Here is a 47,552-nt window from a genome sequence, read left to right as displayed (position 1 = left end):
AACTAGCTGAGGCACCACCACCGGCCACGCGCTCAAAGTACGTGAGGCACGTCGCATCCTTTTGCGAAACGCAGATGTGTGTTTATATTTGTCTTAGTCTCTCCGCGTGGTGGTGGTGGGACTAACTGCGGCGAAGACCCCGGCTTCGGTCGGGGTCTTCGTGTTTCCGGGCGGGATTCTCTTTCAATGCGCTGGTCAACGCCGCTACCATCGAACACATGAGCGAAATCGTCGACGTCGCGCGATCCTGAGCCACTACGCCCCTTTGGCCATCGCCTTGATGGTGGCGTTGCTGGTCCTGTTGCGGATCGCGTACAGCGCGGGTGCCTCGTCGGCGAGGAATGCGGCCGCCGTGTCCGCCTCACATATCGAACAACCCTGATTTAACCGACAAACCCAAACGCGCTTGTCCCCGGCCTGAAGCCGAGGCCTGTTCGCCACGTTTTCCGCGGTCAACAGTTCCGCCATCAAGACATCTCGCTGTCGCCGAGGGCAGTGCTGATCAGGCGGTCGATCTCCCTCTCGGGGACCAGCGTCCGCCCGCCCAACCGCAAGGTGCGGATCTCGCCCTTGGCTGTGAGCTTGTAGAAGCTGCTTTTGCCGATGCGCAGTGCTTCCAGCGCCTCAGGGATGGTCAGAAGCCTGTTCGAAGGTGCGACGCGCGCCAGTTCGTTCTGCTCCACGGAAACTCTCCTCGGTGTGCTCCGGTGCGTTACCGTCGGCATGTTGGACGGATCGGAGCCGGTTTCACGAACGCGGCGCGGCCTCGCTCGTAGAAGCACCGAACCAGCTACTGCGGTGCTGCCTGGTTCCAGCGTCGCCACCAACAGGTGCGCGCCGTTACAACTGGAGTTGGCCGTTGTTGGCCAACTGTGCCGGGGTAACGGTAGCCGCAGCCTCGATGCCGCATGACCTGCGGAAACAGCTAGGAGGCTAGGCCGAGGAACACCATGAGTGAGCGTTCGATGTCGGCCATGAGGGCGGTGGGCACGCGGCCAATGCGTGTGCCGAGGCTGGATCGGCGGACTGTGGTGATTTTGTCGATCATGGCGAAGCTGGCCTGGGTGATTCCGGTGGTCGTGGGGATTGCGATGCGCGTTGTCGGGGCGTCGGCCGCGGTGGTGGTCAGTGGGATAACGACGATTGACTCGGTGGCGTCGAACAGGTCGTCTTGGATGATGAGCGCCGGTCGGGGTTTGGCGGCGTAGACGCCTCCTGAGACGGTCCAGAGTTCGCCGCGGATCACTCGTCGTCGGCCAGCTCGGAGATGGCCTCAACAAAGTCCATGTCGTCGCTGCGCTGGTCGGCTTCGGCCAGTGCTAGCGCTTCGCGGTGTGCTTCTGCGGCGAATTGCGCCGACCGGACGTCGGGCACCCACACTTGCACGGGGCGGTACCCGCGTTCACGCATGCGTCGGCGGTAGTCGCTGGCCCGCCGTGTCGATGTCGCCATACCTCAACTGTTGCATGAAACGTACGTTGCATGCAACACCCAGCCGCCTAAGTGCCCGCACAGGACCTGACACAGCGCCAGTGACGCCGGCAGCGTCGGGCATCACTCCTGCCGGCGATTCGTCTCAAACTCTGCGACCATGGAGCTGCTGCACGTGACCACGTTGTCGGCGATGGCCGTAATTCTGCGCGAAGGGTTCGTTCCCCGGATCGGTCCCCGGTCCATCGACATCGGCGAGCAATACCCGGCGACGTTCTTCTTCACCAGCCGGGAAGCTCTCGATTCCGCGAGCTGGAACTGGCTATCAGAAGCGTTCGAAGACACCGTGGAGGACCTGGTTGTGATCGTCGTGGAGCTGGACCCGGCCATGGTGCACATCGCGACTGGCACCGAGTTCGAGGCCAGGGTGCTGATACCGGTTCCGGCGTCGGCGATCGTCAGGGCCTACGACATCGACACGAACGCTGAGCTGTACCGGCGCCGGTGACCTGCGGGCGCTCTATCGGCGTGGCTGCGCGCCGTGGGTCTTCGTCGGGCGCCCGCCGTCGGAGAAGTCACTGACACAGCGATGACACAATTGCGCACCTCGACGACCTGGCGTAGATTCACAAATCCCCAGATCAGAGGACTACCGCGGACGAGAGAGTACAAGGTCGGAGAAAGCAAATACCCTGGTGCGTCTAGCTTGAACGCGAGAGACGGCTAACACCGTCCGGGGGTTCAAATCCCTCCGCCACCGCCTGTGCTGGCGACCCGTGGAATCTCGGCGGCGATACGGTCCATCAGCGCGGTGTAGCGCTTGGGTGCGACATCGCGGCCGGGCTTGCCGCTGCTCACCAGTCCGGCGGCCAGCTTGCGCTCGGGATCGGCCCAGATCGCGACGTTGACCAGGCCGAGGTGTCCGAACGCCGCCGGTGCGTTACGCCCGAACGGCCCGAATCGGTTCGATCCCAGCATGAATCCCGTTCCCCAGCGAAGTGGCGCGAGTCCGGTGGCGAAATCCGGTCTTAGCCTGCGGCATTCGCGTACCGCGTCGCGCAGTGTTTCCGGCCGCAGGACACGAACCCCGTCGAGTTCGCCACCACGGCACCAGATTTCAGCAAAGCGCGACAGTTCGTCGGCGTTCGAGACGGTGTTGGACGACGGGATCACCGTGGTCAGATACAGCGGGCTGTTGCTGAACGGGATGATCTGGTGCACCGAGCCGCCGATCGCCTTGCGGAAAACCGCGGCGAGCGGCGCGGGCAACGGCTTGCCGGTGGCATGACTCGGTGCGACCAGCGCGAGATCGTGCTTGGCGACGCCGAAGTTGGTCCAGCGGAAGCCCAGTGGGTCGAGGATTTCGGTGGCCAGAATCTCGCGAATGTCTTTGCCGGTGGCGGCCGAGATGATTTCACGCATCAGCGGCCCCCAGGTCAGCGCGTGGTAGAGATGGATCAGACCCGGCCGGTACAGCGGCTTCAGCTTGGCGAGCTGCTCGCGGGCATACGCGCTGTCGTCGACGCGGGTGACGTCGGGTCTCGGGCCGGTGGGAAACGGAACGCCGGCGCTGTGGGTCAGCACGTGCCGGATCGTGGTGCGGTCCTTACCATGGCTGGTGTAATCGGGCAGGTAGTCGCAGACCCGGTCGTCGAGGGAGAACTGTCCGCGCTCGACGAGCATGTGCACCACGGTCGCCGTGATGGCCTTGGCGGTCGAGTACACGCAGAACGGGGTGTCGGTTTTGACCGGGATTTTTTCGGCGTCGGGCGGATCGCTCGGAGCGTTGCCCCAGCCGTGCCCGATTGCGCGGTTGAGCACCACCTTGCCGTTGTGGCGCAGGCACAGCTGGATCGCGGGATGCATTCCGGCCCGATACCAGTACCGCACCGCCTCCCAGATGCGTTCCACGGCTGCGGGGTCGACCTCGGAGTGGTCTTCGGCGGCGACCGCCGTGACGGCGTCGAGGTCGGCGGGGACACGGATCCTGCCGTCGTCGGTCATGCGTGGCCTCTCTGTCGGGACGCGGTCTTGCCCAATCGCGAGGGTACGTGCCGGCCTGCCGGTCAGAGTTGTCCACAGTGCGGGTTTTATCCACAGTTGAGGATGTGGGCGCCGGTCTGGCGGTGCTCCCAGTGGGCGCCGGGTATATATTTCGAATATGTGTTCGAATAGCCGCGAGGAGGTCGTCGAGGTTTTCGACGCGCTCGAGGCCGATCTGCGCCGGGCGTTGGAGTTGTCCTTCGACGTGCTGACCACTCCGGAGCGGCTGGCCATGCTGGAGCGCTGCGAGCGCGTGCGCCGCCGACTGCCGGCCGTCGAACATCCGCTGATCAACGGGATCGCAGAACAGGCCGACGCCGCCGAACTGGGCGGCAAGCTGCCGTTCGCGTTGGCCGATCGGCTGCGCATCACCCGCGCCGAGGCCGCCCGGCGCATTCGGGAAGCCGAAGATCTGGGGCCGCGGCGGACGTTGACCGGCGAGCCCCTGGAGCCGGTCCTGGCTGCCACGGCCGAAGCGCAGCGCGCCGGCCGCATCGGTCCCGGTCACGTGGCGGTGATCCGGGACTTTTGGCATCGCCTGCCGGACTTCGTCGATGTCGAGACGCGGGGGAAAGCCGAAGCCCAGCTGGCTCGCCAGGGCGGCGAGTTTCGCCCCGACCAATTGAGCAAGCTGGCCGACAAGCTCACCGATTGCCTGAATCCCGACGGCAATTTCACCGACGAGGACCGGGCCCGCCGCCGCAGTTTCGTCATCGGCAAACAGGGCATCGACGGCATGTCGGCGATCAGCGGCTATGTGACGCCGGAGGCCCGCGCCACCCTCGATGCGGTGCTGGCGAAGCTGGGCGCTCCGGGCATGTGCAACCCGGCCGATGCCGAACCCTGCACCAGCGGCACCCCGTCGCAGGCCGCCATCGACGCCGACACCCGCAGCACCGGCCAGCGCAACCACGACGCGCTCAACGCCGCCGGCCGGGCGCTGCTGGCCTCCGGAAACGTGGGCCAACACAACGGGCTACCGGCGAGCATCATCGTCACGACCACGCTGCGAGAACTCGAATCCGGCTGCGGCACGGGCCGCACGGGCGGGGGCAGCTGGCTACCGATGTCCGATGTGATCCGGCTGGCCTCCCACGCCCACCATTACCTGGCGATCTTCGACGAGGGCACAGCGATCGGGCTGTATCACACCAAGCGGCTGGCTTCGCCAGGACAGCGCATTGTGTTGCACGCCAAGGACCGCGGCTGCTCCTTCCCGAACTGCGACGTGCCCGGCTATCTGACCGAAGTCCACCACGTCACCGATTACGCGCAATGCCGCGAAACCGGCATCGACGGCCTGACCCAGGCGTGCCGGCCACACCACAAGCTCGTCACCAGCGGCGGCTGGACCACGCGCACACGCAAAGACGGACTGACTGAATGGATTCCGCCGCCGCACCTCGACCGCGGCCAACCCCGGACCAACGTCTTCCACCACCCCGAAAAACTGCTGCGGGATGGCGAGGCCGACGATGACCCTACTCCCCGGTGAACTTCGGCGGGCGTTTGGCGAACGTCGCCGAGATGCCCTCGGTCAGGTCCTTGGACGGCAGGAACGCCGCGTTCCAGGCGGCCACATACCGCAGACTCGCCGACACCGCCGCATGGCGTTGCTGGTCGAGGACGTCCTTGATGCCGCGCACGGTGAGCGGCGGGTTCGCGGCGATCTCGGCGGCGGTGGCGTGCGCGGCGGCCAAGGCGGCGTCGGCGTCGGCGAACACGTCGTTGACCAGGCCGATCTTCTCGGCGCGCGCGGCGTCGATGTCCTTGCCTGTCAGCGCCAACTCTCGCAGATGCCCGTCGGAGAGGATCAACGGCAGCCGTGCGAGGCTGCCGACGTCGGCGACCATCGCCAGCTTGACCTCTCGCACAGAGAATTTGGCGTCGGCGCTGGCATAGCGGATGTCCACCGCCGAGATCAGGTCGACGCCGCCGCCGATGCACCAGCCGTGCACCGAGGCGACGGTGGGGGTGCGGCAGTCGGCGACGGCGCTGATCGCGTCTTGCATGCGCAGCACCTCGGCGTGGAACTCGGCGCGGGGCCGGGCCAGCGCGCCCTCGGCCAGGACCGGGGCGAGCGTGCCGCCCATTGCCGGCACGTCCAGGCCGTAGCTGAAGTTGCGGCCCGAGCCGGTCACCACGATGGCCCGCACCTCGGGGTCGGCGTCCAAGGCGCCGAACACCTCGGGCATCTCCGACCAGAACGCCGGTCCCATCGCGTTGCCTTTGCCGGGCCCGATCAGTGTCACCGTGGCCACGTGGTCTTTGGTCTCGACAGTGACGGAGTCATACTGCCGGCTCATGGGATCACTCGCTTCCTATCCAGCCCGCGGCGAACCTCACCAGGGCGTCGTTCTCCTCCGGCGCCCCGATCGTGATCCGCACGCCGTCGGCTCCGTACGGGCGCACCACGAGGCCCGCATCGGCTGCCCGCATGACGAAGTCTGGAGTGCGCGCGCCCAGCGGCAACCAGACGAAGTTGGCCTGTGACTCCGGCAGCCGGAAACCGGCGGAGCGCAGCGCGGCGGCGACCCGCGCGCGTTGGGTGACCACGGCGTCGGTGCGGGCCAGCAGCTCGTCGGCGGCGTCCAGCGAGGCGATCGCCGCGGCCTGCGACAGCGTGGTCGTGCTGAACGGCACCGCGACTTTGTTCAGGGCGGTGATGACCCGCGGATCGCCGACCGCGTAGCCCACCCGCAGGCCGGCCAACCCGTAGGCCTTTGAAAACGTCCGCAGCACAACGACATTGCTGTAGGAGCGGACCAGACCGAGGCTGTCCGGCTGCAGCCCGTCACGGATGTACTCGACGTAGGCCTCGTCGATGGCGACCACGATGTGCGACGGCACCGTTTGAACGAATCGGGCCAGCGCCGCCGGCTCGACGACGGTGGACGTCGGGTTGTTGGGGTTGCAGACAAAGATCAGCCGGGTGCGGTCGGTGACCGCGGCGAGCATGGCGTCGAGGTCGAAGGTGTCGTCGCGCAGCGGCACCTGGATCGGGACGGCACCGGCGACCCGGACCTGCAACGGGTACATCTCGAAGCTGGGCCACCCGTACAGCACCTCGTCGCCGACGGTGGCGGTGGCCTGGATCAACCGTTGGCACAGGCTCGCCGAGCCGCAGCCGACGGCGATGTGCCCGGGGGTGAACCGGCCTTCGGGCTCCAGGTGCGCCACCAGCCGCGAGCGCAGTTCGGTGTTGTGGTTGTCGGGATAGCGGTTGATCGTGGCGATCGCCTGTTCGATCGCGGCGCGCACCGCGGGCAGCGGACCGTGCACCGTCTCGTTGCTGGCCAGCTTGATCGCCCCGGTGATCGTCTTGCCCTCGACGTAGGCGGGCAGCTCGGCCAGCTCGGGGCGCAGGCGGGCGGTCACGTCGACAGCATATGTGCGTGCTGTGTACGCTGTGCTCCGCGGCGGTTCCAGGACCCCGATCGGGGTCCGGTACCCTCAGGAAATCCGAGGAGGCGTGCCAGAGCGGCCGAATGGGACTCACTGCTAATGAGTTGTCCTCTTACCCGGGGACCGGAGGTTCAAATCCTCTCGCCTCCGCCGCCGGAACAATTGAACAACCGGGCGCCCGTAGCTCAACGGATAGAGCATCTGACTACGGATCAGAAGGTTGGGGGTTCGAATCCCTTCGGGCGCGCCCAGATGGCAAGTTCCGGCCGGTATGAGACCCCGATGCCCGGTACAGCGTTCCCGGCGCCCCCTGCTGTCCCACCGCGATTGACGCTGTGTACTCGATAGCACTAACTTTCCGGGGGTGTTGTGCTCAGCGCTTGGTGCAGTCGCGCGGTCGATCGTCTCATTGCTGACGGCGGCGATCGTGGTCCTGGGTTGTCTCGTCGGCTCGGCACCGGTCGGTCGGGCCCCGGCGGTGCGGTTGGCCGGGGAGGTCAACCCGTTGGCCGGTCTGCCCTTCTACGTCAATCCCACGTCGGCGGCCATGCGGGCCGCCCAGCGGGCCGATCCGCCGAGCCCGGAGTTGACCACGATCGCCAACACACCGCAGGCGTACTGGGTGGTCCCGGGCTCGTCGGCGGCGACGGTCGCCAAGTACACCGGTGACGCGCAGGCGGCCGGCGCTATCCCAGTTCTGGCGCTGTATGCGATCCCGCACCGCGACTGCGGCAGTTTTGCCGCGGGCGGCTTCGGGAGCGCCGCTGAGTACCGCGCCTGGATCGACGGCATCGCCGCCGACGTCGCCGCAGCGCCGACGGCGATCATCCTCGAACCCGATGCCCTCGCCATGGCCGACTGCCTGTCGGCTGAGCAGCGCCGGGAACGGTTCGATCTGATTCGCTATGCGGTCGACACGCTGTCGCGCAATCCGGCCACCGCCGTCTACGTCGACGGTGGTCACCTGCGCTGGCACAGCCCCGAGGACATGGCCGCCCGGCTCAACGCGGTCGGTGTCGATCGGGCGCGCGGTTTCAGCCTCAACACGGCGAACTTCTTCACCACCGAAGACGAAATCGGCTACGGCGAGGCGATCTCGGCGCTCACCAACGGCTCGCACTACGTGATCGACACGTCGCGCAACGGCGCCGGGCCGGCACCTGACTCCGCGCTGAGCTGGTGCAACCCCAGCGGCCGGGCACTGGGAACGCCGCCGACCACCGATACCGCGGGCGCACACGCCGACGCCTACCTGTGGATCAAACGTCCCGGCGAATCCGACGGGACATGCGGCAAGGGTGATCCGCCGGCCGGCACGTTTGTCGATCAGTACGCTATCGACCTCGCCCGCAACGCCGGCCGCTAGCTGCGAGTCCGCCGCTCAGGTCTTGATAGCGACCAACGACTTGACCAATCCGGCGAATCGCTCGTACCAGATCACCGACGACGGGAAGTACCGACGCATCTGCGAGATACCGATGAGATCGATCTCGTCGACCTGATCCTGGGCCTCCTGGCGGGTATGAGTCCGAACGTGGCCGCGGTTCCAGTGCATCGATACCTGCACCCGTGCCTCGTAGGGCAACCACTGCATGCCGGGAAAAAGCCAGTGCGGTTCGATCGGAAAGTAGCGGTACGGGGTCTGGACCCAATGGCGGTCGGCCAGCGAGTGGACGTTATCGGCGAGTCGTTGACGCCGCACATGTCCGCCCACATGTTCTAGCAGCGAATTGGAATACACCAGGTCGAAGTGATCGCCCGTTACCGTGCTCGGCAGGTCGCACGCGTCGCCGTGGATCGCAGTAATCCCCTCGGCCTTCGACTGCAGCGGCAGCAGATTCACCGTGGTGACCGACTTCGGCCGCACCGGCGCAAGCTGCCAGGACGCCGGTGTCCCGCCCAAGTCCAGCACCCGCATCTCCGCCAACGACGGAAAGACCTCGAGCAGATGGTGCCAGCGTCGGGCCCGGGCACGTCCCGACAGTGATCGCCGTGAGTTGACGTCCGTGACGGCGTCACGCAACCAGCTTGACATCCAACCCCGGTCTTCGCGATAGGCCAGGCGGACACTGCGCCGCGGGCAACTGACGCGCAAAACGTTAATCGCTTTCACCGGCGGCCGCAACACGCCGGATTTTTGCGGATCGCGATGTCCAGGTACGGTAAGAAAAGCCCCAGTGGCAGGTCCGGGCGTTGCCGCCGCAGCAAATTAGCGTACCGGCGATTGGTGGAGAATCGGTAGCGGAGCCAGCGCAGCATGTTCTGCTTGATTTGAAAACTGTGCCGGTCGACCAGGAACTCGAGCGTCCCGACGGGTCCCAACGCCAACTCGATCTCGTGATAACTCACACCCCGGCCCCGGCGAATCAATTCTATTTCGGCTTCCTCGGATTCGATGTCGAAAGGCGCGGCTCGGTATCTCGGTGTCTCCTGGATATACTGCAGCGCTATCTCATCCGGCAGCCAGTGGAAGAACGGCAAGTCCGCGGTGTGGTCGTCGTAGAGCCACAGCCGATTCGGTGCCTCGATTATGCCGAGGATTCCGTCGTCGACCAGCAGATTCCATGCCGCGCGTAGACTGGTGAGGCGCTCATCGGTCGTCATGTGCTCCAGCGATGCGAAGAAAAGCACGAAATCGAAGCTTTTCTGATCGAAATTCGAACCTATGTCGGTGGCGTTCATGTGGTGCAGAGACTGATCGCCCAGCCCGAATAGTCGTAATCTCTCCTGTGACACTGCTACCGAATCCGCCATGACGTCGACCGCAGTGACCTGTGCACCCTGCTCGGCCAGGGCAAAAGTCGACGACCCGGTGCCACAGCCGATCTCGAAAACCCGCGCCCCGGGCAGTGGGCGTAACGCATTGAGCCAGGGCATGTATTCGTGCCGGTCGTAGATCAGGCGTCCGACGGTGTGCTGTTCCAGCTGATGGCTGCCGGATTCGGTCTGCCAGTAATCTCTTGTCGACCAGTTGTCGAGCAGGTGCCGGCGAAACCGGTCCAGATCGACCGGCTCGAGCGGAAGGAAGCGTCGACGCAGATCGGCGGTGACGGCCCGGTCGGTGCGCCACACGAGGCGCCGCGCCAGGTCTTTCCCAGCCTGCTTCGAGAACCGCCGCCGCGCCGGCCTTGCGCCCCAGTGGCACTCGCGCACGATGTTGCTCCCGATGAGGTCGTCACGCCATGCTAACCCACCTGTCGCGGACGAGGGCGTGCGTCACCCGGGCACGAAGACAAAGTTGTTGACGTAGACACCGTGGGCCGCCCACCCGTCCTGTCGACCGCCGATGTTCGCCGGATTCTGATGTTCGGCCGCGTCGAACTCCTCGACCGGTCGCCGGACTCCGGCGAGGTCGAAATAGCCGGAATAGCCGTAGCTGCCCAGCAAGTCGATGATCCCGGCGACGGCGCCGGGATGATGGCGCTCTTCTGCTTCCACGAGAATCGCCGGCCGACTGCGCATCAGGGTTGCCGTGGCCCCGCGCAGCACCGCCAGCTCGTGACCCTCCACGTCGATCTTGATCAGGCCGACATCCGCCAAGTGCAGATCGTCGAGGCGCCGCACCGGCACGTCGACGCGATGCACGCCGGCGTCGTCGACGTCGCGCAGCAGGTTGTCGGTGTCGATCGTGCTGCGGCCCGGTTCGGAGTCGACCACCCGCAGGACCGCCACGCCGGCATGGTCGGACAACGCGACAGCTTCCACCCGCACCGCGGCGCCGACCGCGTCGAACATCGACACCAGATCGCGGGCCTGGGCCGGCCGCGGTTCGAACGCAATGACCGACCGGGAGGCGGCGAGCATAGCGATCGTGAACTCACCGACGTCGGCTCCGACATCCAGAGACACCCGCGTCGGGTCGCACAGCGACACGGCCAGCGCCACCTCCGGGCGGGACGCGCCGAGGCGTTGCAGAATGCGGTATTTCCGCTGCCAGAACAAGCGGGGCGCGAAAGACCTTGCCGCAGGAGCGAGCCAACGTTTGGCTGATTGTGCGAGGGGCATCTGTCGTCTTTCCGGAACCGCAGCATACTCAACGTGCGGCGCTGCCGCACGGCTCGGCCCCTGCATAATGGTCACGATGTTCGCTCTGTTGCGCAGCAGGGTACTGGCCGGCGCCGCCTGCACAGCCCTGGCGCTGAACGGATGTGGCGGAAGTCACGTCAACCTCGGACTGCTTTCCGCCATAATCAGTCCGACCATACCGGTCACCACTCAAGACGTACCCGGTCCGCTGCGCGGCCAGTACGAAGATCTCCTGCAACCGCTTTTCCCGCAGGGCAACCCGGCAGACCGCAAATACCCGCCCTGGCCGGCGTCGTATGACGCCAGCATGCGTGTCTCGTGGCGGCAGTTACAGCCCACCGATCCGCGCACGTTGCCGGCCGATACCCCCGATGATCGCAAGTACGACTTCAGCGTGATCGACGAGGCACTGCGCACTGCCGCGCAGCGCAACATGCGGCTGATGCTTCGGGTGTATGCCTACAACTCCTGCTGTGATGCCTCCTACCCGAACAACACGAACATCGCGATCCCCGACTGGATGCGTCACGCCGCCACCAGCTACTCCGGGCCGAAACGACCAGGACAGGCGCTCGGCGTGATCCAGGTGGTGCCGAACTGGAACGATCCCGCCTATCTGAACGGGTTTTCGCAACTGCTCGCCGCGCTGGGCCGCCGCTATGACCGCGACGAGCGGCTGAGCGTTTTCGAGTTCTCCGGCTACGGAGACTTCAGCGAAGACCACATCGCCTACTTACGGGACGCGCTGGGCGCGCCCGGTCCGGCGCCCGAGCACAGCATCGCCAAGCTCGGGTATTACAGCCAGTTTCGTGACCAAAGCATCACCATCGACTCCATTCGCCGCCTGGTCGCCGCCAACGTCGATGCCTTTCCCCACACTCAGTTGGTGGTCAACCCGCCGAACCCTGAGATCGTGCGCCAGCTTCTCGCCGACGACGTCACGAAAAAACTCTCCGCCCCCGTGGGCATCCGCTCGGATTGCCTCGGCGTGTACGCACCGCTCCCGGCGTGGGCCGAGTCGGCCGGCTCCTACTATGTCTACTCCAAGGATCCGCTGGTCGAAAAACTCAAAGACCGGCTCGCCTCGGCGCCGGTGATCACGGAATGGTGCCAATTGCCCGCCGGAACCAGCCCGCGGTCCTATTACGAAAAAGGCTTGCACGACGTCGTCAGATATCACGTGTCGATGACCTCCAGTTACAACTTTCCCGACCGTGTTTCGAATGTGCCGATGCCCCGCGATGTTTATCTGCTGTGGGCGCAAGCCAATGTGCTTGCCGGATACCGATACTCGGTGCAGGCAAGGCAGCGGACCCAATCGCTGCGTGACGGGGTGGCAAAGATTTCGGTGGACTGGACCAATTACGGTTCGGCCGTCGCGACCGAGCAATGGGTGCCCAGTTACCAACTGGTGGATTTCTCGGGCGAGGTGATCCGCACGCTGCCCTCCGCCGTGGTCTTGAAGACACTGTTGCCGCACTGCTGCAACGCACACAGCGACACCCCGGCTCCGGCGTCAGCCACCGAATCGGTAGCCGTCGACCTGCGGGGCCTGGCGCCGGGACACTACATTGTGCGTGCGCTCGTGGAGTGGCGACAACACAAACCCGGGGGTGTCGACGTGGTGAACTACCCGCCACTACGATTGGCGCGTGACGGGCGCGACGCCTCTGGGGGTTATCCCATTGCCACGCTCGATATTCCGCGCGATACCGTGTCGTTGTGACGGCAATACGGGACCTGGATACTGCTTACCGGCCCGATCTTTGCGGCGGCCGCCGCAAACACGTGTGGATCTAGGTGAGCCTGCGATGCGTCCGGAGCGCGGAGCCGACTCCGCCGCGCTGCCAGGAAAGCCCGCAATCATTTCGATAATGGGATGCACGATAATGCTGCATAATGTCCACGGCGGTCTGTGCAGCGGGTGCGCAACGAACGGAATCGATGCTATCGATGCTTTTGTGAAGCCTGGGCAGCGAAAGGGCAGGGGATGGATTTCCGCACCTTTGTACGGATCCTGCTCGAACGCTGGAAGCTCGCCGTGGGGGCGTTGCTGGCGTGTCTGGTCGGCGCGGCGGTCATCACCGTGTTCCAGAACAGGGCCTATCAGGCCTCGGCCACGATTCTGTTGTCGATTTCCGGCGAGACCGACGTCACCGACGTGTACTGGGGCGGGCAGGCCGCGCAAGACCGGTTGTCGACCTACGCCGAGATCGCCGGCGGGCGCGCGGTGGCAGAGCGCGCGGTCAGCCAGGCCCAACTGGCGATCAGCCCCGACACGCTGGTGAGCGAGACGCAGGTCAAATACACCCCCAAGTCGATGCTGTTCACGCTCACCGTCACCGACACTGATCCTCGGCGCGCCGCGGTGCTCGCGGCGGCAATGGCCGAATCGTTTGTCACCCTGGTCCCCACCCTCGATGCGACTCCGCGTGTGCAGGACGGCGGCACGTCGTCGGCGCCGACCGCAAAACCGCGGGTCAGGGCATCAGTGGTGAAGCGGCCTGAGATCCCCCGCAGGGCGACCAGGCCGGTGCCGATGCGCAACATGGCGATGGGGCTAGTGGCCGGGGTGCTTCTGGGCATCGTGGTCGCGCTGACCCGGGAGGCCGGCGACCGCACCGTGCGTACCCGAAGGCAGCTGGAGCAGCTGTCAGGTTTGCCGACGTTGGCAGAACTCCCCGGGCGGCGCACAGGTGTCCAACGATTCGGCGTCGACGCCACCGTCGACGACGCCGTGCGCGACCTGCGCACCCGGCTGCTGCGGGCGATAGGGCCCGAGGTGCGCCGGCTGCTGGTGGCGGGGCCGTTCGGCGGCGAAGGAACCACGAAGACAGCGCTGAACCTGGCGCTGGCGCTGGCCGAACTCGGCGAGGATGTCCTGTTGGTCGAGGGTGATACCCGCCGACCCGTGATTGCCGGTTTGCTGAAAGTCAACTCGCAGGAGGGGCTGGCCGACGCGCTGGCCCACCCCGATGTCGCCGCGCGGATTATGAAGCCGACGCCGATCACGAAGCTGTTCATCCTCGCGTCCCGATCGCCGCGCCGCGAGACCCTGCCGGTCAACGCTTACCTGCCGGACGTGCTCGACGCGGTGCTGCAGGACTTGTCGTCACGTTGTGACCGGATGGTGGTCGACGGCCCGCCGGTGCTGGCGACGGCCGATACCGGCTTGCTGGCCGGCGCTGTTCAAGCGACGGTGGTGGTCGTGCGGGCGGGGCGCACGACCGTGGACGAGCTCGAGGACGCGTTGAGCGCGCTGCGTGCGGCCGGCGCGCGGGTTGTCGGTACCGTGTTGACCGACGCCCGGGTGGCGCGTCACGTCAGGGCCGCGGCGCGGATGTATCGGGCAAAGATCAGCGGACCCTCGTGATCAGCTATCTGCCCGATCGCTACCGCGCGGAGACGACTGCGGCGACGCTGGTGGTGTTCCTACTCGGATGCTTCGCGGTCGGTGTCGTGACGGTCCGCAACACGGGGCAGGGCATGATGCTGATCCTCGCGCTGTTCAGCCTGGTCGTGTACTTGGTGAAACCCGAAGCGATGATCGCCATCGCGCTGGTGTTGGCCTTCGCAGCACTGCCGGCCAGTCTGCACGTGGGCAAAGTCGTCGGCCCCGGGGTGATCTACTCCTATCAGGTGGCGCTGGTGCTGGCGATCTGCTACCTGATTCCCGTCGTGCGGCCGCGGTTCTCCGATTTCCTGGTGCCGGGGATCTTCACCCTGGCGGTGGTGTTCGTGACCGTGGTCGGATTCGCCAACGGCCATTCCGCCTGGGTGGTGATACGCGAATCGCAGACCCTGCTCGAAATGGTCGGCGGTTTCGTCTTGGGGTGGTTGGTCGTCAAAGGCGGCTACCTTCGGCTGGCGACCTCCGCGACGGTGCTGATCCTGTGGTTTTCGGCGGGTATGGCGATTTTGGGTTCGCTGCGGGCCATTCGGCTGGCCGGCCGGGCCGAAGACCTCCCGGCGGCGGGAGCCGGCGAGGCCCTCCGGGTCATCCTCGCCACCCAGACGCCGGCCACCGCGGTGCTCACCGCACTGGTTGCTGCGTCGATCATCGGCCGGGTCAGGCCCGCACTGTATCTGGCGCTGGGCCCGCCGGCACTGATCATCGCGGTGCTGTCCTTGAGCCGTAATCCGTTGATCGCGTTCACGGTGGCGGCCGCTGTCGCATTTCTCACCAGCGTCGGCTGGTCAACCCTGTTTCGCACCATCGTCGTTACCGCGACCAGTGCGCTGATCGTCGCGGTCACGGTGCCCGGGGCGCTTTTTCTGTTGCAGGGTTCGCCCGCCGGGGCGTGGCTGGCCGATCAGCTGGCTGCGTTCAATTACCGGGTCCTCGGCGGGGTGTCGACGAGTGCCCTCGCGGTGGATGAATCGGCGCTGGACAGGTTGCGGGAGGTCGAACACCTCAACCGCGCGATCGCGCAGGCGCCGCTGTTCGGCCACGGCCTGGGCTACGCCTACCAGCTGTCGTACGGCACCGACCCGAACGACTTCAGCACGAAGTTCTACCCGACCTTCTCCCACAACTTTTACCTGTGGTGGCTCGCCAAGGCCGGGGTGGCGGGCATGGCGGCGTTTGCCCTGCTCGCGCTCACGCCCCTGCGGGCGCTGCGCCGGGCGTCGGCGCCGGCGCGGATCAGCGCGTCCGTCAGCGCCGGCCTGCTCGCGGTCTCCGCCGTGTGGCCGTTGCCGGAGCTGCCGGTTGACGCCATGGCGCTCGGCCTAGTGCTGGGCGCGACGATGGCCTTCGCCGCCGGGCCTCGCCCGGATCGGGATGCGGGCTTAGTCGATCAGGCGCCGCCGCTGACCGGGGCACCCGGATGACACCGATCGGCTCAACCCCGGTGACGGGCCCGCTGAGGGTGCTCGTGGTCGGTCCCGCCCCGGCCGGGGCAACCAGCCGGGGCGGCATGGCCACCGTGGTGGCGCTCATGGCGGCGCATCCCGACGAGCGAATCCGCATCACGGTGGTTCCGACGTTTGTCGACAGGTCGGTGTGGTGGCGGCTGGTGGTCGGGGTGCGCGGAATGCTGCGTTCCACCTGGCTGGTGCTGCGCGGCGAGGCCGACGTCGTGCACGTTCATCTGGCCCACGGTGGCAGCGTGATCCGCAAGGCGTTGCCGTTGTGGGCCGCGCGGCGCACCGGCGTGCCCACGGTGGTGCACGCGCACAGCTACGACTTCGGCGGCTGGTTCGACCGGCAGCCGCGACCGGTCCGGGCGGTGGTGCGGCGGATGCTGGTCGCCGATCAGTGGTTGGTGCTGGGCAACCGGCAAGTCGCCGAATACGCCACTCGGCTTCGGCTGACTTCCAGCCGGGTCAGCGTGCTGCACAACGCTGTCCCGATGCCCGACGCGCCGAGCATCCGATCGGGGGCTGCGCGGGTGCACGCGGTGGCGCTGGGTCGGCTCGGCGCGCGCAAGGGCAGCTACGACCTGATCGCCGCCGTCGCGGAGCTCGACGCCGCGGTTCGCAGCGGTCTGCGGGTGACACTGGCCGGCGACGGCGAGGTCGACGAGGTGCGCGCGGCGGTCGCCCGGGCCGGTCTGGGCGACACCATCGATGTGCTGAGCTGGCTGGATCCGGCATCGCGCGACGAGTTGCTCCGGGACGCGGACATATTCGTGCTGCCCAGCCGGCACGAAGGCCTGCCGATGGCATTGTTGGAGGCGATGGCGTTCGGGCTGGCACCGGTGACGACGATGGTCGGCAGCATCGGTGACGCGATCAGCGATCGCGTCGACGGGCTGGTCGTACAGCCCGGTTGCCCGAACCAGATCGCCGAGGCGCTGAAGGCGTTGGTGACCGACGGGGACCTGCGGGTCCGCCTGGGCAGCGCCGCTCGCGACCGCGCCCGCGACTTCGGTCTCGACCGCTGGTATCAGCAGCTGACGCGACTGTGGACGGGATTGGCGAACCGCCCGCGCCTTCCCGGTGATTTCCCGGTGCAAACGTCAACCCGGAAGATACCCCAGGAGTGTGCCATGCGCAGGGTCGCAACGCCGGTCCCGGCCATCCGGCGGAAAGAAGCGCCGCGTTGACCGAAACCGAACAGTACGCCCGGGAGTACTTCGACGGGCAAGCCGAGTCCAACAAGGAGTTTTGGCGGCGGTTCGGGACCACACCGGACTGGGCCGGTAAACGCGTTCTCGACGTCGGCTGCGGCCATGGAGCTCTGTCGATCGAGATTGCTGAAGCGGGCGGCAGTGTGCTGGGCGTCGACCTGGACGAGGGCCGTATCGCTTTCGCGAACCGGAACCTGCAGCAGCGATTTCCCGGGTTGCGCGACCGGGTGACATTTCGCGCCGTCGACGCGGCCTGTCTCGCGGTGGACCAGCCCTTCGACGTGATCGTCTCCAAAGACACCTTCGAGCATGCCGCCGACGTGGGATCGTTGCTCGCGGAGCTCGGCGCCCGATTGGTCCGCCCGGGCGGGCTGATCTACGTGGGTTTCAGTCCGCTGTACTACAGCCCTTTCGGCGACCATGGCCGTACAGGTCTGAAAGTGCCATGGGCGCACGCCGTGTTGCCCCGGCGCCTGGTATACGCGGCCGCCGCCCGCCACAACGGCCATCCCGTGCACTCGCTGCTGGACATCGGGCTGAACGGCTATACGCCCGGCCAGTTCCGGGAAGCGTTCGACCGCAGTGGTTTGGAGCTCGTTCACATCGCCTACAACCGCGGCGACAAGCGTCTGCTACCGACCCTGGAAAAGGCTCGCAGGCGCCTGCCGCGGCTGGACAGGTTCACCACCGTCAGCATCTACGCCGTCTTCGGCCCCGGATCCTCGTGAGCAGACTTCGGCGCGGCCTGTCAATGCTGCTACATGCCGCCCTGGTAGTAGTCGATAATCTCGGCACGGCTGATCGGCTCGGCGCTTTTGCGGCCCAGGAAGAAGACCGCGCTGGCGCCGTCTAGCGAGTGCCTCGGATCCAGAATGCGGTCGAACCAGCTGAGCCAGAAAAAACTCGCTGCCGTGATCTTGCCGAGTCGGGCGGATCGGGTCAGGGCGCGCACGAAACAGTCCAACGACCACCGCAAAGCGGTGCCGGCACCGGCCACACACCCGGAATCGATGCAGTCGAAGCTGCGGAAAAGATAACGGTGGCCGCTGTCGGTGAAGCGGGTGAAGTCGTAGGGGCCCATATGCACGTGCTGCAGGAACGGCGTATCGGCATACACGATGCCCCCGCTGCGCAGAACCCGGTGGATCTCGCGCGCCACGATCGGCGGTTCCAGCACGTGCTCCAGGACTGCTTGAATCACCACGCCGTCGACAGAGCCGTCGGCCAGTGGGATCGCATGCCCGTCGGCCACGAACTGCACCATCGGACTGACGTAGATGTCGAACGCAATGAGATCGACCGTGGGATCGGCGTACAGTGCTGCCAGTCCGTCGCCGGTGGTGCCGCCTCCGATCACCAAGATCCGGAGCCCTCGCCCGGTTCCGGCATCGTCTGCTGCGTGGTCGGCCCGGAGCAGCTCCAGCATCCGGGCCACGTTGACCCCGGCAATGGTGTTCGGCGGGTGGAGCAGCCGACTCAGCAACCGGCGGAGTCTGGAGGGCGCAACCGGCGATGCGCCCTGCGACGACCGCAACCGGTCGGCGTCGAGCACGCTGTGCTCGAAATCGACGAGCACCGGAGCGCCCGCGACTGTCGGGAACGGGGTTTCGGCGTACCGGCAGGACGAGTCGGTGCATCGCCACCGGCCGTCTGTGATCCGCACCGGGTTCGCGCAGCGCGGGCAGATCACGAGACCCTCGTTGACCAAGGTGTCGAGGGCTAACATCCGCTCACGATACCGACCCGTGCCGCGGGGCGTGTGCTGTCATGTCGTCAAGCGTCGGTAAAGCGTTCTGATGGTGCGATTCTGGCGCAGTATATGTCGTGGTGTTCTGGGGGTCCGAAAAAGTAGAGCGACCTTGTGATCGCGATAAACCGAGTACTCCATGCTGATGCATGCTCGGGCAGCACAGAAGGATTCGAGGGTGTGCTGAAAGGTCGTCACATACGCAGGGTGAGTGAAAAACACCTTGTTGAAGCCGATCGCGAAAGGCCTTAGTGCGGCAGCACCGTCCAGGTAGCGCAGTGTGCCCACCGCCACGCCGGGCCATCGCTGGTTGAAGACGTCGTCGGCGATGACGATACCGCCGGTCGCCAGCGAAGCCTCGGCCAGCTTCATATCGGCCAGCACCGTCTGCTCGGTGTGGCCGCCGTCGACGCTGAACAAGCGGACAGCGGAGCCTGCCAGGGTTCGGACGAGGTTGCCGTCCAGCGTCGTGGAATCGGCCTGGTGAATGACGAGCCCGCGGGTCGAGGCCCACCTTTTGAGATTCGTCAGGAACCGGTCCCGATCGCCGTGACCCGAACTATCGACATTGAGATGCTGATCGGCGAAGACGTCTATGGCAACACAGCGTTCTCGGTCATTGCGCAGCAAGTGCAAGCCGATGAAAAACTTGCCGTGATGCACCCCGACTTCGGCGATGGCCCCGGAAATGCGGTTGTCGCGTTGTGTGGAGTCCAGAGCACGGACGATGTCCAAAACTTCGGGTTCTAGCCATCCTTGCACCAACCTGTGGCCGATCGCGCGGTACACGGTGAACCTGCGCAGCATGACAGGGCATTGTGCCACGTTTGCGGGACGGGGAACGCATCGCGAATCCGACGACCGAATCGGCAGCGGGCCCCAGGCTCCGCAGGCACTGGCTCGGGCGCTCCCCCGGGTCCGACGATTACGATCGACGAATCGCGGAGCGACCAGACGCGGCCCAACGACGGGGACAGGGAAAGAGACGGGGCGAGACTGGTGTGGCGGGGAAGGGGAGTGCCGACCCGATTGACCAGGCGTGCGGATTTCGATCGGTTCTCGGCGATCAATCGCTTCTCTGCGCTGGACGGTTTGCGTGCGCTGAGCGTCATCGCCGTGGTCTGGCATCACACCTCGGGGACGCCGGGACCGGCGATCTTGGGTAAGGGTTATCAGGGAGTCGACTTCTTCTTCGCGATCAGCGGGTTCCTGATCACCACGCTGCTGCTGCGGGAGCAGAGGACGACCGGGCGGATCTCGTTGCGGAAGTTCTACGCACGCCGCTCCCTGCGGATCTTTCCGCTGTATTACGTGACGCTGCTGCTCTACGTGGTTCTGGTGGCCGTGACGCTGCGGCACAGCCACGAAGGCCGGGCATTCGTCGGCCACCTGCCGGCCTTTGCCACCTACACGTCGAACTGGTTCGTCGATCTCACCGCCGAACGATCTGTGCCGTTTTATTTCGCGTGGTCGTTGGCCACCGAGGAGCAGTTCTACCTGTTATGGCCACCCCTGCTCGTGGCGACACTGGCCATTGGACGGCGACGGACCTGGGTGCCGTTGGCGGCTCTCATCGCGCTGGTGACAGTCTCTCAAGGCGCCCGGCTCGTCACCGACACCTCGCGGCTGCCGGGAAGGATTCCGGCCAGCTTGTCGTTGCCGATCCTGCTCGGCGCCGCTGCCGCACTGGCCGTGAGCACCCCACGTGGTTTCGCCGTCGTCAGCGCGGTTCTGGGTCGGACCTGGTCGGCTCCGGCCGCGGGGGTGCTGTTGGCCGCGGCGTTGGCGCTGAATCCGCCCCGGCAGATTACCCAGGTTCTCATGGCGGCGGTGGTGGTCAGCACCTGCCTGGTCGAGTGGACGCCACTGCATCCGATGTTGCAGTGGCGGCCGCTGGTGTTCGTCGGCGTGCTCAGCTACGGCGTGTACCTGCTGCACATGCTGTGCGCCAACCTGGACCGCCGCATCATCCACCAACAGTCCGGCATCGTGCTGACGGCAGCAACGCTCATCACCGTCATATTCGTGGCCTACCTCAGCTTCCGATTCTTCGAGACCCCGTTGTTGACGCTCAAGCGGCGATACGAAACACAGGAGCAGCGTCAGGGTGACGAACTGAGCCGGATTGGCGCAGACAACCGCCCGGTGATCACGGGGCAATGTCGTTGGCGTCGTTGGCGCCGTGACTTTCTCCCTCCTTGCGGATCACGTAGGTGAGGTTGTTGTGCCGCCAGGCGAGCGCACCGAAGGACAACGCCCACACGGCTTTTACGTAAGCGCGAAGTATCCGGGCCCGCAAACCCGAGCCGCGGACGTAGTACGTGTGTCCGCGTTCCTCAAGAATTGAGCATCCGTTCCTCGCACAGAAATCGCGTATGCCTTCACGAGAAATGAGCGGTGCATAGTACGTGGGATACGGTGCGTGGCCCGGTCGTCCGGCGTCCGCATAGCCCAGGAAATAGCGATAGTAAGCGACATGGATCGCCAAGGGAGTGTGTTTGGCGGTCCAGCCGTACACGGACTTCCCATCCGGAATTCGCAGCACCAGAAGGCCTCCCGGTTTAAGGCCGTCGAGCATGAACAGCAGCGCGCTTTCGGCATCGCAAATGTGCTCGAGTACGAACGAGCTGTAGATGACGTCATATCGCCCCGGCGCGATCGTGCCGCGCGCACTGAGGTCTCCGATGATCGTTTCGTGCATGTCACCGACTGTGTCGACACGGCTTTGCAGCGCGTCGGCATCGATATCGATGCCGGTCAGCCGGTAGTCGATGCCCGCCAGATCCAGTGGCCACGAACGCCCACAACCGGCTTCGAGTATCTCCAACGGGCCCCCGAGATTCTTGATGGTCGACGAACAAAGCAGGACTTCGTCATCCCAGGAGTCGAGGGTCTTCAACTCCGGCCGGGTGCTCATGCAAGCCTCCGCAATTGTTATCGTCGAATGGTTTTAGACCCTAGCAACCAAACATCGGCGACTGCCGGGCAAACCCGCGACCTGCCAGGTCCCGTGACCTGCGGGACTGGTGTGGTTACCGGCCGGCTTTCTGCTCGGCCGAATAGTGCGGTGCGCTGTTCACGGCACCGCCCAGCCGTGGCAGCGGGATCACTTTTTACCTGGTGTCGATGCCGCTAAGCGGTCGCAGAATGCATACTGTTGCGGTGATGGGCCACCGGTTTTTGTGCAGGGTTATTGCGCTGGCAAGCCTCGTCGGATTCCTCGGTATCGGCAGTATCGGCGCCGCGCCGGCGCGGAGCGAGCCGGCGGATTCCGACACCACCGTGGTGAACGGGCCGACGCTGTCACTTTCGGATCTGGGTTACAGCTCCACCTTGTCGTTTTATACCCTGCAGGGCGCGCAGCAGTTAGTCTTACCGGTTCAGCAGGGGCTGACCCCGGCCGCAGTGAACGCGACCGTGGTGCCGCCGGTCAACCTGCGGTCCGGTCTCATCACCGTCACGCAGGACGACCGGGAAATCGCGAGGCTGGACCTGCCGACCGCCAATCTGGCCCCGATCGTCATCCCGCTGGCGGGCGCGACGGTGACCGAGGGCGCGATCACGGTGACGTTTCGCGCGTACCTGGTGCCGATCGAGGGATATTGCCTGGACTACACGAGCCCGCTGCAGCTGATCAACACGACGGTCAGCTACACCGGCGTCGAACAGCCACCCACCGCGGTGGCTCTTTTCCTGCCGCCGGTGCTGCGCAAGTTGACCATCTACGTGCCGCCGTCGCCGTCAGCGGCCGAATCCGACACGGCGATCCAATTGGCCGCCGCGACGGCCGCGCGCTACGGCGGGCAGACCCCCGAGATCTCCGTCGTCGGCTTGGGCGAAGGACAGGACCCACCGGCGACACCGCGGCTGCTGGAACGATCCATCGTCGTCAAAGAGGGCCGCAACAGCGGGCTTTCACTACAGGGACCCCCCGGAGCGCCGTGGTTGCTGATTTCAGGACCACTCGGCGCCAGTGCGGAATCAGACCTGGCTTTGCTGTTCGGCGACCTGTCCCAGCTGGCTTTTGCCCCCAAGGTGGTCGCCGGATCGCTGCAGTCCAGCGTCCGGCTACCCGCAGACACCGCCACGCTGCGCGAACTGGGGCAGCCCGGATTCACCTCGGTTGCGCTGCAACCGCGAGTCTCGATCGCACTCGACCAGACCCGGTTCGGCAGATCCATCCACTCGGTGCGGGTGCATCTGCTGGGGTCCTATTCCCCCACACCGGCCAATCTGGCCGGTCAGATCGTCGCGACGGTCGGCGCGGAAACCATCGACCAGTGGTCCACCGACGGCCACGGCGTCATCGATCGCTGGATCGACGTGCCGGACCGGCTGCTGCAGCGATACACCACGGTCGACCTGGCACTGACAATCGCCGGCAATACCGGGCGTTGCGGGGACTTCTACACGGCAGGGCCGGGCGACCAGCTGCTGACTTTGACCGTCAACGGCGACAGCACGGTGCAGACCAGCCCCGCCATGCCGCCCGTGCCCGACGGGCTGCGATCGGTGCCCCAAGCTCTGATGCCAAAGGTTCAGGTCGGTATGGAAGCACGATCGCTGGCCGACACGGTGCGCGCCGCCCAGATTGTGGTGGGTCTGCAGCGAGTCAGCTCACTGCCGATCGCGACCACCGTGACCAGTGTCAAACAGGCGCTCGAGTCGTCGAAGCCGGCGATTCTGATTGCGGCCGACGGGTGGAACCACCCCGATATCGCGCTTCCGGTGGCGGCAGGATCGACCGGGCCGATCACCCTCAACGCCATCAGGCCCGACGGCAAGCCCGTCACACTGACGCTGGACCCGCCCATGCGGTTCGGATCCCTGCAAACAGTTGTCAACCATGGCCGGTCGCTGTTGGTCGCGACGTCCAACGGCGCGCCTGCGCAACTCGACGAGCTGCTCAACTGGCTCGGTGGTGACCCCAAGCACTGGTCGGAGCTTCGAGGCGTCGCGGTCGTGTCGGTCGCCGGGCAAGAGCCGGTACTGGTCGATCGACCGTACTTGGGCATCGCGAGCCAGTCATCGACGACCGCGCATCGGTCTGATTCGCGATGGCTCTGGTGGTTCGGCGGGGCATGGCTTGCGGCGGCCGTGATCGGCGCAGCCGTGATCGCGGTGCGCACCGGCTTCCTTCGCCGCCGATAATGCCGATAACGAGGAATATCGGTGTGATAGCACCACGAGGTGACAAGCTGATCGCACGCTACAAGAAGACCTACGGAATTCCCGCCGAGGCAAATATCACCGAACAGATGATTCTGGATCATTGGAATCTGGAAAAGAAGTTGACGGTCGAGCTCCTGGAATCGACACCCGAGAATCGCTGGGAGACTTTCGACGCGTGCTATACCCGGCTGTATAAGGAACTCGGCTGGCTCAACCAGTTCTCCGGCAGAGCCGACCCTCAACCGCCCCGGAAAAGATTCAGGGGGTGGCTGGAACTGATCGGGCCACCTCCGAAGTCGATTTATGAGATCGGTTCGGGGCAGGGCGGTCTCATCTCATTCCTGGCGGATAATGGTTATCACTGCAAGGGCACCGAGATTACCCGGGAACGCGGCGAGAACCTTGTGCCACAGTCGTACGCCAATCTTTCATGGGGCGTATCGGACGGAATTCATCTGGATGAATTCGAACCCGCCGACACCTACGACGTAGTGGTCTCGGACCAGGTGATCGAGCATCTGCATCCCGACGATCTCGACAGTCATCTGCGGAGCGTCCGGGGCATATTGAAAAGTGGTGGCCGGTATATATTCAACACGCCGAATAAGTACACCGGGCCGCACGACGTGTCACAAGTTTTCAAATGTAATGAGCCAGTCGGCATGCATCTGAAAGAATATACGTGCCGCGAGTTGTCCGAGGCGGCCCGGCGTGCCGGCTTCGTCTCCGTCCGCTATGGATTCGTGCCGAGACGATTCCGCATCTTCCTGATGGCTTTGGGAGCCGGCAGGTTCGCCGGACCCGACGAGGCCGGGGCCCTGTTTTTGCGGATCGTTGTTGTCGTCGAACGAGTTCTGGGGATCGTGCGCGTGGCCCGCGTGCGCCGTCTGTGCGCAACCCTCTGCTGCAAGGCCGGCGTGTTCTGCAGCACCATCTCGCTGGTCGGCGAGAAGTGAACCCGGGCTACCGGCGTCCCGCCACGTCGGCGATGACGTCGAGCAGCCGGTCGGCGACCTGCTCGACGGCGCATCGCCGCGCGTAATGAGACGCGGCCGCGGCCCCGTGCGCTGCCGCGGTGACAGGGTCCGCCAAGGCGTCGAAGGCGGCGGTGAGCCCGGCGACGTCGTCGATCCCGATCGGCGGGCAGCCGGGCGGCTGGTATTCGGGCAGGCCGCCGGCGGTGGACACGATGGGCATGACGCCCAACTGCATGGAGAGCACCTGCACGCCGCTTTGCGACGCACGCCGGTAGTGGGCGACCGAGCCTTTCGCAGCGGCCAGCGTGGTGACGACGTCGCGGTAGCGGTAACTGCCGGGGAGCAGGCGGACATGGTCGGGCCGGGCGCGAGCATCCAGTGGACCGCCGATCAGCACCAGCTGGTCACCGCGCCAGCCGCCGCGGACGTGCCGCTGCCAGGCTCGCAGCACCACGTCGACGTTCTTGTACGAGTAGAACCGGCCGATCATGACGAAGTCGCGGCGGTCTCGAGGACCCACCAGCGGCGGGACGAGAGCCGGGTCCAGGTCACTGGTGAGCGGCAGGACGTGCACCCGTGTGCCGGCGACGTCGCGGCGAGTGGCGACGGCGGCTGCGACATAGTTGCTGTAGGTGATGGTGGCCGCCGAACGGGCACCCCAGCGGTCGAAGATCGCGGTCTCGTAGCGCGGCCGGTGTTCGACAGCGTCGTGCGGCCGGTCGTCGTGCACCAGCTGAACACGGGGAACCCGCCCCGCCAGCGCGATCCAGCGCGGATCGCGGACCAGGTCGGCGATCACCACCTGCGGCCGGTACTCGAGGATCCGGCGCCGGGCCGCGCACACGGCCGGCCAGGTCGCGGTCGTGCGCAGACGCGGATCGAGCACCAACTCGTAGTCTCGGGCGGCGTCGGACTCGGGGTGCCGGTCGGTGGTCACCAAGAGCACCTCGGCTCCCCGTCGGCGCAGCGCTTCGGCCTGTACCCGGGCCAGTGGTCGCAGCCACGGAGAAAGCCACAGCACCCGAAGCGAGCTCATAGCACGGTGTTGATCGCGTCGAGGTAGGCGTCCGTCATGGCCTCGACCGTGTAATGCTTACGCAGGCGTTCGAAGCCGCGTCGCCCGACCTGCGGCAGCGCGCCGGGGTCTGCCAGGATCGCTGCCAGCTGTTCTCGCCACCCGGACACCGACACCGGCTCGACGACAAACCCCGCACTGCCGTGATCGAGGATCTCGGGGACCGCGCACACCGCCGACGCCGCAACCGGCACCGCCCGGGCCATCGCCTCGAGAATCACCAGCGGGAACGCCTCCGAGCGACTCGGGACGCACAGCAGATCGGCGTCGGCCAGCGCGGGCCCGGGTCCGGCCGACCACCCGTGCCACTGCACCCGGTCGCGCAACTCGGCGGGAGTGCGGGCCTGCAGCCTCTCCCGGTCGGGGCCGTCACCGAAGATCGAGAGCCGCCAACTCATGTCGAGGAGGCCGTGCAGCGCCTCGATCAGCAGGTGCGGATTCTTGTGCTCGACGATGCGCGAGAGCATCACCAAGCGCACCGGCGCACCGGGGGTCCGGACCCGCGGCGCGGGGTCGTCGCTGACGGCGACGCCGTTGGGTGCGAAGAACACTCGCCCGCCGAGCCGGTGGTGCGCGATCAGCATGTCCCAATGATGTCGCGCCAGGGCGATGAAACCGTCGGCGCGGCGCATCGCCGTGGTCAGCGGCCGCGAGTAGATGCGGCGGTGCTCATCCGGCGGGATGTGTGCGGCGACCAGCCACCGCCGGCGCGTGCCGGCCGCGCGCCACAGGGTGGCAAATCCCGTCTCGGTGTTGGTGTCACCGCTGATCAGCACCGCGGGGCCGGAAGGAAGGTCGAGGATCGGCGCCCACCAGGGCTGGCGCACTACGCGCACGGTCGGTGGAACCTCTTTGACCAAGGGTCCGAACCGTTGCAGGCAGACGATGGTGACCGGGTAGCCGCGGCGGTCTAGTTCTGTTGCTAGCGAGACCTTCTGCCGTTCGGCGCCGCCGTAGACGAGACGGTTGGTGAGGATCACGATCGCCGGGAGGCCGTTGCCGCCCCCGGCGCCGCGCCGCGCGTCGCGCTTCGACCGCTGCAGCCGGTCCAGCAGCGTCGCGCCGGCGAGGTACCGGTCCGCGCGCCCCACGCCGTGTTGGTGTTCCAGCAGCAGAGCAGTGTTGGCGCGCAACAAATCCCGATCGCGGCGCAGTTCTGCGTCGGTGGCAGGCTCCGGTATGCGTGCCTGCTGCGTTTCCGCACCGACCTCGTCGGCTGTTAGAACGCGCCAGCCCGCTGCCCGGGCGCGGGACTGCCAGTCGGCCACTTCGCCGTGGCCGAAGAACTCTTCGTCGAAGCCGCCGACGGCGTTCCAGGCGGCACGGCTGATCGCCAGCCACGGGCGGCGGTGCGCGACCTCCCCCGCATCGCGGCCGGAACCGGTGTGGCCGCGCGTCATCGGCGCTACGGCCGCCACACCGGGCCGGCGCAGCAACTCTCTGGTGCGGATCAAGGGCCCCCGCAAGACCGCGCCGGGATCCAGCAACAGCAGATCCGTCTCCGGTGGGGTGCGCTGCACGAGCGTGTTGACGGCTTCGGCGAAGCCGAGGTTCGCCGTTCCCGACATCCAGTGCACCGCCGGGTATCCCGCCATCGGTTCGGGATGACCGGAACACCCTGCACCACTGAGCTCGCAGACATACACCGGCAAGTCGGGCAGGTGGTCGACGACGCTGCGCAGGCACGCCTCGAGTACGCCGCGGTCGGCGCCGGTCACGATCAGCACCGCAAGCGAACGCACGGCGGGCAGGGTGGCCGCGCTGCCGGTCGGCTGCGGCAAATACGCCCGGTCCATGCGACGCTTCAACTCGGCTCGTTCCCGGCGGGTCAGGTAAGCCCGGTTCCTGCGGGTCATGCGGCTATCCCCGCCCGGCGCAGCGACACCAGTGCCGACCAGGTGAGGGGTCCGATCGTCGCGCTGGTCGCCAGGTATGCCGCGGCGGCGGCGGCCAGGACGAGAAGTACCTGCTGACCGGAGAGCAGCAGCGTCACCGCGACGCTGGCTGCCGTGGGCACCAGCACCCGCAGCAAGAACAGCGCCGGTGTGCGGTAACCGCATTCACGGCGCAGCCACACGCTGGCGATCGCCGTGTTGCCCAGCTCGGTACACACCAGCGCGACGCCGGCACCGACGGCACCCAGCCGCGTGTCCAGGGCGAGATTGAGCGTGACGTTGAGCGCGAGGGTGGCGATCGACAACCAGAACCAGAAGCGCTGGCGATGGCTGGCGAACAACCCTTCGCCCAGGGTGGTGCTGACGAAGCGCAGGCCTACCGCGATGAACAGCAACGCCAGGGTCGGCGTGCCGCGTCCGACGAACGCCTGGTTCCCGAACAACCGAATCAGGGGCCCGGCCAGCAAGGCTCCGACGACGGCCACCGGGACCGCCAGAAAATACATCAGTTCGACGCTGCGGCGGATGAAACCGGCGAATGCCGCGACGTCGCGCGCGAACAGCTCGGTGGCCGTGGACAGCGTGGACTTGAGGAAGAACACCGCGACCACCAGCGTGTTCAGCGCGATCGAGGAGGCCAAGCCGTAGACCCCCACCTCCGAATGCGTGCTCACCAGCGACAAGATCACGCCGTCAGCGCGCCAGTACAAGACGGTGATCACCGTGACGCCCATCGGGAAGAGGCTCTCCTGCAAAAGGTTCACGGCCTCTCGCGGAGCGAAGATCGGCCGCAGCGAAATGTGCCGCGCCGCCGCCCTGCCCTGGATCAGGACCTGCAGGGTGGTGGGAATGAGTTGCGCGACCGCGAACCAGATGACCTCACTGTGTTCGGCCACCAAAAATCCGATCACACCCAGTGTCACCAGCCGGCTCAGCAGATCGGAAATGGCCACCGCGGAGAAGCGGACCGTGGCCACGAAGACCGGTTCCAGCCGGGTCGTCATCATCGCCGTGAACAGTTGCGCCGAGAGCACCACGACCATCACGCGCACGTCGCGGTCGCGATACAGGAGCAACCCGGATGCCGCCGCCGCTGCCGCCAGCGGAACGCAGTAGAGCAGGGACAGTCCGTTGTAGATCCGGACCAGCCGCTCCAAGTCGTCGCGGCCCGCGGCGACGCGGCGCACGATGACCCGGCCGATCCCGAGATCGATGAGGCTCATCCACATCCCGACGAACGCGACCGCGATGGTGAGCTGGCCGTAGTGCAGAGGACCCAGGTAACGCGCGGTCATCGCCACCGACACCGCCGAGGCCGCCATCCCCAGGGCCCGGCACGTCAGCTGGATCGAGAAGGCTCGAGCCAACCGCGCGACCGGCACCGACGGCACGGCCTTCTCGGATGCGGCCGACTCAGTCATGGCCGACAACCCCCCGGGCGCCGCCCCCTCGGTATGCCGCGATAAAGCCGCAGCCGGGTGGGGGTTTTCACCTCACGCCACCTAGTAGGCTCCGTGCCCGCTCAACACGGCTTTGACCGTTTTGGCGATGATCATCAGATCACCTGCCATCGACCAGTTGTCGACGTAGGACAAGTCCAATCGGACCGACTCGTCCCAGGACAGCTCGGAACGGCCGCTGACCTGCCAAATCCCGGTAACGCCGGGCTTGACCAGCAGCCGCCGGTGCACATGGCCGTCGTACTGGTCGACTTCCCGCTGCAGCGGCGGCCGCGGCCCGACCACGCTCATCTGCTGCTTGAGCACGTTGATGAATTGCGGCAATTCGTCGATGCTGAATCTGCGGAGCAGTTTGCCCACGGGGGTGACCCGGGGATCTTGACGTAACTTGAACAGGACGCCGTCGGCGCCCTCGTTCAGCGGTAGCAGCCGGCCCACGTGTTTTTCGGCGTCGACCACCATGGTGCGAAGTTTCAGCATCGTGAAGGGCTCTCCATTGATGCCGACACGTTCAGAACGATAGAAGACAGGACCTTTGCTCGTTAACTTGATCGCGACAGCGGCCGCCACGAGAAGAGGCGATGTCACGATCAGAGCCGCCAGCGCGAAACAAAAATCGAAGGTCCGTTTTTGAAAGCGCTGGGATCCGTGGTATTGCGGTTTCTCGACATGCAGCAAGGGAAATCCGGCGACCGGCCGCAAAGTCAGTCGCGCTGCCGCGACGTCCATCACTCCCGGCGCCACCGCGAGGTCGACGTCCATCGACTCCAACTCCCACATCAGGGATCTGATCGCGCTCACGCCGAGATGTTCGGTCTGCGTCACCACCACCGCGTCCGCACCGCAACCGTTGACCGCGGCCACGACATGGGATTCGTCGCCGAGAATCGGGATGGTGCGGCCCTCGACCGTCAGAGTTTCCCCGCGGGGCGGCCCATGTCCCGGTATGCAGGCGCCGACGACGACGTAGCCGTCCTTCGGGTTACTGTCCAGTTCATGCACGAGGTGCGCGATTTTTCTCCGGTCGCCGATCGCCAATACCATCGTCTGGTATTTGCCGTCCGCGCGTTTGCGGCAGATGTGTCTGCGCCAGATGTTGCGGCTGATCAGCAATCCGATGGTGCCCAGGACGAGGGCAGCCGCCAGATAGAGCCGCGCCAGCGCGATATTGGCGGCCAGCGACACCATCGCGATCATCCCGAATGTCCAGAACGACGCGCTGCCGACCCGGCGGTACTCTTCGATCCCTGTTCCGATGACGTGCGTGGATCTGGTGCGGAATATCGCCAGACACGCAAGCCACAGCGCCGCGAAGAGAAGTGAGAACAGGGTCATCACCACACCCGGGTAACCTGACATCTCAGGCGAATCCCCGAACCGGATGTACTGGGCCAGCAGCACCGAAGCGCCGACGACCAGGGAGTCGGTGATGCGCAGCCGATGCGAATACCGGTCTTGCCAGCGGTGTGGGGAACCCTGACCGCGTCGAGAAGTCGGCGCACCGCGGGACTGGTATTTGGGCAGTGCGGCCACCTCGACTTGCTGTGGTGGGGGTGCGGTGGATTCCGGCACCGCAGCGGGCCGGCCGGGAGCCGGCAGGCTCATCTCCCGACTGGTCGGGGTGTAGCACGCAACGGGGTAGCAGATCAGCTGCGCGCGCACGGCGCGGAACAAGGCGACGGGGCCCTGCAGCAGGTAACGGGAGGCCAACCGGCGCGGCTCGCTGGTCAACCGGTATAGCCATTCCAGCCCCAGCTGTTGCATCCATCCGGGTGCTCGCCGGGTTTTGCCGGCCAGAAAGTCGATGGCACCGCCGCACGGCAGGAAAATCCGCGCGCCCGTCGCGGAGCCGTGTTGGTCGACCCACCGTTCCTGTGCCGGTTTGCCGAGGCTCACCACCAGGATGTCGGTGCCCGCGGCGCGGATCTTCGCCGCCCAGTTGTGCGACAACAAGGCGATGCTGTGCGGTTCGGGTGCCCACATCCCCGAAATCCGCAGCGCGGGATGACTTTTGCGCAACACGTCGGCGAGCAGGCGGTGGGTTTCGGGGCTGCCCCCGAAAAAGCCGACCCGCGCACCCGTGCGTTCGGCCAATGTCAACACGCTCGGCAACAGGTCGGCGCCGGTGACCCGGGGCCACGCCGTGCCGGTGAGCAGCCGGCCCCGCCAGGCGATCGGCATGCCGTCGGCCAGCAACAGCCATTCGGGCGGACCCGCGGTCACCGGAGTGGCCGTGCGGCCGTGGTTCCGGAAATGGTAGAGGTGGTCGAGGTTCACCGAGCCCACCGCCAGGCCGGCGGCGGATGCCGAGTGCAGCCGCGACGCGATGATCGCCAGGGCTTCGTCGAACTCGCAGCGATCGACGACGGTGCCGCCGACGGCCATGCGCACCGGGGCCGGCACCGGCCTGGCGCCGGTCGTGCGCGACTGTGGTTGCGCGACCGCCGGGACATCGTCGGCCAGCTGGGCGGGTGTGATCAGCGTCGGCGGCGTCATGTCCGGGCCTAGACGTATCCGGCGGCCGGCGGGCGGGTCATCACGGTCGGGACGATGCCGTAGCGAGGCCCGACCGATCTGCTGGCGCTGGCGAGACTGGCCCGCGGCGCCGTGCCCAAGAGACTGGGCGGCACCTGCGCGCCGTTGAGACCAGCGTTCGGCAATGCGGTCGCGGCGCCTGCGTGCGCTGCGGGGATCACGCTGGTCCAGCTGGCCGGCACCGACAGCGGGCCCAGCGAGGTCGCATTGCCCAGGCCGGCGGCCACCCCCGAGCCGAGATGTCCGAGTGCGCCGGCTCCCGAGGCGGCCGCGCTGGCCGCGCCGGCAGTGGCGCTTTGTGCGGCCGCCGCGGCGCTGTTCGCCAAACCATGCGCGGTCTGGGCGATGGCCAGGATGGAGGACATGCCATACAGCGGGGTCCCCGCCGCCATGAAATAGCTGGGCAGTGCGTAGACCGGTGTGACCGCGAGGCTGGACAGCGACGACGAGCTCGTCAGGCTCGACACCGGGGATGCGAGCGTGGACAGCGTGGCGGGAATCGAGGACACCAGGCTCGCCAGCGACGCCTGCTGTGCCGGTGCGGCGGCGGCGGCGTTGGCGACCGCGGTGGCCTGGGCGGCCACCCCGGCCGGGTTGACCACGTGCGGCGGCGACACCAACGGGGTCAGTGCGCAGGCGGTGGCCGAATGTGCGGCGTAGTCGTACATCGCCCCGGCGTCTTGGGCCCACATCTCGCCGTATGCGGCTTCGGTGGCCGCGATTGCCGGCGAGTTCTGGCCGAAGAAGTTGGTGGCGACCAGTGCAGCCAGTTGCGCGCGGTTGGCGATGACCACCGGCGGTGGCACCGTCATCGCGAAGGCGGTTTCGTAGGCTTCCACCGCGAGCCGGGCCTGCCCTGCTGTCTCGGCGGCGCGTGCGGCAACACCGGCGGTCCATGCCATGTACGGCCCGAACGCCGATGCCATGGCCAGCGACGCCGGGCCCAGCCAGCGTCCGGCCGTCAATCCCGACACCACCGACCGGTAGAAACTCGCGACGGTGCCCAATTCGGCGGCCAACCCGTCCCACATCGCCGCGGCCGCCGACAGGGACTCCGGGCCGGGACCGGCGTACATCCTCGCCGAGTTGATCTCCGGCGGCAGGGCACCAAAATCGATCATGCCGAATTCCTCCCGTCGGCGTGACGGGCGCGGCGGACGGTACCGCGGTCAGCCGGATCCTGGTTCAAAACTTCTCCCAACACTCCTATGAGCTGATCAGCAGTCAGCATGCCAAGCACACAGATCGTGGTGAGGAGTTCCGCGTCGTTGCGTGCGTTGCCCCGCCGGACGCTCGCGACACGGATATGCCCGCGAGGAGATGAACCGCGAGATCACCACTGAGGATACTTCAGTTTGTCGCCTTTTCAGCTGACTGAGACAGAAGTCACAAACCTGGACCCCACTCGCTACAGCGGCAAAGACAAAAACGGCAGTGCGATGTCGAGTAGGAGGTTGCCGCCGGTCGCGTTCGCGTCGAGCATGTTGCCCAGGACGGCGGCGAGGTCGAAACTGCCGGATGCGGTGGAGTCCGAGCCGGCGCTGGCGGTGCTGCCGGCCCCGAGGATCGTGGCGACGTCGAGGTTGCCGTTGCCGGCGCTGGTGCCGCCGGCGACGGCAAGATCGTGAGCGCCGCCGAGATCGAGGACGGAGGCCAGGTCGGCGATGCCGGTGGTGGCGTCGGCCTCGGCGTTGGTGCCGAAAACGCTTGCGAAATCAAGGATGCCGGAGTCAATGGCCTTGAGGTCGCTGCCCAGGGCGAATGCCAGGCCGAGAATACCGCCCGCGGTCGCGTCGCTGTTGGCGCCGTTGCCGAGCGCGGCTTCGAACACGCCGACGGCGTTGGCGTCGCCACCGGCGGTGGCCAGCGCGAGGACGTCGCCGCCGCCGGCGGTGGCGGCGACGCTGTCGGCGCCCAGCGCGGTGGCGAGGTCACCGAGGCTTGCCGCCACCAGGGCGCTGGCGTTGTCGCCGAAGGCGGCGGCGGTGCCCAGCGTGGCGCCGATCCCGGCGATCGAGTGGGCACCGGCGCCGACGGCGACGGCGTTGTCGAAGAAGCCGAGAGACCCGGCGCTGGCTTCGCTGCCGCTGCCGTGCGCGAGGGCAAGGTCGCCGACGGCGCCGATTCCGGTGGTGGTGTTGCTGCCGGCGCCGTCGGCGAATGCGGTGTCCAGGAAGCCGCCGAACGCGTTGGTGGCGTGGCTGGCGTCGCCGTCGGCGGCGATGAGGCTCAAACTGCTCCCCAAGACACCCTCGGCGGTGCTGTTGGGGCCGTGGGCAAAGGCGAGGTCATAGCTGCCGCTGGCATTGGCATTGGCCCCGTCGCCGATGGCGATCGCGATGTCCCCGGAGCCGGAGGTGGCGGTCGCGGTGTTGTCGGTGGTGGGGAACAGCTCCATCCCGTTGATCGAGATCTGCATGTCGGGAGCCGACGCCGTCTCGCCGGGGTCGAGAAGAGCGCTCAGCAGTTGGTCGAGCACCGAAAACGACGCGCCGGAGGAGTCGGCCCGCGCAATTCCCGCGAGCGTGGCCAGCGTCGTGCACGCACCCAGGCTCACAGTCAGCATGCCCAGTCGAACCACACGACCAGCGTGTCTCAACGGTCTTCCCTTCCCCCGACGGCTCTGCCGGTTACCCGTGCGCGATGCGCTCGATCCCAGCCGACCCACCGGCTGACGCGGGATGCTACTCCCCGCACCTGGTCGGCAGGGCGGGTTTGACACAAGTCGGGGCTAAGGAGGGCTAAGGACCCGGACGAAGCGCCGGGTCGCGTCGTCACGCGTCCAAGCGGGCGAACTGATTGCGCCGGTACTGCTCGACACAGGCCGATCGTTTGATCTTTCCGCTGGTGGTGGTTGGTATCGAGCCGGCCGGCACCAGAACCAGATCCGCCACCCCGAGGCCGTGCGAGGCCGAGACGGCCGAGGTGATCTCCCGCTTGAGGACATCGAAGTTGTGCCTCACCTGCTCCGCGGAGTCGCCCAGCTTCTTGACTTCGATGATCACGACAAGCTGCTCCGTGCCCTCGACGGGAATCGCGATGGCCGCGACCCGGCCCCGCGTTATCTCCTGGATCGTCGCCTCGATGTCGTCGGGAGAGTGGTTGCGCCCGTAGACAATCAAAAGATCCTTGATACGACCGACGACGAACAGCTCTCCGTCGGAGACGAAGCCCAGATCCCCGGTCCTCAGCCAGGGCCCGTGCGGCGTGCCGGGCGACGGCGCGACCAGCATGGCTCCGAACGTGCGCTCGGTCTCTGCGGGTTTCTGCCAGTAGCCCGCGGCGACGTTGTCGCCGTGCACCCAGATCTCGCCGGTCGTTCCCTCCGGACATTCGGCCGCGGTCTCGGGATCGACGATGCGCACGGTAGGTGATTGCCACCGCGGATAACTGACCAGTGGTGTCCCGCCTCCGCTCGAGCACCGCTTCGCGTGACCGGCGGACAATTTGTCGGAGTCGAAATAAACGACGTGCGGCGCTTGGCCCGCGGTGCTGGTGGCCACGTACACCGTTGCTTCCGCGAGCCCGTATGAGGGCCGGAGAACTTTATCCTGAAGGTTGAAGCGCCGAAAGCGCTCAGCAAAGCGTTGGAGAGTAGCCGGGTGTACTCGCTCGGCACCGCTGAGAATGGTTTGCACGCCCCCGAGATCGTATCCTGCCATGTCCTCGTCCGACGTTTTTCGGGCAGCAAGTTCGAAAGCAAAATTCGGAGCCGCTGAAAATGCTTGAGAATGAGTTGCCAGCAATTGCATCCACCGGGCCGGACGCTGCAGGAACGACACCGGGCTGGTGAGCACGCCGGGAGATCCCAGCAGGATCGGCGCGCAAACCCCGAGGACCAGGCCCATGTCGTGGTAGAACGGTAGCCACGATACCAGCGTCAAATCCGGTGGCGGCACTCCGCCGCGATCAGCGAAGTAGCCGGATAGTAGCTGATCGAAATTGACGACCAGGTTCCGGTAGGAGATCATCACACCGGCAGGCTGCCGGGTGGATCCGGATGTGTATTGCAAATATGCGGTAGTTTGGTGAGCATCTTCGCCGGTGTCGGGTCCTGGTGGAGCATCCAAATCCAGCAAATCGACTTCGATGACTGACGGAGCGGATTGCCCGGGCTGTGGCGCAACATGTCGGCTGACCGCCCCCACCACAGCGGATGTCGTGAGAACGGCAACGGGGGCCGCATCGCGCAGTACCGAATCAACGCGATCGTCGCTGACGTCGCCCAATGGAACCGAAAGCGGAACCGCGATCAGCCCGGCCTGTAACGCACCGAGAAAGGCAATGATGTAATCCAGTCCCTGCGGGGCCAATATCACGGCGCGATCACCGGGCGATCCGCAAAGTCTGAGCTCGCGTGCGACGTTCACCGCCCGCCGATGCAGCTGCGGCCAGGTCAGCGTTTGGGCAATGCCGGCCCAGTCCTGCTCGTAATCGAAGAACGTGAATGCCGCGTCATCGGGCTGCAGACTCGCGCGCTCGCGCAACAGAGCCGGAATGGACGTCTCCACCACGCGCACGAGGTTACCGCGCTTGGCGCTCGCTGTTGCACGGTCTTCGAAAAGAGAGGTGCACAGAAAGCCGGCCGGCAGGCGCGCATTACAGAAAAATAACTTCTTCGTCAATAACTGTAATATGTATAATACCGCTGCCCGCTTTTAATGCACGTCAGCGGGATAGGCGTGCCAGATCTGAGTCAAGCGGCGGACCAGGCTGATTAATCGTTGCAGCGAGGAGGCTGGATGACTGCGTTCGGGGCGATGGATGAGCGTGTGCACCGCGTGGCTTCGGCCGACTCCTCGCCCCGCGGCACCGCGCCGGTGACACCGGTTGCCGTCATCGGCATGGCCTGTCGGCTGCCCGGCGGCATCGACTCCCCGGAGCAGCTCTGGGAGGCGCTGCTGCGCGGTGATGATCTGATCACCGAGATTCCGCCCGACCGCTGGAACGCCGACGACTACTACGACCCCGAGCCGGGCGTGCCGGGGCGGTCGGTGTCGAAGTGGGGTTCGTTCCTCGACGACGTCGCCGGCTTCGATGCGGAGTTCTTCGGGATCAGTGAGCGCGAGGCGGTCGCTTTGGATCCGCAGCATCGTCTGCTGCTGGAAACCTCGTGGGAAGCCATGGAGCACGCCGGTCTTACCCCGCAGACCATGACCGACTCGCTGACCGGCGTGTTCGTCGGGTTGACGCATTTCGACTACCAGCTGGTGGCCGCCGATTCCCCGGCCATGGAGGGGCCCTACGGGTTTACCGGCAACACGTTCGCCCTCGCCTCGGGGCGTATCGCCTATACCCTGGGACTGCACGGTCCGGCCCTGACGGTGGACACCGCGTGCTCCTCCGGGCTGCTGACGGTGCACATGGCCTGTCGCAGCCTACACGACGGGGAGAGTGATCTGGCGCTGGCCGGCGGCGCATTCGTGATGCTGGAACCACGGAAATTCCTGGCCGGCACGGCGCAAGGCCATCTTTCGCCCACCGGGCGCTGCCGAGCGTTCGACGTCGCAGCCGACGGCTACGTGTGCGGCGAGGCCTGCGCCGTCGTACTGCTCAAGCGCTTACCCGATGCCCTGCGCGACGGCGACCGGATCCTGGGGGTGCTGCGGGGTACGGCCGCCAACCAGGACGGCCACACCGTGAATATCTCGACCCCGTCGCAGGCCGCGCAGGTCGCGGTGTACCGGGCGGCGTTGGACGCCGCGGGTGTGGATGCCCGCAGTATCGGCATGGTCGAGGCGCACGGCCCCGGCACTCCGGTGGGTGACCCCATCGAATACGCCAGCCTGAGCACGGTCTACGGCGTCGAGCAACCCTGCGCGCTGGCATCGGTGAAGACCAACTTCGGCCATGCCCAGTCGGCCTCGGGAACTCTCGGGCTGATGAAGGCGATCCTGGCGTTGCAGCACGGCGTGGTTCCGCGGAATCTGCACTTCACCCGTCTGCCGGATGAGCTTTCCCGTATTGAGACCAAACTCTTCGTGCCGCAAGAGATTACCCCGTGGCCCGGCACCGCGGGCCAGCCGCGCCGCGCGGCGGTCTCGTCGTACGGGGTCTCGGGAACCAATGTGCACGCCATCGTGGAGCAAGCACCGCAACACTCTGCCGACACCGTCACCGCGGATATCGCGGCCGGCCCGGAGGCACCGGCACCGCTGCTGTTCGCGCTGTCGGCTACCTCGGCCGACGAGCTCCGGCGCACCGCCGGCCGGTTGGCCGACTGGCTGCAGGCCCACGAGGACGTGGCGTTGCCCGACCTGGGCTACACCCTGGCGCGTCGGCGAGCGCACCGGCCGGTACGTACCGCCGTCATCGCCGGCTGTCCGGCGGAGCTCATCAAGGCGTTGCGGGAGGCGGCCGGCGGGGATGCTCCCTATGAAGCCGCGGTCGGGCACGACGATCGGGGACCGGTGTGGGTTTTCTCCGGACAGGGTTCACAGTGGGCCGGGATGGGTGCCGAGTTGCTGGCCACCGAACCGGTGTTCGCGGCCACTGTCGCGCAGGCCGAGCCGGTGATCGCCCGCGAGTCCGGTTTTTCGGTCACCGAGGCGATGACGTCGCCGCAGACCGTGACGGGTATCGACCGGATCCAGCCGACACTGTTCGTCATGCAGGTTGGCCTGGCCGCCACCATGAAGGCATACGGAGCCCGACCGGGCGCGGTCATCGGGCACTCGCTCGGTGAGGCCGCCGCGGCGGTCGTCGCGGGTGCGCTGTCGCTGGACGACGGACTGCGCGTCATTTGTCGTCGCTCGCGGCTGATGTCGCGCATCGCCGGCGCCGGCGCCATGGCATCGGTGGAATTGCCTGCCAAACAGGTGCTTTCGGAGCTCGCGGTGCGCAGCGTCAAAGACGTCGTAGTGGCGGTGGTGGCCTCGCCGCAGTCCACGGTGATCGGCGGGGACACCCAGACGGTCCGCGACCTGGTCGCGGCCTGGGAGCAGCGCGACGTGATGGCCCGGGAGATAGCGGTCGACGTCGCCTCGCATTCGCCGCAGGTCGATCCGATCCTCGCTGAGCTGACCGACGTCCTCGCCGAGCTCGACCCGATGACACCCGACGTGCCCTTCTACTCGGCCACCCTGTTCGATCCGCGCGAGCAGCCGGTGTGCGACAGCAAGTATTGGGTGGACAACCTGCGGCGCACGGTGCGGTTCGCCGCCGCGGTGCGGGCCGCGTTGGAGGACGGCTATCGGGTCTTCGCGGAGCTGTCGCCGCACCCCCTGCTGACCCATGCTGTCGAGCAGACCGCCCGCAGTCTCGACATGCCGCTGGCCACGCTGGCCGGGATGCGTCGCGAGCAGGAACTGCCGCACGGGATGCGGGGTTTGCTGGTGGGCCTGTACAGTGCGGGCGCCGCGGTGGACTTCTCGGTGCTCTATCCCCGGGGGCGGTTGGTGGACGCGCCGCTGCCGACCTGGACCCATCGCCGGCTGTGGCTGAGCCGCGACGGCCAGGAATCCCCGGTGCACGGCGCTTGCACGGTTGCTGTGCATCCGCTGCTGGGTGCGCATGTGCGTCTTCCGGAGGAGCCGGAGCGCCATGCGTGGCAGGCCGAGGTCGGCACTGCCGCCCAGCCCTGGCTGGGTGAGCACCAGATCAACGAGGTGGCTGTGCTGCCGGGAACGGCCTATTGCGAGATGGCGTTGGGGGCCGCGCACACGGTGCTGGGCGAGGGCGCCGAGGTGGCTGACATCCGCTTCGAGCAGGCCCTGCTGCTGGACGGGCAGGTCACGGTCAGCGCCTCGGCGGTGTTGTCGTCGCCGGGCAGCGCCGAGTTCACTGTCGCGACCTATCGCGACGGCGAGCAGGCGCGGCACGTCAGCGCGGTCCTGCAGGCCGCACCGGCGGAGCCGCCGGCTGCCTACGACACGTCGGCGTTACGTGCCGCTCATCCGCGTCGCGAGGACGGCGCCGAGGTGCGCAAGCGCCTGGAGGAGCGGGGTATTCGCTACGGTGCGGCGTTCGGTGGCCTGGGCGCGGTGCACATCGGCGAGGACACTGGCGCCGACCCGGTGACCACTGTGCTGGCCGAGGTCGCGCTACCCGGCCAAATCCGCTCGCAGCACAGTGTTTACACAGTGCACCCGGCGCTGCTGGATGCGTGCTTTCAGTCCGTTATGGCTCATCCGCGGGTGCAGGCTGTCGGTAGGGACGTGCTGGCGGTGCCCGTGGGTGTCGGTCGCCTGCGTGCTTACGGCCCGGCCCGCACTGCGCACTACTGCTACACCCGGGTGACCGCGTGCGATAGCACCGGGGTCGAGGCCGACCTGGATCTGCTCGACGAGCGCGGGACGGTGCTGCTGGCCGTGCGGGGACTGCGCCTGGGTACCGGGGCGGCAGAGCACAGTCCGCACGATCAGGTGCTGGGCGAGCGGCTGCTGAGCATCGAATGGCAGCAGCGCCGGCTTCCCGAACTCCCCCACGACCGTGCCGGATCCTGGCTGCTGATCAGCATCGCCGACACCGATCGGGTGGGCACCGCGTTGAGCGATGCGCTGAGACACCACGGCGCGCAGTGCACCACGATGTGCTGGCCACTGCCCGCCGAGGACGCCGCGAACTCAGAACAAACCCCGGATCAACTCAGAAGTCACCTGCGGGCCGACGGATTGCGCGGCGTGGTGGTGCTCGCCGGACCGCGAAGCGGCGACGGCGAGGATCAAGCCCCGCGACGGGGCCGTGAGTATGTGCAGCATCTGGTGCACATCACCCGCGAACTGGCGGAGATCCGCGGCGAGCTTCCCCGCGTATACCTGGTGACCCGCGCCGCCCAGAGCGTGCTGGCCGGTGACGTGCCCAATCTGGAGCAAGCCGGGCTGCGGGGTTTGATGCGGGTGATCGGCGCCGAGTATCCGCACCTGCACACCACCCAGATCGACACCGACGCAGCCACCGACGCCGAGCAGTTGGCGCGTCAGCTGCTCGGCGGGTCGGAGGAAGACGAGACCGCCTGGCGCGACGGCGCGTGGTACACCGCGCGCCTGTGCCGGGCCCCGCTGCGCCCGGAGGAGCGGCGTACCACCGTGGCGGTTCATGACCGCGACGGGATGCGACTGCAGATCCGGACTCCCGGTGATCTCGAGACACTGGAATTGGTTGCCTGCGATCGGGTTGCGCCGGGGCCGGGACAGATCGAGGTCGCGGTCAGCGCTTCCAGCGTCAACTTCGCCGACGTGCTGCTGGCGATGGGACGATTCCCCAGCTATGAGGGGCAGCTGCCGCAGCTGGGGATGGATTTCGCCGGCGTGGTGACCGCGGTGGGACCCGGCGTGACCCAGCACAAGGTCGGCGATCATGTCGGTGGTCTGTGCGCCGACGGCTGTTGGGCCACGTTTGTGACCTGCGACGCGCGCCTGGCCGTCACGCTTCCGGAGGGGCTGGCCGACCTCGAGGCGGCGGCGATCACCACCGCCCATGCCACCGCGTGGTACGGGCTGCACGACCTGGCCAAGATCGCGCCCGGCGAGAAGGTGTTGATCCACTCTGCAACCGGCGGCGTGGGCCAGGCGGCGATCGCGATCGCCCGCGCCGCCGGAGCGGAGATCTTCGCCACCGCCGGTAGCGAAGAGCGGCGAGAGTTGTTGCGCAACATGGGGATCGAACATGTCTACGATTCTCGAAGCACTGCGTTCGCCGAACAGATCCGCCGCGATACTGACGGGTACGGGGTAGACGTCGTGCTCAATGCCCTGACCGGCGCGGCGCAAAGCGCGGGACTGGAGTTGTTGGCCATCGGTGGACGCTTCATCGAGATCGGCAAACGTGACGTCTACGCCAACACCCGGCTGGGGCTGTTTCCGTTTCGCCGAAACCTCACGTTCCACTATGTCGACCTGGCGTTGATGTCGGTCAGTCACCCGCAACGGGTCGGGGAGTTGCTGCGCACCGTGTACCGGCTCGTCGCAGACGGTGCGTTGCCTCCTCCGAGGCACACCGACTTCCCTCTGGCCGAGGCCGCCACCGCGATCCGGGCCATGAGCGCGGCCCAGCACACCGGCAAACTCCTGCTCGAGGTGCCCCGCCACGGGAGCAGCAGCGTCGTGGTGCCCCCGGAGCAGGCTCAGGTCTTCCGCCGGGACGGCTCCTATCTCGTCAGCGGTGGCCTGGGCGGCCTGGGGTTGTTTCTCGCCGAGAAGATGGCGGCCGCGGGCTGCGGGCGCATCGTGCTCACGTCCCGGTCCCAACCCACGGTCACGGCGCGCGAGACGATCGACCGGATCCGGGCGCTGGGCGCCGACGTCGTGGTGGAGTGCGGTGATATCGCCGAGGCGGCTACAGCGCAGCGGCTGGTGGCCGTCGCGACCGCCACCGGGCTTCCGGTACGCGGTGTGCTGCATGCCGCGGCGGTGGTCGAGGACGCCACACTGACCAACATCACCGACGAGCTCATCGAGCGTGACTGGGCGCCAAAGGTTTACGGTGCCTGGAACTTGCATTCCGCGCTGCACGAAGCCACCGCTGATCAGCCGTTGGACTGGTTCTGCTCGTTCTCCTCGGCAGCGGCGTTGGTAGGTTCGCCCGGGCAGGGTGCCTACGCCGCAGCCAACAGCTGGCTCGACGCGTTCACCCGGTGGCGCCGGGCGCAGGGCCTGCCGGCCACCGCGATCGCCTGGGGAGCCTGGGCCCAGATCGGGCGCGCGACGGCCCTGGCGGAGGGTGCCGGGGTGGCTATCGCCCCCGACGAGGGTGCTTACGCGTTCGAGGCGCTGCTGCGCCACGACCGCGCCTACACCGGCTATGCCCCGATCATGGGCACACCGTGGCTGACCGCCTTCGCCCAGCGCAGCTCCTTCGCCGAATCGTTCCGCTCCACCCGGCACATGGACATGGGCGGCAGCAAACTGCGTGCCGAGCTTGACGAGCTGCCCGTCGAGGAGTGGCCCACCCGGCTGCGGCGTCTGATCTCCGACCAGGTCAGCCTGATCCTGCGTCGCAGTGTCGATCCGGACCGTCCGCTCGCCGAGTACGGCGTCGACTCGCTGGGCGCGCTCGAACTGCGTACCCGCATCGAGACCGAAACGGGCATCCGGCTCACCCCCGGTTCCATCGCCGTGACCACCATTCGGGGTCTGGCAGAGCTGCTGTGCGAAAAGCTGGCGGCCGGGGAAGCCGCCTGACCGCGGCTCGTGCTGCAGGGTGGCCGGCACTCGGACCAGGGCACGCCGATGAAAAGTATTCCTAAAATCGTGCTCTCCGAACTTGTTTGGCTGGTCATGTTCGGCGTGGCGGTGTTCTTGCCGGCGTGGACGTTGGCTTATTGGCAGGCGTGGGTTCTGCTGGCGGTGGTCATCGTGCTGGCGCGCATACCCGGCATCTATTTGCTGTATACGAATCCGGTTGCGCTGCAACGACGGACGCGGGGCGGGCCGCGAGCGGAGACCAGAATGGTCCAAAAGCTCGTTATGGGTGGCTTGTGGTTCTCGCTGGCCGCGATGCTCGTGGTCAGCGCCCTCGACCACCGCTTCGGGTGGTCGAAGGTGCCGACGGCACTCTGCTTGGTCGGTGATGTGTTGGTCGCGGTTGGGCTGGTTTTGGTGATGCTGGTGGTCGTTCAGAACAGCTACGCGGGTGCGACAGTCCGGGTCGAGTCCGACCAGAAGCTTGTCGCCACCGGTCTGTATTCGCTGGTGCGCCACCCGATGTACACCGGAAACGTGATCACCATGGTGGGGATCCCCCTTGCCCTCGGGTCCTACTGGGGACTGGTCTTCGTCGTTTCCGGTCTGACCGTGCTTGCCTTGCGCATCCGCGACGAGGAGGAGCTGCTCGAAGACGAGTTGGACGGATACCGGGAGTACCGGCGGACGGTTCGGTATCGGTTGCTGCCCCGTATTTGGTAGCCGCCGTGGCGGCCGGCCCGGTTTCAGCGACCGTGGGTCGAGCGTGTGGCGGAGACTTTGTCCACGGTGCCGGCCTGGCCGCCCAACTGCTGGCTCAAGCTTCGAATGGACGGCGCGTCGAACAAGGTGACGACCGGGAGTTGGGCATCGAGGGCTGTGTTGATCGCCGCGATCGCCCGCATCGCGGCCAGCGAATCGCCGCCCAGGTCGAAAAACGAGTCGTCGACCCCGACCCGGTCGACGCCCAGCACCTGGGCGTAGATACTGGCCAGAATCTGCTCGACCAAGGTAGCCGGGGCGCGATAGCGACCGCCGTGGTGCTGCTCGGGTCCCGAGACCGCCGAGATCGGCGTTCGGGCCAGCATCGCTCCGTTCGCCCATCCCGCGAGCCGGGGGTGTTCAGCGTGATCGGGCGGGGTGATCGACGACAGCGGTTGGGTGGGGTTGGTGGTCATGGCCACCAGCAGTTGTTGTAGCCGGTCGATGAGTGCCTCGATGCCGGACGCGTCGAACACGCTGGTGTCGGACTCGACCCGAAGACCCAGCTCGCGGCCGGGCAGGACCGCGACCGAAAGGGGGTAGTGGTTGTATTCGCGGTTGGTGAACGCGGTGACGGTCAGTCCGTCGAGGCCGGACAACGCGGCGATGTCGACTGGGTAGTTTTCGAATACCAGCAGCGTGTCGAAGAGTTGGTCGTGGCCGGTGGTGCGGTGGATTTCGGGCAGGGCGAGGTGTTGGTGGTCGAGGGTGTGGTTGTGGGTGGTGTGTAGGTGCTGGAGTAGGTCGGTGGTGGTGGTGGTCGGGGTGATGGTGGCGCGGATGGGTACGGTGTTGATCAGCAGGCCGATGATGGAGTCGGCGCCGTTGAGTTCGGTGGGGCGTCCGGAGACCACGGCGCCGAAGGCGATGTCGTGGTGTCCGGTCAGCCAGGTCAGCAGGGTGGCCCAGGCGGCTTGCAGCACGGTGCTGGTGGTGGTGTGCTGGGCGCGGGCGAGCTCGCCCAGCGCCCGGGTGGTTGGTTCGGGCACCCGGAAGGTGGCCACGTCGCGGCGGCCTTGTCCGAGCCGATCCGGCGGGCCGACCAGGGTGGGGGTGTCGAAACCGGCCAGCACCTGGGCCCAGGCCGCGCGGGCGCTGTGGTGGTCGCGGTCGGCCAGCCAGGTGACGAAGCGGCGGTAGGGGACCGCGGTGGGCAGCCGCTGGTGGTAGTAGCTGGCGAAGATCTCGTGCAGCAGGATCGGCAGCGACCAGCCATCGGCCACGATGTGGTGGTTGGTCAGCACGAGTCGGTGCTGGTCTGCTCGGGTGCGGATCAGCGCCGCCCGGAAGGCCGGCTGGGTGGTGAGGTCATAGACCGCGGCGCGTTCGGCGGCGCAGATCTGCTGGATCTGCTCGTCGGTGTCGGTGTCGGTGTCGAGTTCGAGGTAGCGCCAGGGTGCTGCGGGGTCGGCCGGGATGATTTGCACCGGCTCGTCGAACTGGGGGCAAAACCGGGCCACCAGGTTGGGGTGGCGGGTCACCACGGTGTGCACGGCCTCGGCGAGTCGGTGCGGGTCGAGCCGGCCGGTGAGGGTGATCTCGAGTTGGACCGCGTAGACGTCGTCGCTGGGGTCGGCGGTGCTGGCGTGAAAGAGCAGTCCCTGCTGCAAGGGGGTCAGCGGTAACACGTCGGCGATGTGGTAGTGCTGGTGTAGTTCGTCGATTTGCTGCTGGTTGAGCCGGGCCGGGGCGATATCGGAGGGGGTCAACCCGCCGCCGCCGCGGCGCACGTGCGCGCAGATACCGGTCAGGGCGTCAAACCAGAGTCGGCTTAGCCGGGTGACCTGGGTGGCATCTAGCGTCGAGGGGGCCCAGGTCCAGCCGGCGTGCAGGTGCGGGCCGGTGTCGGTGTCGGTGCCGGTATCGATGGTGGCGGCGTTGAGTTCGACGGTGTGCATCAGCGCCATGGGGATCGCCGCGGCCGCGCTGGTGATCGAGCCGCTGTCGGGGCTGATCCGCCACAGCTCACCGCTGACCTCGGCGGGCGCGCCCAGGCGTCCCAGGTAGTTGAACCCGATCACCGGGTCGGGCCCGTCGAGGTCGACGTGGGGGTTCAGATAGCGCAGCGCCCCGTAGCTGACCCCGTCGGGCAGGGCCCGTAGTTGCTCTTTGAGGTTTTTGATCACCGCCCCCAGGCCGGCTTCGCCGGCCACTACCTGCGCCCAGGACAACTCACCCACACGCAGCGACACCGGGTATTTGGCGGTGAACCAGCCCACCGTGCGGGATACGTCCGCGTCGGGGGCCACGTCGTCGTGGCGGCCGTGGCCTTCGACGTCGATGCCGATCGGCGCGTCGGCGGCGCCGAAAAACTCCGCGCAGGCCAACGCGAACGCGATCAACAAAATGTCGTGGACGCCGGTGTGAAACGCCGCCGGGACCTCCCCGAGCAGCATCCGGGTCGGCTCGGCCCCCAGCGACACCGCCAACGACCCGGCGCTGGCGTAGGTGTCGACCTGCGGACACACCGCCGGTAACACCGCCGGCGCCGCCGCCACCTGCCGCCAGGTGTCGGCCTGGGCCACCACCTCGGGCCGGTGCGCGTAGTCCGCCAGCAGCGCCGCCCACCGGGCAAACGACGTCCCGGTCGCCGGCAACAGCACCGGCTGGCCCTCGCGGTGCTGAGCCCAGGCGATGTTGAGGTCTTCGACCAAAATCCGCCACGACACCCCGTCGACGGCTAAATGGTGCACGATCAGCGCCAACTGACCCGCCGAAGCCACCCACACCGCCGAAAGCATCACCCCGGCGGCCGGGTTCAACCGCGACCGGGCCTCCACCAGCGCCGCATCCGAGAGCACCGCCACCGATCGCAGACACCGGCGCGCATCGACCGCGCCGGCCTCGGGCACCTGCAACGACCACCGCCCGGCCTCATCGACACCGACCCGCAGCCGCAGCATCGCATGCCGATCCAGCAACGCCTGCAGCAACACCACCACATCGGCTTCGCTCACCCCGGCGGGCCCCTGCAACAGCACCGTCTGGTTGAACTGCTCCACCGACCCGTCCACACCCTGCAGCCAGCACATGATCGGGGTGGCCACCAGCGGCCCCACCCCCTCATCGATGAGCTCACCGGCATCCTCGGCCACCCCCACCACCCGGGCCAGCCGGGCCACACTCTGCTCGACGAAAACATCCCGCGGCCGACACACCAACCCCGCCGCCCGGGCCCGCGCCACCACCTGCATCGACAAGATGCTGTCGCCGCCCAGCTCGAAAAACGACTCGTCGACCCCGACCCGCTCCAGCCCCAACACCTGGGCGTAGATCCCGGCCAAAATCTCCTCGACCGCCCCGACCGGGCCCCGATGATGCCGGCCGTCGTGATACTGCGGGGCCGGCAACGCCCGGGTGTCGAGTTTGCCGTTGACCGTCAACGGCACCGCGTCGAGCACCACCACCGCCGCGGGCACCATATAGGCCGGCAACCGCTGGGCCAGCGCCGCGCGCACCGCAGCCGGCTCGGCGGTCCCGGTGATATAGCCCACCAGGCGCTTGTCGCCGGGGCGGTCCTCGCGGGCGATCACCACCGCCTGCTCGACCCCCTCCAGCGCGGCCAACGCCGCGCGCACCTCCCCCAACTCGATGCGATACCCGCGGATCTTGACCTGCTCGTCGGCGCGCCCCACATAACGCAGCTGCCCATCGGGGCCCCACCACACCAAATCCCCGGTGCGATACATCCGCGCCCCCGCCGCCCCGAACGGACACGCCACAAACCGGGTCGCCGTCAGCCCCGAGCGTCGCCAATAGCCGCACCCCGCCCCGGCGCCGGCCACATACAACTCCCCGACCACCCCTTCAGGCTGCGGGCGCTACCTCAG

Annotated in this window: 34 protein-coding genes, 2 tRNA genes and 1 pseudogene; 15 read left to right on the top strand and 22 right to left on the bottom strand. The window is 67.0% G+C overall.

Annotated elements, in window-relative coordinates; all coding sequences use genetic code 11:
• Positions 1 to 255: 255 nt before the first annotated feature.
• From F6Q13_RS08065 to F6Q13_RS08050, 4 genes are all read right to left on the bottom strand, one after another.
• Entirely contained in the window at positions 256 to 468 is a 213-nt protein-coding gene (locus F6Q13_RS08065; protein ID WP_293054922.1) for a hypothetical protein, read from the bottom strand.
• Complete coding sequence (locus F6Q13_RS08060) at positions 468 to 683, bottom strand: helix-turn-helix domain-containing protein (protein WP_293054920.1); 216 nt, start codon at positions 681 to 683, stop codon at positions 468 to 470. Before F6Q13_RS08060 ends, F6Q13_RS08065 begins: the two co-directional genes overlap by 1 nt.
• A gap of 242 nt (positions 684 to 925) precedes the next feature.
• Entirely contained in the window at positions 926 to 1,246 is a 321-nt protein-coding gene (locus F6Q13_RS08055) for a type II toxin-antitoxin system PemK/MazF family toxin (RefSeq protein ID WP_293054919.1), read from the bottom strand.
• Positions 1,243 to 1,452, bottom strand: a complete 210-nt coding sequence (locus F6Q13_RS08050; protein ID WP_293054917.1) for an antitoxin MazE-like protein — start codon at positions 1,450 to 1,452, stop codon at positions 1,243 to 1,245. The genes F6Q13_RS08055 and F6Q13_RS08050 overlap by 4 nt, the downstream gene beginning before the upstream one ends.
• A 139-nt stretch (positions 1,453 to 1,591) precedes the next feature.
• Between F6Q13_RS08050 and F6Q13_RS08045 the strand changes: the two genes are divergently transcribed.
• Positions 1,592 to 1,939 (top strand): hypothetical protein, encoded by a 348-nt coding sequence (locus F6Q13_RS08045; RefSeq protein ID WP_293054915.1) that lies wholly within the window; start codon positions 1,592 to 1,594, stop codon positions 1,937 to 1,939.
• Positions 1,940 to 2,172: 233 nt separating this feature from the next.
• On the opposite strand, the gene lipE is transcribed toward F6Q13_RS08045, so the two are convergent.
• Positions 2,173 to 3,435 carry a lipase LipE gene (gene lipE / locus F6Q13_RS08040; RefSeq protein ID WP_293054913.1) on the bottom strand — a complete coding sequence of 421 codons (1,263 nt, stop codon included), beginning with the start codon at positions 3,433 to 3,435 and terminating at the stop codon, positions 2,173 to 2,175.
• A 157-nt stretch (positions 3,436 to 3,592) separates the two neighbouring features.
• Between lipE and F6Q13_RS08035 the strand changes: the two genes are divergently transcribed.
• Positions 3,593 to 4,969: an HNH endonuclease signature motif containing protein gene (locus F6Q13_RS08035; protein ID WP_293054911.1), complete on the top strand. Its 1,377-nt coding sequence runs from the start codon at positions 3,593 to 3,595 to the stop codon at positions 4,967 to 4,969.
• Here the strand turns inward: F6Q13_RS08035 and F6Q13_RS08030 are convergent.
• Both F6Q13_RS08030 and hisC read right to left on the bottom strand, forming a co-directional pair.
• The gene (locus tag F6Q13_RS08030; protein WP_293054909.1) at positions 4,956 to 5,780 is read right to left on the bottom strand and encodes a crotonase/enoyl-CoA hydratase family protein; all 825 of its coding nucleotides are present in this window, start codon (positions 5,778 to 5,780) and stop codon (positions 4,956 to 4,958) included. The two genes, F6Q13_RS08035 and F6Q13_RS08030, sit on opposite strands and share 14 nt — an antisense overlap.
• A 4-nt stretch (positions 5,781 to 5,784) precedes the next feature.
• On the bottom strand, positions 5,785 to 6,852 hold the full coding sequence (gene hisC, locus F6Q13_RS08025; protein WP_293054907.1) for a histidinol-phosphate transaminase: 1,068 nt from the start codon (positions 6,850 to 6,852) through the stop codon (positions 5,785 to 5,787).
• Between the two features lie 88 nt (positions 6,853 to 6,940).
• Here hisC and F6Q13_RS08020 point away from each other — a divergent pair.
• From F6Q13_RS08020 to F6Q13_RS08010, 3 genes are all read left to right on the top strand, one after another.
• Positions 6,941 to 7,029: transfer RNA gene (locus F6Q13_RS08020), tRNA-Ser, on the top strand.
• A 24-nt stretch (positions 7,030 to 7,053) separates the two neighbouring features.
• A tRNA-Arg gene (locus tag F6Q13_RS08015) sits at positions 7,054 to 7,126 on the top strand.
• A gap of 117 nt (positions 7,127 to 7,243) precedes the next feature.
• Positions 7,244 to 8,245, top strand: a complete 1,002-nt coding sequence (locus tag F6Q13_RS08010; protein WP_293054905.1) for a glycoside hydrolase family 6 protein — start codon at positions 7,244 to 7,246, stop codon at positions 8,243 to 8,245.
• Between the two features lie 15 nt (positions 8,246 to 8,260).
• Here F6Q13_RS08010 and F6Q13_RS08005 read toward each other — a convergent pair whose 3' ends face one another.
• The 3 genes from F6Q13_RS08005 to F6Q13_RS07995 all read right to left on the bottom strand — a co-directional run bounded on the left by F6Q13_RS08005 (position 8,261) and on the right by F6Q13_RS07995 (position 10,884).
• On the bottom strand, positions 8,261 to 8,914 hold the full coding sequence (locus F6Q13_RS08005; RefSeq protein ID WP_293054903.1) for a class I SAM-dependent methyltransferase: 654 nt from the start codon (positions 8,912 to 8,914) through the stop codon (positions 8,261 to 8,263).
• Positions 8,915 to 8,988: 74 nt separating this feature from the next.
• On the bottom strand, positions 8,989 to 9,951 hold the full coding sequence (locus F6Q13_RS08000; protein ID WP_293054901.1) for a bifunctional 2-polyprenyl-6-hydroxyphenol methylase/3-demethylubiquinol 3-O-methyltransferase UbiG: 963 nt from the start codon (positions 9,949 to 9,951) through the stop codon (positions 8,989 to 8,991).
• Positions 9,952 to 10,095: 144 nt separating this feature from the next.
• Positions 10,096 to 10,884, bottom strand: coding sequence for an FkbM family methyltransferase (locus tag F6Q13_RS07995; RefSeq protein ID WP_293054899.1), 789 nt, complete (start codon positions 10,882 to 10,884; stop codon positions 10,096 to 10,098).
• Between the two features lie 76 nt (positions 10,885 to 10,960).
• Between F6Q13_RS07995 and F6Q13_RS07990 the strand changes: the two genes are divergently transcribed.
• The 5 genes from F6Q13_RS07990 (at position 10,961) to F6Q13_RS07970 (ending at position 17,707) form a co-directional block, all read left to right on the top strand.
• Positions 10,961 to 12,631, top strand: coding sequence for a hypothetical protein (locus F6Q13_RS07990; RefSeq protein WP_293054897.1), 1,671 nt, complete (start codon positions 10,961 to 10,963; stop codon positions 12,629 to 12,631).
• Positions 12,632 to 12,895: 264 nt separating this feature from the next.
• Positions 12,896 to 14,278 (top strand): polysaccharide biosynthesis tyrosine autokinase, encoded by a 1,383-nt coding sequence (locus tag F6Q13_RS07985; RefSeq protein ID WP_293054895.1) that lies wholly within the window; start codon positions 12,896 to 12,898, stop codon positions 14,276 to 14,278.
• Positions 14,275 to 15,738 carry an O-antigen ligase gene (locus tag F6Q13_RS07980; protein ID WP_293054893.1) on the top strand — a complete coding sequence of 488 codons (1,464 nt, stop codon included), beginning with the start codon at positions 14,275 to 14,277 and terminating at the stop codon, positions 15,736 to 15,738. The genes F6Q13_RS07985 and F6Q13_RS07980 overlap by 4 nt, the downstream gene beginning before the upstream one ends.
• Complete coding sequence (locus F6Q13_RS07975) at positions 15,735 to 16,955, top strand: glycosyltransferase family 4 protein (RefSeq protein ID WP_293054891.1); 1,221 nt, start codon at positions 15,735 to 15,737, stop codon at positions 16,953 to 16,955. Before F6Q13_RS07980 ends, F6Q13_RS07975 begins: the two co-directional genes overlap by 4 nt.
• A complete protein-coding gene (locus tag F6Q13_RS07970) occupies positions 16,952 to 17,707 on the top strand; it encodes a bifunctional 2-polyprenyl-6-hydroxyphenol methylase/3-demethylubiquinol 3-O-methyltransferase UbiG (RefSeq protein WP_293054889.1) in 756 nt (251 codons plus the stop codon). Before F6Q13_RS07975 ends, F6Q13_RS07970 begins: the two co-directional genes overlap by 4 nt.
• Before the next feature lie 29 nt (positions 17,708 to 17,736).
• Here the strand turns inward: F6Q13_RS07970 and F6Q13_RS07965 are convergent, their stop codons facing one another.
• Both F6Q13_RS07965 and F6Q13_RS07960 read right to left on the bottom strand, forming a co-directional pair.
• Entirely contained in the window at positions 17,737 to 18,705 is a 969-nt protein-coding gene (locus tag F6Q13_RS07965; protein WP_293054887.1) for a class I SAM-dependent methyltransferase, read from the bottom strand.
• A gap of 39 nt (positions 18,706 to 18,744) precedes the next feature.
• On the bottom strand, positions 18,745 to 19,515 hold the full coding sequence (locus F6Q13_RS07960; protein WP_293054885.1) for a class I SAM-dependent methyltransferase: 771 nt from the start codon (positions 19,513 to 19,515) through the stop codon (positions 18,745 to 18,747).
• Positions 19,516 to 19,743: 228 nt separating this feature from the next.
• Between F6Q13_RS07960 and F6Q13_RS07955 the strand changes: the two genes are divergently transcribed.
• Positions 19,744 to 20,943 (top strand): acyltransferase, encoded by a 1,200-nt coding sequence (locus F6Q13_RS07955; protein ID WP_293054883.1) that lies wholly within the window; start codon positions 19,744 to 19,746, stop codon positions 20,941 to 20,943.
• On the opposite strand, the gene F6Q13_RS07950 is transcribed toward F6Q13_RS07955, so the two are convergent.
• Entirely contained in the window at positions 20,876 to 21,643 is a 768-nt protein-coding gene (locus F6Q13_RS07950; protein ID WP_293054881.1) for a methyltransferase domain-containing protein, read from the bottom strand. The genes F6Q13_RS07955 and F6Q13_RS07950 overlap by 68 nt on opposite strands.
• A gap of 230 nt (positions 21,644 to 21,873) precedes the next feature.
• Between F6Q13_RS07950 and F6Q13_RS07945 the strand changes: the two genes are divergently transcribed.
• Positions 21,874 to 23,877, top strand: a complete 2,004-nt coding sequence (locus F6Q13_RS07945; protein WP_293054879.1) for a hypothetical protein — start codon at positions 21,874 to 21,876, stop codon at positions 23,875 to 23,877.
• A 23-nt stretch (positions 23,878 to 23,900) separates the two neighbouring features.
• Entirely contained in the window at positions 23,901 to 24,854 is a 954-nt protein-coding gene (locus F6Q13_RS07940; RefSeq protein WP_293054878.1) for a class I SAM-dependent methyltransferase, read from the top strand.
• A gap of 7 nt (positions 24,855 to 24,861) precedes the next feature.
• Here the strand turns inward: F6Q13_RS07940 and F6Q13_RS07935 are convergent, their stop codons facing one another.
• The 8 genes and pseudogenes from F6Q13_RS07935 to F6Q13_RS07900 all read right to left on the bottom strand — a co-directional run bounded on the left by F6Q13_RS07935 (position 24,862) and on the right by F6Q13_RS07900 (position 36,354).
• Positions 24,862 to 25,911, bottom strand: coding sequence for a glycosyltransferase family 4 protein (locus tag F6Q13_RS07935; protein WP_293054876.1), 1,050 nt, complete (start codon positions 25,909 to 25,911; stop codon positions 24,862 to 24,864).
• Complete coding sequence (locus tag F6Q13_RS07930) at positions 25,908 to 27,758, bottom strand: glycosyltransferase (protein ID WP_293054927.1); 1,851 nt, start codon at positions 27,756 to 27,758, stop codon at positions 25,908 to 25,910. Before F6Q13_RS07930 ends, F6Q13_RS07935 begins: the two co-directional genes overlap by 4 nt.
• A gap of 44 nt (positions 27,759 to 27,802) precedes the next feature.
• On the bottom strand, positions 27,803 to 29,266 hold the full coding sequence (locus F6Q13_RS07925; protein WP_293054874.1) for an oligosaccharide flippase family protein: 1,464 nt from the start codon (positions 29,264 to 29,266) through the stop codon (positions 27,803 to 27,805).
• An 81-nt stretch (positions 29,267 to 29,347) separates the two neighbouring features.
• The gene (locus tag F6Q13_RS07920) at positions 29,348 to 30,910 is read right to left on the bottom strand and encodes a sugar transferase (RefSeq protein WP_293054926.1); all 1,563 of its coding nucleotides are present in this window, start codon (positions 30,908 to 30,910) and stop codon (positions 29,348 to 29,350) included.
• 93 nt (positions 30,911 to 31,003) lie between these two features.
• Positions 31,004 to 31,690 (bottom strand): annotated as a pseudogene (locus F6Q13_RS07915) (WecB/TagA/CpsF family glycosyltransferase); the annotation flags it as partial.
• Between the two features lie 119 nt (positions 31,691 to 31,809).
• Positions 31,810 to 32,961, bottom strand: a complete 1,152-nt coding sequence (locus F6Q13_RS07910) for a PPE family protein (protein WP_293054872.1) — start codon at positions 32,959 to 32,961, stop codon at positions 31,810 to 31,812.
• 287 nt (positions 32,962 to 33,248) lie between these two features.
• Positions 33,249 to 34,421, bottom strand: coding sequence for a hypothetical protein (locus F6Q13_RS07905; protein ID WP_293054870.1), 1,173 nt, complete (start codon positions 34,419 to 34,421; stop codon positions 33,249 to 33,251).
• Between the two features lie 193 nt (positions 34,422 to 34,614).
• Complete coding sequence (locus F6Q13_RS07900) at positions 34,615 to 36,354, bottom strand: AMP-binding protein (RefSeq protein ID WP_293054924.1); 1,740 nt, start codon at positions 36,352 to 36,354, stop codon at positions 34,615 to 34,617.
• A 228-nt stretch (positions 36,355 to 36,582) separates the two neighbouring features.
• On the opposite strand from F6Q13_RS07900, the gene pks2 reads away from it, so the two are divergent.
• Both pks2 and F6Q13_RS07890 read left to right on the top strand, forming a co-directional pair.
• Positions 36,583 to 42,960 (top strand): sulfolipid-1 biosynthesis phthioceranic/hydroxyphthioceranic acid synthase, encoded by a 6,378-nt coding sequence (pks2, locus tag F6Q13_RS07895; RefSeq protein ID WP_293054868.1) that lies wholly within the window; start codon positions 36,583 to 36,585, stop codon positions 42,958 to 42,960.
• Between the two features lie 48 nt (positions 42,961 to 43,008).
• Positions 43,009 to 43,683, top strand: a complete 675-nt coding sequence (locus F6Q13_RS07890; protein WP_293054866.1) for an isoprenylcysteine carboxylmethyltransferase family protein — start codon at positions 43,009 to 43,011, stop codon at positions 43,681 to 43,683.
• A gap of 23 nt (positions 43,684 to 43,706) precedes the next feature.
• Here F6Q13_RS07890 and F6Q13_RS07885 read toward each other — a convergent pair whose 3' ends face one another.
• Positions 43,707 to 47,411 (bottom strand): condensation domain-containing protein, encoded by a 3,705-nt coding sequence (locus F6Q13_RS07885; protein WP_367141263.1) that lies wholly within the window; start codon positions 47,409 to 47,411, stop codon positions 43,707 to 43,709.
• Positions 47,412 to 47,552 lie beyond the last annotated feature (141 nt).

The organism is Mycobacterium sp. (genome assembly GCF_008709575.1).
In the GTDB taxonomy this organism is placed as follows: domain Bacteria; phylum Actinomycetota; class Actinomycetes; order Mycobacteriales; family Mycobacteriaceae; genus Mycobacterium.
The sequence above is the reverse complement of the archived record's forward strand: the minus strand, read 5'-3'. Positions and strand labels throughout refer to the sequence as shown.

What these genes read in the sequence shown, in the direction of transcription:
- F6Q13_RS08065 (WP_293054922.1), bottom strand. Translation starts at nt 468, where the DNA reads ATGGCGGAACTGTTGACCGCGGAAAACGTGGCGAACAGGCCTCGGCTT.
- F6Q13_RS08050 (WP_293054917.1), bottom strand. Translation starts at nt 1,452, where the DNA reads ATGGCGACATCGACACGGCGGGCCAGCGACTACCGCCGACGCATGCGT.
- F6Q13_RS08045 (WP_293054915.1), top strand. Translation starts at nt 1,592, where the DNA reads ATGGAGCTGCTGCACGTGACCACGTTGTCGGCGATGGCCGTAATTCTG.
- lipE (WP_293054913.1), bottom strand. Translation starts at nt 3,435, where the DNA reads ATGACCGACGACGGCAGGATCCGTGTCCCCGCCGACCTCGACGCCGTC.
- F6Q13_RS08035 (WP_293054911.1), top strand. Translation starts at nt 3,593, where the DNA reads ATGTGTTCGAATAGCCGCGAGGAGGTCGTCGAGGTTTTCGACGCGCTC.
- F6Q13_RS08030 (WP_293054909.1), bottom strand. Translation starts at nt 5,780, where the DNA reads ATGAGCCGGCAGTATGACTCCGTCACTGTCGAGACCAAAGACCACGTG.
- F6Q13_RS08005 (WP_293054903.1), bottom strand. Translation starts at nt 8,914, where the DNA reads ATGTCAAGCTGGTTGCGTGACGCCGTCACGGACGTCAACTCACGGCGA.
- F6Q13_RS07995 (WP_293054899.1), bottom strand. Translation starts at nt 10,884, where the DNA reads ATGCCCCTCGCACAATCAGCCAAACGTTGGCTCGCTCCTGCGGCAAGG.
- F6Q13_RS07990 (WP_293054897.1), top strand. Translation starts at nt 10,961, where the DNA reads ATGTTCGCTCTGTTGCGCAGCAGGGTACTGGCCGGCGCCGCCTGCACA.
- F6Q13_RS07985 (WP_293054895.1), top strand. Translation starts at nt 12,896, where the DNA reads ATGGATTTCCGCACCTTTGTACGGATCCTGCTCGAACGCTGGAAGCTC.
- F6Q13_RS07975 (WP_293054891.1), top strand. Translation starts at nt 15,735, where the DNA reads ATGACACCGATCGGCTCAACCCCGGTGACGGGCCCGCTGAGGGTGCTC.
- F6Q13_RS07965 (WP_293054887.1), bottom strand. Translation starts at nt 18,705, where the DNA reads ATGTTAGCCCTCGACACCTTGGTCAACGAGGGTCTCGTGATCTGCCCG.
- F6Q13_RS07950 (WP_293054881.1), bottom strand. Translation starts at nt 21,643, where the DNA reads ATGAGCACCCGGCCGGAGTTGAAGACCCTCGACTCCTGGGATGACGAA.
- F6Q13_RS07945 (WP_293054879.1), top strand. Translation starts at nt 21,874, where the DNA reads ATGCATACTGTTGCGGTGATGGGCCACCGGTTTTTGTGCAGGGTTATT.
- F6Q13_RS07935 (WP_293054876.1), bottom strand. Translation starts at nt 25,911, where the DNA reads ATGAGCTCGCTTCGGGTGCTGTGGCTTTCTCCGTGGCTGCGACCACTG.
- F6Q13_RS07925 (WP_293054874.1), bottom strand. Translation starts at nt 29,266, where the DNA reads ATGACTGAGTCGGCCGCATCCGAGAAGGCCGTGCCGTCGGTGCCGGTC.
- F6Q13_RS07920 (WP_293054926.1), bottom strand. Translation starts at nt 30,910, where the DNA reads ATGAGCCTGCCGGCTCCCGGCCGGCCCGCTGCGGTGCCGGAATCCACC.
- F6Q13_RS07910 (WP_293054872.1), bottom strand. Translation starts at nt 32,961, where the DNA reads ATGATCGATTTTGGTGCCCTGCCGCCGGAGATCAACTCGGCGAGGATG.
- pks2 (WP_293054868.1), top strand. Translation starts at nt 36,583, where the DNA reads ATGACTGCGTTCGGGGCGATGGATGAGCGTGTGCACCGCGTGGCTTCG.
- F6Q13_RS07890 (WP_293054866.1), top strand. Translation starts at nt 43,009, where the DNA reads ATGAAAAGTATTCCTAAAATCGTGCTCTCCGAACTTGTTTGGCTGGTC.
- F6Q13_RS07885 (WP_367141263.1), bottom strand. Translation starts at nt 47,411, where the DNA reads ATGTATCGCACCGGGGATTTGGTGTGGTGGGGCCCCGATGGGCAGCTG.